General features: G+C 69.8%; 51 protein-coding genes and 1 pseudogene. 39 read left to right on the top strand and 13 right to left on the bottom strand.

Annotated elements, in window-relative coordinates:
- Nucleotides 1-101 precede the first annotated feature (101 nt).
- Together B9Y95_RS15340 and B9Y95_RS15335 are read left to right on the top strand one after the other, a co-directional pair.
- Nucleotides 102-494 (top strand): DUF779 domain-containing protein, encoded by a 393-nt coding sequence (locus B9Y95_RS15340; protein ID WP_079707135.1) that lies wholly within the window; start codon nt 102-104, stop codon nt 492-494.
- Between the two features lie 165 nt (nt 495-659).
- Complete coding sequence (locus B9Y95_RS15335) at nt 660-2,843, top strand: DEAD/DEAH box helicase (protein ID WP_079707134.1); 2,184 nt, start codon at nt 660-662, stop codon at nt 2,841-2,843.
- Nucleotides 2,844-2,900: 57 nt separating this feature from the next.
- Here the strand turns inward: B9Y95_RS15335 and B9Y95_RS15330 are convergent, their stop codons facing one another.
- Nucleotides 2,901-3,167 (bottom strand): mycoredoxin, encoded by a 267-nt coding sequence (locus tag B9Y95_RS15330; protein WP_064294490.1) that lies wholly within the window; start codon nt 3,165-3,167, stop codon nt 2,901-2,903.
- Nucleotides 3,168-3,313: 146 nt separating this feature from the next.
- On the opposite strand from B9Y95_RS15330, the gene B9Y95_RS15325 reads away from it, so the two are divergent.
- Nucleotides 3,314-4,342: a 6-phosphofructokinase gene (locus tag B9Y95_RS15325; RefSeq protein WP_064294489.1), complete on the top strand. Its 1,029-nt coding sequence runs from the start codon at nt 3,314-3,316 to the stop codon at nt 4,340-4,342.
- Nucleotides 4,343-4,402: 60 nt separating this feature from the next.
- Here the strand turns inward: B9Y95_RS15325 and B9Y95_RS15320 are convergent, their stop codons facing one another.
- Complete coding sequence (locus B9Y95_RS15320; RefSeq protein ID WP_085513097.1) at nt 4,403-6,505, bottom strand: S9 family peptidase; 2,103 nt, start codon at nt 6,503-6,505, stop codon at nt 4,403-4,405.
- A 76-nt stretch (nt 6,506-6,581) separates the two neighbouring features.
- On the opposite strand from B9Y95_RS15320, the gene B9Y95_RS15315 reads away from it, so the two are divergent.
- The 4 genes from B9Y95_RS15315 to B9Y95_RS15300 all read left to right on the top strand — a co-directional run bounded on the left by B9Y95_RS15315 (nt 6,582) and on the right by B9Y95_RS15300 (nt 10,974).
- Nucleotides 6,582-7,421 carry an aldo/keto reductase gene (locus B9Y95_RS15315; RefSeq protein ID WP_085513094.1) on the top strand — a complete coding sequence of 280 codons (840 nt, stop codon included), beginning with the start codon at nt 6,582-6,584 and terminating at the stop codon, nt 7,419-7,421.
- A gap of 53 nt (nt 7,422-7,474) precedes the next feature.
- Nucleotides 7,475-9,319 carry a DUF2207 domain-containing protein gene (locus B9Y95_RS20725; RefSeq protein WP_159453427.1) on the top strand — a complete coding sequence of 615 codons (1,845 nt, stop codon included), beginning with the start codon at nt 7,475-7,477 and terminating at the stop codon, nt 9,317-9,319.
- Between the two features lie 168 nt (nt 9,320-9,487).
- On the top strand, nt 9,488-10,642 hold the full coding sequence (locus tag B9Y95_RS15305) for an inorganic phosphate transporter (protein ID WP_412458831.1): 1,155 nt from the start codon (nt 9,488-9,490) through the stop codon (nt 10,640-10,642).
- Entirely contained in the window at nt 10,639-10,974 is a 336-nt protein-coding gene (locus tag B9Y95_RS15300; RefSeq protein ID WP_085513090.1) for a peptidase, read from the top strand. Before B9Y95_RS15305 ends, B9Y95_RS15300 begins: the two co-directional genes overlap by 4 nt.
- Before the next feature lie 219 nt (nt 10,975-11,193).
- On the opposite strand, the gene B9Y95_RS15295 is transcribed toward B9Y95_RS15300, so the two are convergent.
- Nucleotides 11,194-12,471, bottom strand: a complete 1,278-nt coding sequence (locus tag B9Y95_RS15295) for a uracil-xanthine permease family protein (RefSeq protein WP_085513088.1) — start codon at nt 12,469-12,471, stop codon at nt 11,194-11,196.
- A 135-nt stretch (nt 12,472-12,606) separates the two neighbouring features.
- On the opposite strand from B9Y95_RS15295, the gene B9Y95_RS15290 reads away from it, so the two are divergent.
- The 3 genes from B9Y95_RS15290 (at nt 12,607) to B9Y95_RS15280 (ending at nt 16,690) form a co-directional block, all read left to right on the top strand.
- Nucleotides 12,607-14,058: an NCS2 family permease gene (locus B9Y95_RS15290; RefSeq protein ID WP_085513086.1), complete on the top strand. Its 1,452-nt coding sequence runs from the start codon at nt 12,607-12,609 to the stop codon at nt 14,056-14,058.
- 73 nt (nt 14,059-14,131) lie between these two features.
- The gene (locus B9Y95_RS15285; RefSeq protein ID WP_085513083.1) at nt 14,132-15,034 is read left to right on the top strand and encodes a phosphodiesterase; all 903 of its coding nucleotides are present in this window, start codon (nt 14,132-14,134) and stop codon (nt 15,032-15,034) included.
- A 177-nt stretch (nt 15,035-15,211) separates the two neighbouring features.
- Nucleotides 15,212-16,690 carry an aspartate ammonia-lyase gene (locus B9Y95_RS15280; protein ID WP_085513499.1) on the top strand — a complete coding sequence of 493 codons (1,479 nt, stop codon included), beginning with the start codon at nt 15,212-15,214 and terminating at the stop codon, nt 16,688-16,690.
- A 74-nt stretch (nt 16,691-16,764) separates the two neighbouring features.
- On the opposite strand, the gene B9Y95_RS15275 is transcribed toward B9Y95_RS15280, so the two are convergent.
- Nucleotides 16,765-17,667 carry a fumarylacetoacetate hydrolase family protein gene (locus tag B9Y95_RS15275; protein ID WP_085513081.1) on the bottom strand — a complete coding sequence of 301 codons (903 nt, stop codon included), beginning with the start codon at nt 17,665-17,667 and terminating at the stop codon, nt 16,765-16,767.
- Nucleotides 17,668-17,995: 328 nt separating this feature from the next.
- Between B9Y95_RS15275 and B9Y95_RS15270 the strand changes: the two genes are divergently transcribed.
- Entirely contained in the window at nt 17,996-18,370 is a 375-nt protein-coding gene (locus B9Y95_RS15270; protein WP_064294480.1) for an FKBP-type peptidyl-prolyl cis-trans isomerase, read from the top strand.
- Between the two features lie 88 nt (nt 18,371-18,458).
- Nucleotides 18,459-18,989: an adenine phosphoribosyltransferase gene (locus tag B9Y95_RS15265; RefSeq protein ID WP_086473902.1), complete on the top strand. Its 531-nt coding sequence runs from the start codon at nt 18,459-18,461 to the stop codon at nt 18,987-18,989.
- Between the two features lie 3 nt (nt 18,990-18,992).
- Here the strand turns inward: B9Y95_RS15265 and B9Y95_RS15260 are convergent, their stop codons facing one another.
- Nucleotides 18,993-20,309 (bottom strand): MFS transporter, encoded by a 1,317-nt coding sequence (locus B9Y95_RS15260; RefSeq protein ID WP_200811428.1) that lies wholly within the window; start codon nt 20,307-20,309, stop codon nt 18,993-18,995.
- 132 nt (nt 20,310-20,441) lie between these two features.
- Here B9Y95_RS15260 and B9Y95_RS15255 point away from each other — a divergent pair, with 132 nt between their 5' ends.
- Both B9Y95_RS15255 and B9Y95_RS15250 read left to right on the top strand, forming a co-directional pair.
- Nucleotides 20,442-20,873, top strand: coding sequence for a pyrimidine dimer DNA glycosylase/endonuclease V (locus tag B9Y95_RS15255; RefSeq protein ID WP_085513077.1), 432 nt, complete (start codon nt 20,442-20,444; stop codon nt 20,871-20,873).
- A 44-nt stretch (nt 20,874-20,917) separates the two neighbouring features.
- Entirely contained in the window at nt 20,918-21,199 is a 282-nt protein-coding gene (locus tag B9Y95_RS15250; protein WP_085513075.1) for a YdeI/OmpD-associated family protein, read from the top strand.
- A gap of 37 nt (nt 21,200-21,236) precedes the next feature.
- Here the strand turns inward: B9Y95_RS15250 and B9Y95_RS15245 are convergent, their stop codons facing one another.
- Nucleotides 21,237-21,869 (bottom strand): hypothetical protein, encoded by a 633-nt coding sequence (locus tag B9Y95_RS15245; protein ID WP_085513073.1) that lies wholly within the window; start codon nt 21,867-21,869, stop codon nt 21,237-21,239.
- A 168-nt stretch (nt 21,870-22,037) separates the two neighbouring features.
- On the opposite strand from B9Y95_RS15245, the gene B9Y95_RS15240 reads away from it, so the two are divergent.
- Nucleotides 22,038-23,078 carry an LLM class flavin-dependent oxidoreductase gene (locus B9Y95_RS15240; protein WP_085513071.1) on the top strand — a complete coding sequence of 347 codons (1,041 nt, stop codon included), beginning with the start codon at nt 22,038-22,040 and terminating at the stop codon, nt 23,076-23,078.
- A gap of 32 nt (nt 23,079-23,110) precedes the next feature.
- On the opposite strand, the gene B9Y95_RS15235 is transcribed toward B9Y95_RS15240, so the two are convergent.
- Together B9Y95_RS15235 and B9Y95_RS15230 are read right to left on the bottom strand one after the other, a co-directional pair.
- Nucleotides 23,111-23,383 carry a protealysin inhibitor emfourin gene (locus B9Y95_RS15235; RefSeq protein ID WP_085513069.1) on the bottom strand — a complete coding sequence of 91 codons (273 nt, stop codon included), beginning with the start codon at nt 23,381-23,383 and terminating at the stop codon, nt 23,111-23,113.
- 41 nt (nt 23,384-23,424) lie between these two features.
- The gene (locus B9Y95_RS15230; protein WP_085513067.1) at nt 23,425-24,534 is read right to left on the bottom strand and encodes a M4 family metallopeptidase; all 1,110 of its coding nucleotides are present in this window, start codon (nt 24,532-24,534) and stop codon (nt 23,425-23,427) included.
- Nucleotides 24,535-24,685: 151 nt separating this feature from the next.
- On the opposite strand from B9Y95_RS15230, the gene B9Y95_RS15225 reads away from it, so the two are divergent.
- The 5 genes from B9Y95_RS15225 (at nt 24,686) to B9Y95_RS15205 (ending at nt 29,520) form a co-directional block, all read left to right on the top strand.
- Nucleotides 24,686-25,849 (top strand): LLM class flavin-dependent oxidoreductase, encoded by a 1,164-nt coding sequence (locus tag B9Y95_RS15225; protein WP_085513495.1) that lies wholly within the window; start codon nt 24,686-24,688, stop codon nt 25,847-25,849.
- Nucleotides 25,846-26,475: an FMN reductase gene (locus B9Y95_RS15220; protein ID WP_085513065.1), complete on the top strand. Its 630-nt coding sequence runs from the start codon at nt 25,846-25,848 to the stop codon at nt 26,473-26,475. The genes B9Y95_RS15225 and B9Y95_RS15220 overlap by 4 nt, the downstream gene beginning before the upstream one ends.
- Before the next feature lie 178 nt (nt 26,476-26,653).
- The gene (locus B9Y95_RS15215; RefSeq protein WP_143736508.1) at nt 26,654-27,412 is read left to right on the top strand and encodes a hypothetical protein; all 759 of its coding nucleotides are present in this window, start codon (nt 26,654-26,656) and stop codon (nt 27,410-27,412) included.
- Nucleotides 27,413-27,514: 102 nt separating this feature from the next.
- The gene (gene rpsO, locus B9Y95_RS15210) at nt 27,515-27,784 is read left to right on the top strand and encodes a 30S ribosomal protein S15 (protein ID WP_056012204.1); all 270 of its coding nucleotides are present in this window, start codon (nt 27,515-27,517) and stop codon (nt 27,782-27,784) included.
- Between the two features lie 248 nt (nt 27,785-28,032).
- Entirely contained in the window at nt 28,033-29,520 is a 1,488-nt protein-coding gene (locus B9Y95_RS15205) for an amino acid permease (RefSeq protein ID WP_085513061.1), read from the top strand.
- 144 nt (nt 29,521-29,664) lie between these two features.
- Here B9Y95_RS15205 and B9Y95_RS15200 read toward each other — a convergent pair.
- Nucleotides 29,665-30,150 (bottom strand): annotated as a pseudogene (locus B9Y95_RS15200) (DedA family protein); the annotation flags it as partial.
- A gap of 117 nt (nt 30,151-30,267) precedes the next feature.
- On the opposite strand from B9Y95_RS15200, the gene B9Y95_RS15195 reads away from it, so the two are divergent.
- The gene (locus tag B9Y95_RS15195) at nt 30,268-31,188 is read left to right on the top strand and encodes an NADP-dependent oxidoreductase (RefSeq protein ID WP_085513059.1); all 921 of its coding nucleotides are present in this window, start codon (nt 30,268-30,270) and stop codon (nt 31,186-31,188) included.
- Here the strand turns inward: B9Y95_RS15195 and B9Y95_RS15190 are convergent.
- A complete protein-coding gene (locus B9Y95_RS15190) occupies nt 31,178-32,290 on the bottom strand; it encodes an acyltransferase family protein (RefSeq protein WP_234994130.1) in 1,113 nt (370 codons plus the stop codon). The genes B9Y95_RS15195 and B9Y95_RS15190 overlap by 11 nt on opposite strands.
- 117 nt (nt 32,291-32,407) lie before the next feature.
- On the opposite strand from B9Y95_RS15190, the gene B9Y95_RS20425 reads away from it, so the two are divergent.
- The 6 genes from B9Y95_RS20425 to B9Y95_RS15160 all read left to right on the top strand — a co-directional run bounded on the left by B9Y95_RS20425 (nt 32,408) and on the right by B9Y95_RS15160 (nt 40,305).
- Nucleotides 32,408-33,490 carry an FUSC family protein gene (locus tag B9Y95_RS20425; protein ID WP_085513490.1) on the top strand — a complete coding sequence of 361 codons (1,083 nt, stop codon included), beginning with the start codon at nt 32,408-32,410 and terminating at the stop codon, nt 33,488-33,490.
- A gap of 301 nt (nt 33,491-33,791) precedes the next feature.
- Nucleotides 33,792-36,083 (top strand): polyribonucleotide nucleotidyltransferase, encoded by a 2,292-nt coding sequence (locus B9Y95_RS15180; protein ID WP_079707114.1) that lies wholly within the window; start codon nt 33,792-33,794, stop codon nt 36,081-36,083.
- Between the two features lie 194 nt (nt 36,084-36,277).
- Entirely contained in the window at nt 36,278-37,426 is a 1,149-nt protein-coding gene (pdhA, locus tag B9Y95_RS15175) for a pyruvate dehydrogenase (acetyl-transferring) E1 component subunit alpha (protein WP_085513057.1), read from the top strand.
- Nucleotides 37,423-38,469 carry an alpha-ketoacid dehydrogenase subunit beta gene (locus tag B9Y95_RS15170; protein ID WP_085513055.1) on the top strand — a complete coding sequence of 349 codons (1,047 nt, stop codon included), beginning with the start codon at nt 37,423-37,425 and terminating at the stop codon, nt 38,467-38,469. Before pdhA ends, B9Y95_RS15170 begins: the two co-directional genes overlap by 4 nt.
- The gene (locus tag B9Y95_RS15165; RefSeq protein ID WP_085513054.1) at nt 38,466-39,809 is read left to right on the top strand and encodes a dihydrolipoamide acetyltransferase family protein; all 1,344 of its coding nucleotides are present in this window, start codon (nt 38,466-38,468) and stop codon (nt 39,807-39,809) included. The genes B9Y95_RS15170 and B9Y95_RS15165 overlap by 4 nt, the downstream gene beginning before the upstream one ends.
- 118 nt (nt 39,810-39,927) lie before the next feature.
- Complete coding sequence (locus tag B9Y95_RS15160) at nt 39,928-40,305, top strand: VOC family protein (protein ID WP_085513052.1); 378 nt, start codon at nt 39,928-39,930, stop codon at nt 40,303-40,305.
- A 15-nt stretch (nt 40,306-40,320) separates the two neighbouring features.
- On the opposite strand, the gene B9Y95_RS15155 is transcribed toward B9Y95_RS15160, so the two are convergent.
- Nucleotides 40,321-40,953: a TetR/AcrR family transcriptional regulator gene (locus tag B9Y95_RS15155; protein ID WP_085513050.1), complete on the bottom strand. Its 633-nt coding sequence runs from the start codon at nt 40,951-40,953 to the stop codon at nt 40,321-40,323.
- A gap of 105 nt (nt 40,954-41,058) precedes the next feature.
- On the opposite strand from B9Y95_RS15155, the gene B9Y95_RS15150 reads away from it, so the two are divergent.
- The 10 genes from B9Y95_RS15150 (at nt 41,059) to B9Y95_RS15105 (ending at nt 51,881) form a co-directional block, all read left to right on the top strand.
- On the top strand, nt 41,059-42,666 hold the full coding sequence (locus tag B9Y95_RS15150; RefSeq protein WP_200811427.1) for a carboxyl transferase domain-containing protein: 1,608 nt from the start codon (nt 41,059-41,061) through the stop codon (nt 42,664-42,666).
- A 4-nt stretch (nt 42,667-42,670) separates the two neighbouring features.
- Nucleotides 42,671-44,782, top strand: a complete 2,112-nt coding sequence (locus tag B9Y95_RS15145) for an ATP-binding protein (protein ID WP_085513046.1) — start codon at nt 42,671-42,673, stop codon at nt 44,780-44,782.
- Nucleotides 44,779-45,945 (top strand): acyl-CoA dehydrogenase family protein, encoded by a 1,167-nt coding sequence (locus B9Y95_RS15140; protein ID WP_085513044.1) that lies wholly within the window; start codon nt 44,779-44,781, stop codon nt 45,943-45,945. The genes B9Y95_RS15145 and B9Y95_RS15140 overlap by 4 nt, the downstream gene beginning before the upstream one ends.
- Nucleotides 45,946-45,952: 7 nt before the next feature.
- Nucleotides 45,953-46,450 (top strand): MaoC family dehydratase, encoded by a 498-nt coding sequence (locus B9Y95_RS15135; RefSeq protein ID WP_085513488.1) that lies wholly within the window; start codon nt 45,953-45,955, stop codon nt 46,448-46,450.
- Nucleotides 46,432-47,289 carry an HpcH/HpaI aldolase/citrate lyase family protein gene (locus tag B9Y95_RS15130; RefSeq protein ID WP_327083102.1) on the top strand — a complete coding sequence of 286 codons (858 nt, stop codon included), beginning with the start codon at nt 46,432-46,434 and terminating at the stop codon, nt 47,287-47,289. The genes B9Y95_RS15135 and B9Y95_RS15130 overlap by 19 nt, the downstream gene beginning before the upstream one ends.
- A 171-nt stretch (nt 47,290-47,460) precedes the next feature.
- On the top strand, nt 47,461-48,540 hold the full coding sequence (locus B9Y95_RS15125; RefSeq protein ID WP_079002693.1) for an aldo/keto reductase: 1,080 nt from the start codon (nt 47,461-47,463) through the stop codon (nt 48,538-48,540).
- Between the two features lie 70 nt (nt 48,541-48,610).
- Nucleotides 48,611-49,978 carry a M16 family metallopeptidase gene (locus B9Y95_RS15120; protein WP_085513042.1) on the top strand — a complete coding sequence of 456 codons (1,368 nt, stop codon included), beginning with the start codon at nt 48,611-48,613 and terminating at the stop codon, nt 49,976-49,978.
- Nucleotides 49,979-50,581, top strand: a complete 603-nt coding sequence (locus B9Y95_RS15115) for a histidine phosphatase family protein (protein WP_085513040.1) — start codon at nt 49,979-49,981, stop codon at nt 50,579-50,581.
- 47 nt (nt 50,582-50,628) lie between these two features.
- Entirely contained in the window at nt 50,629-51,447 is an 819-nt protein-coding gene (gene dapB / locus B9Y95_RS15110; protein ID WP_085513038.1) for a 4-hydroxy-tetrahydrodipicolinate reductase, read from the top strand.
- An 11-nt stretch (nt 51,448-51,458) separates the two neighbouring features.
- A complete protein-coding gene (locus B9Y95_RS15105) occupies nt 51,459-51,881 on the top strand; it encodes a hypothetical protein (protein ID WP_370281969.1) in 423 nt (140 codons plus the stop codon).
- 23 nt (nt 51,882-51,904) lie between these two features.
- On the opposite strand, the gene B9Y95_RS15100 is transcribed toward B9Y95_RS15105, so the two are convergent.
- The gene (locus tag B9Y95_RS15100; protein ID WP_085513034.1) at nt 51,905-52,795 is read right to left on the bottom strand and encodes a TIGR01777 family oxidoreductase; all 891 of its coding nucleotides are present in this window, start codon (nt 52,793-52,795) and stop codon (nt 51,905-51,907) included.
- A 39-nt stretch (nt 52,796-52,834) separates the two neighbouring features.
- The gene (locus B9Y95_RS15095; protein ID WP_064294452.1) at nt 52,835-53,260 is read right to left on the bottom strand and encodes an OsmC family peroxiredoxin; all 426 of its coding nucleotides are present in this window, start codon (nt 53,258-53,260) and stop codon (nt 52,835-52,837) included.
- Nucleotides 53,261-53,441: 181 nt separating this feature from the next.
- Between B9Y95_RS15095 and dapA the strand changes: the two genes are divergently transcribed.
- Together dapA and B9Y95_RS15085 are read left to right on the top strand one after the other, a co-directional pair.
- Nucleotides 53,442-54,419 (top strand): 4-hydroxy-tetrahydrodipicolinate synthase, encoded by a 978-nt coding sequence (dapA, locus tag B9Y95_RS15090; protein ID WP_064294450.1) that lies wholly within the window; start codon nt 53,442-53,444, stop codon nt 54,417-54,419.
- A gap of 20 nt (nt 54,420-54,439) precedes the next feature.
- Nucleotides 54,440-56,116, top strand: a complete 1,677-nt coding sequence (locus B9Y95_RS15085) for a ribonuclease J (protein WP_056012144.1) — start codon at nt 54,440-54,442, stop codon at nt 56,114-56,116.
- The last annotated feature ends 39 nt before the right edge of the window (nt 56,117-56,155 follow it).

Here is a 56,155-nt window from a genome sequence, read left to right as displayed (position 1 = left end):
TCCCCATCCGGTCCCTGAGCCTGTCGAAGGGCGCCCTTCGACAGGCTCAGGGACCGGCGGAGGGGCAGGGCCGGGCACACGACACGACGAAGGAGGGCACCATGACCGGACGGGTCGACGTCACCGACGCTGCGGCCGCACTGGTGCGGGAGATGACCGCGCTGCACGGACCGCTCATGTTCCATCAGTCCGGCGGATGCTGCGACGGGAGTTCGCCCATGTGCTACCCCGTCGGGATGTTCCGCACGGGCGCGGTCGACGTCCTCCTCGACACGCTCGACGTGCCCGGGCTCGACGCGCCCGTCGAGGTCTACATGTCGCGTTCCCAGTTCGAGTACTGGAAGTACACGCACCTGACGATCGACGTGGTGCAGGGGCGCGGCAGCGGGTTCAGCGTCGAGGCCCCGACGGGGCAGCGCTTCCTCATCCGCTCGCGCATGCTCGACGACGCCGAACTGGAACGGTTCGGACTCGTCGACAGCGCGCCGGACTGAGCGCTCGCGACCGATGCGGCCGATGGCGTAGACTGGGCACACGCCCGTCGGGCGCCCGTGTCGGTCTCGTGCAACGCTCTGTTGCTCCACGACGACCAGTCGGGCCCGACGCCCGTCTCTTCCGGCCCCTCGGCCGATGAGGCTCTTCGACTGCTCAGGAGGAGCATGCCGCACACCGGCCAGCAACGCCGTTCCCAGGGGCGTTCCAGCACCCGTTCATCTGGCCGCTCGAACCCCAGAGGGTCATCGTCGCGTCACGACGACGACGCGCCGATCATCCCCATCCTCGCCCGCAAGGTGCGCGAGGTCGAGGCGAAGGCGCAGAAGGGCAAGGTCGGGCCCACCAACCGGACGAAGTACCAGGTCATCGCCTTCCTCGTCCGCGAGGAACGTGCCAGGGTCAAGGCCGACACGAGTTACAGCGACGCCACGCGGGCCGAGCTCCTGAAGCGCCTCGACGGTGTGGCGACCATCCTCGCCAAGACGGCGGCGCGCGACACCTCGCTCATCCAGCTCCTTGAGGCCGACGCCGCGACGAGCCCCGTCGCGCAGCGGCTCCGGCGCGACTGGCTCCTCGAGTCGGGCGCCGAACTCAGCGCCGACGAACTCATCATCACCGTCGAGAAGCCCGTCGTGGAGTCCGTCGTCCCGGCCGAGCTCGCCGAGAAGCAGGTCATCCCGCAGTCGGTCAAGGCACGTCAGTTGGCCAATCCGTTCCTCGCCCCGGACTTCAGCCAGGCGGCACCGCAGCCGACCGTGCGTCGACGACTCGACAGCTGGGAGCTCATGGGCCCCCTGTACAAGGCGTTCGAGCTCGGTTCCGGCGGGGGAGCGGCCTCGATGGACCTGCCCGACGCCCCGAAGCTCGACCGGCTCTCGCCGCGCGGCCTCGAAGTCATGAAGCACCAGGCGCGCTTCGTCGAAAGCGTCCGTGAAGGACACCGTTCCTTCCTGCTCGCCGACGAGCCGGGCCTCGGCAAGACCGCGCAGTCCGTCCTCGCCGCCTCGGTCGCCGAGGCGTACCCGCTCCTCGTCATCGTGCCGAACGTCGTCAAGATGAACTGGGCGCGCGAGGTCGAGCGCTGGACGCCGCACCGACGCGCCACGGTCATCCACGGCGACGGCCAGGCGCTCGACGCCTTCGCCGACGTCATCATCGTGAACTACGAGGTCCTCGACCGCCACCTCGCCTGGCTCGGGACGCTCGGCTTCCGCGGCATGGTGGTCGACGAGGCGCACTTCATCAAGAACCTCCACTCCCAGCGCTCGCAGCACGTGCTGTCGCTCGCGAACCGGATCCGGAAGGCGACGCCCGGTCAGGACCCGCTGCTGCTCGCGCTGACGGGTACGCCGCTGATCAACGACGTCGAGGACTTCAACGCCATCTGGCAGTTCCTCGGCTGGATCAAGGACGGCAAGCCGACCGCCGAACTCATGGAGCGGCTCGAGGACACCGGCCTGACCCCGGCTGAGCACGCCTTCTACGCCGCCGCGCGGTCCGCCGTCATCGACATGGGCATCGTGCGCCGCAAGAAGCTCGACGTCGCCAAGGACCTGCCCGCCAAGCGCGTCGCCGACCTCCCGGTCGAGCTCGACGACGAGGCGATCCGGTCCATCCGCGACGCGGAGGCCGAGCTCGGGCAACGGCTCAAGTCCCGCTACGTGCGGGTCCTGGAGTCGCGTGGTGAGCGCGTCGACGCGCTGCACGAGCCGAACACCGACCTCATGCGCATGGTCGCCCAGGCCGAGCTCGACGAGTCCAAGGCCGCCGGTGGCACGGAGAACGTGTTCACCATGATCCGCAAGATCGGTCAGGCGAAGGCCGTCCTCGCCGCCGACTACACGGCGCAGCTCGCGAGGTCCGTTGGCAAGGTCGTGTTCTTCGCGAAGCACATCGACGTCATGAACGCGGCCGAGCAGTTGTTCGCGGGTCGCGGCTTGAAGACGGTGTCGCTCCGCGGCGACCAGACCGCGCAGGCGCGTCAGGCCGCGATCGACGCGTTCAACACCGATCCGGAAGTCGCGGTCGCGGTCTGTTCGCTCACCGCCGCCGGCGTCGGCGTCAACCTGCAGGCCGCGTCCAACGTCGTGCTCGCCGAGTTGTCCTGGACGGCCGCCGAGCAGACCCAGGCGATCGACCGCGTGCACCGCATCGGTCAGGAGGAGCCGGTCACCGCCTGGCGCATCATCGCCGCGCACACGATCGACGCGAAGGTCGCGGAACTCATCGACAGCAAGCAGGGCCTGGCCGCTCGCGCGCTCGACGGCAGCGACCAGGACGTCGCGTCGGTCGACTCGGTGCAGCTGAACGCCCTCGTCCACCTGCTCCGCGAGGCGCTGGGCGCCTGACATCCGGTTCGTCCGGCCGGGTGACCACGGGTCGCCCGGCCGGACGTCGTCGACGGGTCAGACGCCGAGTGCCGCCTTCACCTGCGCGAGCGACGGGTTCGTCGCGGTCGAGCGGTCGGGGAAGATCACCGTCGGGACCGTCTGATTGCCGCCGTTCAGCGAGGCGACGAGGTCGGCGGTCCCCGGGACCTGCTCGATGTCGACCTCGGTGAACGGGATGCCGGCTGCGGACAGCTGGTGCTTCAGTCGGGCGCAGTACCCGCACCAGGTCGTGGAGAACATCGTGATGCCGCCATCGGCGGGCAGGTAGTCGTCGGCACTCATCCCAGCAGCCTAACCCCGGTGGACGAGGCACCGACCCTCTGGGCCGGAGGACCGCCCGCGCCGGATGAAGCACCGTCGGCGAGACGGTATTGTCGGGGATGACTCCCGGCACCTGAGGTGCCCCGATCCCCATGAGGACTGTTGATATGAGAATTGGTGTGCTCACGAGCGGCGGCGACTGCCCCGGCCTGAACGCGGTCATCCGAGGAGCGGTCCTCAAGGGGACGAAGATCCACAACCAGGAGTTCATCGGCATCCGCGACGGCTGGCGAGGAGTCGTCGAGGGCCTGACGATGCCGCTCGACCGCCACAGCGTGCGTGGTCTCGCCAAGCAGGGTGGCACCATCCTCGGCACGAGCCGCACCAACCCGTTCGAAGGACCGCACGGCGGCCCGGAGAACGTCCAGCACACCATGGACCGGCTCGGCATCGACGCGCTCATCGCCATCGGTGGCGAGGGCACGCTCGCCGCGGCGAAGCGGCTGACCGACGCCGGCCTCAAGATCGTCGGCGTCCCGAAGACGATCGACAACGACCTCGACGCCACCGACTACTCCTTCGGCTTCGACACCGCCGTCGAGATCGCGACCGAGGCCATCGACCGCCTCCGGACGACGGGCGAGTCCCACAAGCGGTGCATGGTCATCGAGGTCATGGGCCGGCACGTCGGCTGGATCGCCCTGCACGCCGGTATGGCGGCGGGTGCCCACGCCATCCTCATCCCGGAACAGCCGCAGTCGATCGAGCAGATCTGCGAGTGGGCGGACAGCGTCTACCAGCGCGGTCGCGCCCCGATCATCGTCGTGTCCGAGGGCTTCACACTCGACACCATGGAGACCGCGCACTCCGAGAAGGGACTCGACGCGTTCAACCGTCCCCGTCTCGGCGGCATCGCCGATGTGCTCGCACCCGAGATCGAGCGCCGCACGGGCATCGAGTCCCGCGCGACCGTGCTCGGCCACCTGCAGCGCGGTGGCGTCCCGAGCGCCTACGACCGCGTGCTCGCCACCCGCCTCGGTATGGCCGCCATCGACTCCGTCATGGCCGGCGACTGGGGCACGATGATCGCACTCCGCGGTACCGAACTCGTCAACTGCCGCTTCGAAGAGGCGCTCGGCAAGCTGAAGACCGTGCCGCAGGAGCGCTACGACGAAGCGGCGATCCTCTTCGGCTAGACACCCGCCGCACCGACGACGCCCCTGCTCCGGATGGAGCAGGGGCGTCGTCGCTTCGGATCAGGCCGGATCGGTGTCCGTGAGTTCGAGCACATCGAGCAGCCAGGCGAGTTCCTCGGCGCGCTCACGCCACGCGTTGTAGCGGCCGCTCACCCCGCCGTGCCCGGCGCTCATCTCGATCTTCATCAGCGCCGGCGCACCGGCGTCCCGCAGGCGGGCCACCCACTTCGCGGGTTCCACATACAGCACGCGGGTGTCGTTGAGGCTCGTCGTCGCAAGGATGCGCGGGTAGCGCTTCGCCGGGTCGATGTTCTCGTAGGGGCTGTACGCCTTCATGTACGCGTAGACCTCGGGGTCGTGGAGCGGATCGCCCCACTCGTCCCATTCGATGACCGTCAGGGGGAGCGACGGGTCGAGGATGCTCGTCAGCGCGTCGACGAACGGGACGCCGGCGAGGATGCCCGCGAAGCGGTCCGGCGCACGGTTCGCCACGGCGCCCATGAGGAGGCCACCGGCGCTGCCACCCTCGGCGACGAGCCCGGCAGGCGTCGTCCAGCCCTCGCGGATGAGGTGGTCGGCCACGTCGACGAAGTCGCTGAAGCTGTTCTGCTTGTGGAGCTTCTTGCCGTCCTCGTACCAGTGACGCCCGAGTTCGCCGCCGCCGCGCACATGGGCGATCGCGAAGGTCACGCCGCGGTCGAGCATCGACAGCCTCGCGATCGAGAAGGACGGGTCCATGCTGGCTTCGTACGAGCCGTACCCGTAGAGGTGGAGCGGCCCGGGCCCCTGGACACCGACCCGGCGCACGATGGAGATCGGCACCCGGGTCCCGTCCACGGCCGTCGCCCACTCCCGGAACTGCTCGTAGTCCGCCGGGTCGTAGTCGCCGAGGACCGGCTGCTGCTTGCGCACGAAGCGTTCGCCGGATCGGACGTCGAGTTCGAGCACCGTCGACGGCGTCACGAGGGAGCCGTATCCGAACCGGAGCATCGGTTGAGCCCACTCGTTGTTGCCGTGCCAGCCGACGGTGGACAGGGGTTCGTCGAAGGCGATCTCGTCGATGTCGCCACTCGTCGGGTCGAGCAGGCCGATACGCGTGAGGCCGTCGCGCCGATAGGAGACGGTGGTCACGGCCTCGAACGCCTCGACGTCCTCGAGCCGGCGCTCGCTGCTGTGCGCGACGACGACCCGCGCCGTGCCGAGCGGATCCGACAGTGGCACCTCGACGAGCTCGAAGTCCGGCGCGTCCCGGTTGTGCAGGATGAGCAACCGGTCCGCACCGTCGGCCACCCGGTGTTCGACGCTGTACTCGACGCCGTCGGTCCGCGGCCAGACAATCCGCGCCTCCTCGGACAGCGCGTCGGCGGGGACGAGCCGGGTCTCGCTCGTGACCGACGAGCCGGCCTCGATCAGGAGCAGCGCGCGGCTGCGGGTGAATCCGGCGCCGACCCAGAACCGCTCGTCGGGCTCGTGGAAGAGGACCGTGTCGTCGTCCTGGGACGTCCCCACCCGGTGCAGGTGGACGGTGTCGGGGCGCCAGCTCTCGTCGACCGTCGTGTAGACGATGGCGGTGCCGTCGGGGGAGAACTCCGCCCCGCCCGCGGTCCCGAGGAGCTCGTCGTCGAGGTCGACGCCGCTCGCGAGGTCCCGGACACGGACGGTGTACCGCTCGTCGCCTTCGACGTCGACGCCGTAGAGCAGTCGCGTGCCGTCGTCCGACACGTCGAAGCTGCCGAGGGAGAAGAACTCGTGGCCCTCCGCCTCGACGTTGGCGTCGAGGATGATCTGCTCGCCGGGGGCCGCGCCGCCCTCGGGCAGGGTCGGCGGCGTCCAGTCCTCCGGGTCGGCGACCGGGATGCGGCACTGGATGCCGTACTGGCGGCCTTCGACACTGCGGCCGTAGTACCACCACGCACCGGAACGGGTCGGGACCGAGAGGTCGGTCTCGAGCGTGCGTCCCTTGATCTCCTGGAAGATGCGCTCGCGCAGTCCGGCCAGATGGGCCGTCTCCTGCTCGGTGTAGGCGTTCTCCGCCTCCAGGTGCGCGATCACCTCCGGTGACTCCTTCTCACGGAGCCACTCGTACGGGTCCACCACGGTGTCGCCGTGGTGGGTGCGTTCGGTCGGTCTGGTCTGGGCACGGGGGGCAGAGAGCTTCGCCATGGTCCAACGCTAGTCGAGGCGCGCCCTCCCAGCCCGCTCGGAGCCATCCGAGGGCCGCCGGGTCTAGCGTGGGGTGATGACGACCATCCCAACATTCGCGCTCAACGACGGTTCGAGCGTCCCCGCGATCGGTTTCGGCACGTACCCCCTGCGAGGCCGCGAGGGCACCGACGCCACGCTGTCCGCCATCGACGCGGGCTATCGACTGCTCGACACCGCCGTGAACTACCGCAACGAGGACGCCGTCGGCGCCGCGGTCCGCGAGACCGGCGTCCCCCGTGACGAACTCGTCGTCGCGACGAAGCTGCCCGGCCGCGACCACGGCTTCGAGGAGACCATCACCTCGTGCCGCGGATCCCTGGCCTCGCTCGGCCTCGACCACATCGACCTGTACCTCATCCACTGGCCGAACCCCTCCGTCGGCCGCTTCGTCGAGTCGTGGAAGGCCATGATCCAGCTGCAGCGCGAGGGCCTCGTCCGCAGCATCGGCGTCTCGAACTTCACCGAGGAGTTCCTGACCCGCCTCGCCGACGAGACGGGTGTGCTGCCGGCCGTCAACCAGGTCGAGCTGCACCCGTACTTCCCGCAGGAGGAGCTCCTCGCCTTCCACCGCGAGCACGGCATCGTCACCGAGGCGTGGAGCCCGCTCGGCAAGGCACAGGCGCCGTTCGCCGAGGAACCCGTCGCAGCGGCCGCCACGGCGCACGACGTCTCACCGGCGCAGGTCGTCCTGCGCTGGCACCACCAGCGTGGCGTGCTTCCGATCCCGAAGTCCGCGTCCCCGGAACGCCAGCGCACGAACATCGACGTCTTCGGCTTCGAGCTCAGCGACACCGAGGTGCGGGCGATCACGGCACTCGGGCGGACGGACGGCAGGCTCTTCGACGGCGACCCCAACACCCACGAGGAGATGTGAGTCCCGGCGGGCGCGTCCGCGCGCCCGCCGGCACCCCTCCTAGACTTGGCCGGGTGAAGCCCAGACGTCGTCGCCTGTCCCCGGTCCGTGCCCGCTCGTCGCGGGTGCTCCTCGTCGCCCTGGCCCTGGCGGTCGGTGCACCACTCGTCGCGACCCTGGCGAGCACGCCGCCCGCCGCGGCCGACGCTCGGACCGACGTGTCCGACTTCACCTTCGCGTCCTTCGACGGCGACTACACCCTGAGCCGTGGCGGCGACGGTCAGGCCGAGCTGCGCGCGGTCGAGACCTTCGTCGCGGAGTTCCCCGAGTCCGACCAGAACAAGGGAATCATCCGAGCGATCCCCGACGAGTTCGACCGGGCGCCACTGCACACGGAGATCGTCTCGGTGACCGACGCCGACGGTGCGCCCGTGGAGTGGGAGACCGACCGCGACGGTGACTTCCTCGAACTGTCGCTCGGGACGGACGACTACGTGCGCGGCACGCAGAGCTACGTCATCACCTACACGCAGCGCGGCGTCGTCGGCGCCTATCGCGACACACGCTCCGACGAGTTCTACTGGGACGCGCCCGGGACCGGCTGGGACCAGCCGTTCGCCGACGCCAGCATGACGGTGCGGGTCGCGCCCGACATCGCCGACGCGCTCACCGGTGACGGCGCCTGCTACCGCGGGGATCCGGACGACAGCTCGCCGTGCGACCTCTCCCAGGCGGAGGACGCCGACGGGGACGTCTTCACGACCTCCTCCGTCCCGGTGCAGGCCCGGCAGACGCTGACGGTCGCGATCGGGTTCGAACCGGGCACGTTCGTCCAACCGGCCCGCCCCGGCGAGGCACCGGTCTTCTCCATCGTCCCGATCGTCCTCGGTGCGCTGTCGGCCGCGGGGCTCGGAGCACTCCTGTGGATCCGACTGCGCCTCTGGCGGGACCACCCCGGTCGTGGCGTCATCGTGCCGCAGTACTCCGCCCCGAAGCAGATGAACCTCCTGCTGGCGGGCGACCTCGCCGGTCGCGCCGCCTCGTCGATGGCCGCCGAGATCGTCAGCCTCGCCGTCCGCGGCAAGCTCCGGATCGTGGACGGACCGGGCAAGAAGGACTACTCCCTGCAGTACCTCGACGACAGCGCGACGGATGAGCAGGAACGACGCGTGCTCGCCGCGCTCTTCCCCGACCGGAACCGACCGCGGGAGATGAAGGAGGTCGACCCGGCGCTCGGCAAGGCGGTCACCGCGGAACTCGCGTCCGCCAAGCGGAACGCCCTCGACCTCGGCCTCCGACGCTCGGTCTCCTCCGGGCGGGCGTGGATCATCGTGGGTGCGCTCGCCGTCCTGGGCGTCGCCGGGATCGTCTTCTTCGGGGTCGCCTACTCCCAGCGAGCGGACAACGGCTGGTCGGTCGCCGCGCTCTTCGTGACCGGGATCGCGCTGCTCGCGGGGATCGTGTTGGCCATCGCGCCGAAACCACTCACCGCCACCGGTGCCGATGCGCGGGACGAGTTGCTCGGCCTCCGCGACTATCTCGCGCTGGCGGAACAGGACCGCTTCCGCATGTTGCAGAGCCCTGACGGTGCCGAACGGGTGGACCTCGGCGACCCCGGCCAGCTCGTCCGGGTCACCGAACGGCTCCTGCCCTTCGCCGTGCTCTGGGGCGTGGAGCGCGAGTGGGCCAAGGAACTCGGTATCCGCTACGAGCAGGCCGGGAGTGCGCCGTCGTGGTACGCCTCGAACACCCCGTTCCAGGCGGCGATGTTCGCGAACGCGTTCTCCGGCTTCTCCGGATCGGCGTCGAGTACGTCGGCGTCCTGGTCGACCAGTGGCGGAGCGAGCTCGTCCGGCGGCTCGACGGGCGGTGGCTTCGCAGGCGGAGGTGGAGGCGGCGGAGGCGGCGGCGGGCGCTGATCGGCGTCGAGTTGACCTCGACCGGGCAGGGTGTAAGGATCGTGTACGGCGGGTGAACCGCCCGTATCCAGCACGTGAATTCCCCCCAAACATCTCGTCGGGGAGCACTGTGTCCGTATTCGCTCCGCCTCGAGAAAGACACCAGTGGAACTCGTTACCCTGACTGTCGTGCTGGTCATCGCACTGGCACTGTTCTTCGACTTCACGAACGGGTTCCACGACACGGCGAACGCCATGGCGACCCCGATCGCCACGGGCGCCCTCAAGCCGAAGACCGCCGTCCTGCTCGCCGCGATCCTCAACCTCGTCGGTGCGTTCCTGTCCACGGAGGTCGCCAAGACCATCTCGGGCGGGCTCATCCGAGAGGGCGAGGGCGGCATCCGGATCGGACCGGAGCTGATCTTCGCCGGGCTCATCGGCGCGATCGTCTGGAACATGCTCACCTGGCTCCTCGGTCTGCCGTCGTCGTCCAGCCACGCGCTGTTCGGCGGGCTCATCGGCGCGGCGATCGTCGGCGCCGGCTTCGGCTCGATCGACTTCGGTGTCGTCCTCTCCAAGGTCATCCTCCCGGCGTTGATCGCCCCCGTCACCGCAGGACTGGTCGCCTACTCGGCGACGAAGCTCGCCTATCGGATCACGCGCCGCTACGACGGCAAGCCCGACGGTCGCGACGGGTTCCGGTACGCGCAGATCTTCTCCTCGTCCCTCGTCGCCCTCGCGCACGGCACGAACGACGCACAGAAGACCATGGGTGTCATCACGCTCACCTTCATCGCGGTCGGCGTGCAGGCGGTCGGCACCGGCCCCGAGCTCTGGGTCATCGTCGTCTGCGCCCTCGCCATCGCGCTCGGCACCTACATGGGCGGCTGGCGGATCATCAAGACCATCGGTACGGGACTCACGGACGTCAAGCCGGCGCAGGGCTTCGCGGCCGAGACGAGCACCGCCGCCACGATCCTCGCGTCGAGCCACCTCGGCTTCGCCCTCTCCACCACGCAGGTCGCCTCCGGGTCCGTCATCGGCTCTGGGCTCGGGCGACGCGGATCGAAGGTGCGCTGGGGGACCGCCGGGCGGATCGCCCTCGGCTGGTTGATGACCCTGCCCGCGGCCGGCATCGTCGGGGCGCTCGCCGCCGCCGTCGCCCACCTCGGTCTCGTCGGCATCATCATCGACGCCGTGGTGGGGGTCGGTGTCATCCTCACCATCTTCCTCATCTCGCGCCGGAACCAGGTCGACCACAGCAACGTCGTCAGCGAGGTCGCCGACTCCGGTCGTGCGGTCAAGATCAAGCGCAACCCCAAGCCCAAGAAGGTGAAGAAGTGATCGACTGGGCAGCATTCCTGATCGTCTTCGCGACGTCGCTCGTTGGCGCGACCGCGATCGTCAGTCTGTACTCGCTCGGGCTCCGGCTCCTCACCACCGCCGGGCGCGTGCCCGTGGTGGCGCCGGCCGAGTTCACCGACGCGATCACGGTCATCACGCCGGAGGAAGCCGCGAAGGCGGCGAAGCGGGCCGCGAAGGCCGCTCGGAAGAACCCATTGACCCCCGTGCAGCAGAACCTGGCCCGTGCCGGTGCCTACGCCTGCTTCGCCCTGTGTGCGGCGGCGGTCCTGTTCGGCATCTACCTGATCGTGCCGTTCTTCCACCAGGGCTGACCCCTCGGATCCACCAGCGCACCGCGCTGACGCGAGCGCGGGCCACCGGTCCGGAGCCGATCCGTGTGGGTGCGCCAGCGCGGTGCGCTGACGCGAACCGCACCTACCCGGCATGGCCGCGGGTCACACACGTGAGCGCGGGGCTCCAGAGACCCGCGCTCACGCGTACGACCCGCGCCGACGCCAGCGCACCGCGCTGGCGCACCCCCACCCGACGGGTCAGGCGGTCTTCCGCCAGCGGCCGATGGTCGTCATCACGTGGTAGATGACGATCGCAGCGATCGTGCCGAGTGCGATCCCGTTGAAGCTGACGTCGCCACCCGCCACCCAGGTGAAGTCCGCGATGCCGATGATGAGCGCCGTCGCCGCGGTGAACTGGTTGACGGGCTTCGAGAAGTCGACCTTGTTGTCGAGCCAGATCTTCACGCCGATGATCCCGATGAGTCCGTACAGGGCCGTCGTGACGCCGCCGAGGACGCCCGCCGGGATGGTGTTGATGACCGCACCGACCTTGGGGGAGAGGCCGAGGAGGACCGCGAACAGACCGGCGACCCAGTAGGCCGCCGTGGAGTAGACCCGCGTCGCCGCCATGACGCCGATGTTCTCGCCGTAGGTCGTCGTGCCCGAACCGCCGCCGAAACCGGCCAGCATCGTCGCCAGACCGTCGGACAGGAGCGCGCGACCGGTCTGCTTGTTCACGGAGGCGTCGGTCATCTGCGCGACGCCCCGGATGTGGCCGACGTTCTCGGCGATGAGGACGAGCACGACGGGGAGGAACGCCGGGAGGACCGCCCAGACCGCCGGGTTCGAGATCGGGTTGTCCGCGAGGTGGAACTCGGGGAGGCCGACCCACGCGGCGTCCGCGATCTTCGAGAAGTCGATCTCCTGACGGATCGCTGCGACGATGTACCCGACCACGACACCGATGACGATCGACAGTCGGCCGAGGATCCCGCGGAAGACGACGGTCGACAGGATGACGGCCGCGAGCGTCACGAGGGCGGTGATCGGAGCCTCCACGAAGTTGTTCTTCGCGGCGGGGGCGAGGTTGAACCCGATGAGCGCGACGATGGCACCGGCGACGACCGGCGGCATGAGCGCATCGATCCACCCGGTTCCCGTGACCTGCACGATGACGCCGACGAGCGCCAGGAGGAGACCCACCGCGAGGATGCCGAAGAGGGCGCTGCCCATGCCCTGGCTCGCGACCGCGGCGGAGATGGGGGCGATGAAGGCGAACGACGAGCCGAGGTAGCTCGGCACGCGGTTCTTGGTGATGACGAGGAACAGGATGGTGCCGACGCCCGAGAAGAACAGCGTCGTGGTGGGCGGGAACCCGGTCAGCACGGGGACGAGGAACGTGGCGCCGAACATCGCGACGACGTGCTGCATGCCGAGGCCGATGGTCCGCGGCCAGGTGAGCCGTTCTCCGGGGCCGACGATCGCGTGGGTCGGGACGTGCTTGCCGTCGCCGTGCAGAGTCCAGGGCAGCGCCATGTGAGCTCGATTCCGTGAGGAGGGTGCTGGGAAAGGGGTCCAGCCGATCGTAGCGGCACCCTCGCATCCCGGTCGTCGCGGGGCGGTCCGCCGTGCCGGTACGCTGGTTGCTTCGATGCAGACCCAGGAGGTCCAGTGACCACGACGCCCACCGCTCCGCGCTCGTTCCGAGAGCGTCTCGACGGTTTCTTCGAGATCAGCAAGCGCGGTTCGACCGTCGGAGGCGAGGTGCGCGGCGGCCTCGTGACCTTCGTCGCGATGGCCTACATCGTCATCCTCAACCCGATCATCCTGAGCGGCTCGGCCGACGTCACCGGTGGCGAGCTCGGCTTCGCCCAGGTCGCCGCCGTGACCGCCCTGACCGCCGGCGTCATGACGATCCTCTTCGGTCTCGTGGCGCGGCTGCCGTTCGCCTTCGCGGCCGGACTCGGCATCAACTCGTTCCTCGCGGTCAGCGTCGTCGGTCAGGTCACCTGGGCCGAGGCGATGGGCCTCGTCGTCATCAACGGGCTCATCATCGTCCTCCTCGCGGCGACCGGACTCCGCGCCATGATCTTCAACGCGGTGCCCATCCAGTTGAAGATCGCGATCACGGTCGGCATCGGCCTCTTCATCGCGTTCATCGGCTTCGTCGACGCCGGCTTCGTCCGCTCGACGGGCGCCGGTTCGCCGCCCGTCGGCCTCGGGATCGAGGGCTCGGTCGCCACCGTGCCGACCGCCGTGTTCGTCATCTCCCTGCTGCTCACGGGCGTGCTCGTCGCGCGCAAGATCAAGGGTGCCCTGCTCATCGGCATCGTCGCCTCCACGATCATCGCCATCCTCGCCGAGGCCGTCTTCAAGGTCGGCGCCTCCAACGGCGGCGAGAACCCCGGTGGCTGGAACCTCAGCGTCCCGACCCTGCCCACCCAGGTCGTCGGGGTCCCCGACCTCAGCCTGCTCGGCCAGGTGAGCTTCGGCGGCTTCGAGCGCATCGGCGTCCTCGCCGCGCTCATGCTCGTCTTCACCCTCGTGTTCACGAACTTCTTCGACGCCATGGGGACGATGACCGGCCTCTCGAAGGAGGCCGGTGTGGCGGACGCCAAGGGCGACTTCCCACGACTCCGCTCGGCGCTCATCGTCGAGGGTGTCGGCGCGGTGGCCGGTGGCGCGACCTCGTCCTCCTCCTCGACCGTCTTCATCGAATCCGGTGCGGGCATCGGCGAAGGGGCACGCACCGGCCTCGCGAACCTCGTGACCGGTGCGCTGTTCCTGCTCGCCATGTTCTTCACGCCGCTCACGCAGATCGTGCCCTCCGAGGTCGCCGCCGCCGCGCTCGTCATCGTCGGGACGCTCATGATGTCGCAGATCAAGGACATCGTCTGGACCGAGTTCTCGGTCGCGCTCCCGGTGTTCCTGACGGTCGTCGTCATGCCGCTGACGTACTCGATCGCGAACGGCATCGGCGCCGGCTTCATCGCCTGGGTCGTGCTCCGCTCCCTGTCCGGGAAGGCGCGCGAGATCAGCCCGCTCCTGTGGGTCGTCGCAGCCGGGTTCCTCGTCTTCTTCGCCCGCGGACCCATCGAGCAGCTCCTCGGCGTCGCGTCCTGACCGTCTGCGGTCGGCCGCCCTCGGGTGGTCGACCGCGGCGGAGCACGTCGGCGGTGGCTCCTAGACTCGGATCATGACTTCCGACGTCCGTTTCGGTCAGTACCCGGCTCCCGACAGGGTCATCGTCCATCTGAGCGACCCGCACCTCCTGGCCGACGGCCGACGCCTCTACGACGCGGTCGACGTGCAGGCCAACCTGGAGCAGGCCCTCCGTCAGATCGAGCGCATGCAGCTCCGGCCCGACGCGATGGTGTTCACGGGCGACCTCGCGGATCTCGGAGAGGCCGACGCCTACCGTCGACTCCGGGAGCGGGTCGAACCCGTCGCCGAGCGACTCGGCACCACGATCGTCTGGCTCATGGGCAACCACGACGAACGGTCGGTCATGCGGACGGAGCTCCTCGACCTCCCGGCGGGGGAGCAGCCGCTCGACGCCGTCTGGGATTTCGGCGGCTTGCGCGTCATCGGCCTCGACTCGACCGTCCCGGGGTGGCACCACGGTGAGCTGGAGGACAGCCAGCTGGAGTGGCTGGAGTCGGTGCTGGCCACGGCGGCGCCGCTCGGCAGCATCCTCGCCATGCACCACCCGCCGGTTCCGTCGAGCATCCCGTTCTTCGACATCCTCGAGCTCCGCGACCAGCACCGGCTCGAGGCCGTGCTGCGCGGGACCGACGTCCGGGCCATCCTGGGCGGCCATCTGCACTACTCCACCTCGAGCACCTTCGCCGGCATCCCCGTCCAGGTCGCCAGCGCGAGTTGTTACTCGATGAACCTCTCGCTCCCGTCCGTGGAGGTGAACGGGATGTTCGGCGGTCAGTCGTTCAACCTGGTGCACGTCTACGACGACCGCATCACCCACTCCACGGTCCCGCTCGGCGACTACACCACCGCCGACACCTTCAGCGCGGCGTTCGTCGACCGCATGGCCGCCCTGAGCCCGGCCGAGCGGCTGGAGGCGTTCTCGCGCAAGCGGTGACCCACGGATGCTGAACCGCAGGCCGTGAACCGTCTCGGGTCCAAGACACCGCAGCGGCATCGGGGATCGCACCCGGCTACGCTGGAAGGGACATCCACCCACCAGGCAACGGAGCCACGAGTGACGATCAGCACCACCAGCAGCAGCACCCCCACCACCCTTGGAGCAGACGACGACATGGCGGACAGGACGAACAGCGACGAGACTCGGACGGAGTCGGATTCACTCGGTTCGATGGAGATCCCGGCCGACGCGTACTGGGGCATCCACACGGCACGCGCGCTCGAGAACTTCCCCATCACGAAGCGTCCGATCTCCGTCTACCCCGACCTCGTCGTCGCCATCGCGAGCGTCAAGCAGGCCGCCGCCCGCGCGAACGCCGAGATCGGGGTCCTCGACCCGGCGAAGGCGAACCTCATCGACCGCGCGTGCCAGATCATCATCGACGGTGACTTCCACGAGGAGTTCGTCGTGGGCGTGATCCAGGGCGGCGCGGGTACATCGACGAACATGAACGCGAACGAAGTGATCACGAACATCGCGCTCGAGCTCGCCGGCCACGCCAAGGGCGAGTACCAGTTCCTGCACCCACTCGACGACACCAACCGGTCGCAGTCCACCAACGACGTCTACCCGACCTCGATCAAGATCGCGCTCGCGTTCTCGCTGCAGTTCCTCCTGACGGAGCTCGGCCTGCTGCGCGACTCGTGCAGCGCGAAGTCCGTCGAGTTCTCCCACGTCCTCAAAGTCGGGCGCACGCAGCTCCAGGACGCCGTCCCGATGACCCTCGGGCAGGAGTTCCACGGCTTCGCCACGACGCTGAACGAGGACTACGACCGCCTCCACGAGACCCTCTGGCTGCTCGCCGAGGTCAACCTCGGCGCCACCGCGATCGGGACGGGGATCACCGCCGACCCGCGCTACGCGGAGGCCGTCGTCCGTCACCTCAACCAGATCACGGGCCTCGCGCTCACCACGGCACCCGACCTCATCGAGTCGACGAGCGACGCCGGCGGGTTCATGTCGTTCAGCGGCACCCTGAAGCGGAGTGCCATCAAGCTCTCCAAGATCTGCAACGACCTGCGTCTGCTGTCGAGCGGTCCGCAGGCCGGCCTCGGCGAGATCAACCTGCCGCCCCGACAGGCCGGATCGAGCATCATGCCGGGCAAGGTCAACCCGGTCATCCCGGAGGTCGTGAACCAGGTGGCGTTTAGCGTCGTCGGCGCCGACATGACGGTCACGATGGCGGCCGAGGCCGGGCAGTTGCAGCTCAACGCCTTCGAACCGGTCATCGCCCACTCGCTGCTGCAGAGCATCGTCTGGATGGCACAGGCGTGCAAGACGCTGCGGGTGAACTGCATCGACGGCATCACGGCGAACGAGGAACGGCTCGAGGTGATGGTCGGCGCGTCCGTCGGCGTCATCACCGCCCTGACCCCGTTCATCGGGTACCAGTCGGCTGCGGCGCTCGCGAAGACCGCTCTGCTCACGGGCCGCAACGTCGCGGACCTCGTGGTCGAGGCCAACCTCATGACGCGCGACGAGGTGACGAAGCAGCTCTCGCCCGCGCGGCTCTCGGGGATCGAGGCCATCACCTCGGCCATCCCGATCATCGACCTGCCGATCCCGGGCGCGGACTCCGACCCGAGCCGCTGACCGACGCGGCAGCACACGACGAAGCCGTCCGGACCCTAGTCCGGACGGCTTCGTCGTGTGCTGTGGGGGAGTCGCTACCAGGCGGTGACCGTGCAGTGCGTCGTGAGCGATCCGACGCCTTCGACGGACACCGTCACCGTCGCGCCGTCGGTCAGGAAGACCTGCGGGTCGCGCGAGTATCCCGCGCCGCCCGGGCTGCCCGTCGAGATGAGCGTTCCGGGTAGGAGGGTCGCGGAGCCCGACAAATGTTCGATGAGCGTCGCGACGCTGCGGACCATGTGACTGGTCGAGGAGTCCTGGAGCGTCACGCCGTCGAGGACGGTCGAGATGTGGAGGTCCTGTGGGTCGGGGATCTCGTCCGCGGTCACGACGACCGGGCCGGTCGGGGTGAACCCGTCGAAGGACTTGCAGCGCGACCACTGCGCCTCGGAGTACTGGATGTTGCGGGCGGTGATGTCGTTGACGACGGTGTACCCGAACACGTACCCGAGCGCATCGGCCGCATCGACGTCGCGAGCGGCCCGGCCGATGACGACACCGAGCTCCGCCTCGTAGTCCACCTGCTCGCTGATCGCCGCGGGCCAGCTCGTGGTGCCCTCGTGACCGGTGAGCGAGTTCGCCCACAGGCCGAAGATGGTGGGGGCGTTGTCGGTCTTGAGGTTGAGCTCCTGCGAGTGCGCCGAGTAGTTGAGCCCGACCGCGAGGATCGTCGGCGGACGGAGGACCGCGGACGCGTGCACGAGCCCGTCGAGGGGTTCTCCGCTGACACCGTGGGCGAGCGACGTCTCGACGAAGCTCCGCACGCGGTCCAGCTCGGCCGGGCCGCGTTCGATGAGCTCCTGGAGGTCGCGCGGGGCGTCCTCGAGGATCTCGTCGAGGAACACCGCCCCGGTGTCGCTGATGACGGCGAGTCGGACCCGCGGCTCTGCGGGGGTACTCGGCTGGTGGTCTGTGGCGACGAAATGGGCGAACTTCACCCGTCTACGGTATCGCAGGCGCGTCGGGCGCGGGCGTTGTGGACATACCGGTCCGAGCTGCGGGTGCCCGGACACGACGGAAGGGATGCGAGACGGATCCCCGGGCGACGGCCCCGGACAGACTCATCGCCCGGTGCTGCGGCAATGCCTGCGAGTCGCCCGGGCGATGAGTTGGTCTGTCCCTCCAGCATGCACCCGGGTGCCACGGCCCGCAACCCCCAAGTACCGGGCGCAGCGCCACGTCCACCCCACCCGGCGTCGGCCCGGGGCGTCACGCGCTCAGCGAAATCCGCGTGAACCGGTCGGGCGGAACTGCTTGGATGGAGTCATGACCGATTCAGCACGCACCAAGCCCGAGGTCGACGCCCCCACGGGCCCGGCCCCCACCGAACTCGTCATCGAGGACATCTTCCTCGGCGAAGGCGACGAGGCGCAGGCCTCCTCGACCGTCGACGTCCACTACCTCGGCGTCGGCTACGACTCCGGCGAGGAGTTCGACTCCTCGTGGAGCCGCGGGCAGTCCATCAACTTCCCGCTGCGCAACCTCATCCAGGGCTGGCAGCACGGCATCCCCGGCATGAAGGTCGGCGGCCGTCGCAAGCTCACGGTCCCGCCGGAGCTCGCCTACGGCCCGGCCGGCAGCGGCCACCAGCTCTCCGGCCAGACGCTCGTCTTCGTGATCGACCTCCTGGGCGTCAAGTAACCATCCGCAGGTCACCCCTCGTCTCTCTCGACCGACGCGTCGCTGAGGCGAGGGGTGTCGCATGTCTCCCAGACCGAACGAGGACCACATGACCACCGCAACCCAGTACGTCGACCGCCTGACGGCGACCATTCCGGACTTCCCGACGCCCGGCATCCTGTTCCGCGACCTGACCCCGGTCTTCGCCGACGCCGACGCCTTCCGCGCGATCATCGACGAGCTGGCGTCGCGCTTCGAGGGTCGCTTCGACGCCGTCGCCGGTGTCGAGGCCCGTGGGTTCCTGCTCGCCGCGGCGGTCGCGTACGCGACCCACACGCGACTGGTCCCCATCCGCAAGGCGGGCAAGCTGCCGGGCGAGGTGCTCCGCGAGGACTACGGCCTCGAGTACGGCGCCGCCGCCCTGGAGCTCCGCACCGAGCAGCTGCCGGCCGGGACGCGCGTGCTCATCCTCGACGACGTGCTCGCGACGGGCGGCAGCTGCGGTGCGGCGGTCAACCTCATCGAGCGCGCCGGATACGAGGTGGCGGGGCTCGGGCTGGTGCTCGAGCTCGAGGGACTGCCCGGCCGGGCCTCGCTCAGCGGTCGCGACGTCTTCTCGATCGCCACGGCTCCCGCCTAGGCGCTACGGCGTCGGCGTCCGGGCGTCGTAGCGGCGGAAGGCCCCCTGGACGCGGACGAGCGTCCAGACGAGCACGACGACCAGGAGTCCACCGGCGAGCGCCGGTACCCAGAGCGCGAAGGCCGAAGCCGCGAGGCCGATGTAGAGGTCGCCGACGCGGGGTCCGCCGGTCACGACGACGGTGAAGACGCCCTGCAGCCGGCCTCGGACGGCATCGGGCACGGCCGCCTGGAGGATCGTCATCCGGAAGATCGAACTGATGTTGTCGGCCGCTCCGGCGACGGCGAGTGCGATCGCCGCGATCACGATGGCGGGCAGGTTCGCGTCTGCCGCATCGTGGGTCGCCGTTCCGGAGAATGTGACCCATGCGAGGACCGCGCCGAAGCAGGCGATGGCGAGCCCGTAGACGATGATGGCCCGCTCGATGGCGCGGCCCTGGCGGTCGATCCGGCCGAGTCGTCCGGAGTCGAGGCTCGACAGCAGGGTGCCGACCGCGCCGGCCGCGGTCAGGACCCCGACGGTGATCGCGCCGCCACCGAGCAACAGCGTGCCGACGGCGGGGTAGAGCACCCGTGGGTTGCCGAACGTCATCGCGACGATGTCGACGATGAACGTCATCCGGACGTTGGGGGCCGTCCGGAGGAAGGTCCAGCCGTCGACCAGGCTCGCGAGGCCCGGAAGTCGACTGACGCCGCCTTCGGGCAGGATCTTCGGCAGCGACGCGATTCCGAGGAAGGCGGCGACGAACAGCACGACGTCGATCGTGTAGGTCCAGCGGAATCCGACACCGGCCACGAGGACGCCGGCGAGTGCGGGGCCGACCGTGACCATGACTCCCGCTGCGATGCCGGACAACGCCGCGGCGGACGGCAGGAGACGGGCCGGCAGCAGCCGGGGGAGGATCGCCTGCCGGGTCGTCCCGACGATGGTCGTCGACACGGCGTTGATCGTCGTGAGGAGGTACAGGGGCCAGACCAGCTCCGAACCGCTCCAGGCGAGCACCGCGATGATCGCCGTGGACACCCACGTGACCACGGCGGCCGTCAGGGCGACCGTGCGTCGGTCGAACGCGTCCGCGAGCATGCCGCCGTAGAGCCCGAAGCAGATCATCGGGATGAGGGCGATGACGCCCACGAGCGAGACGGCGAACGTCGACGCGGTGAGGTCGTAGACCTGGAGGCCGACGGCGACGATGGTCATCTGACCGCCGATCCCGGTGATCGCCCCGCCGATCCACAGCCGGGCGAAGGCGGGACTCTCCCGGAGCGGACTCAGATCGACGAGGAGCCCGCGCCGCCCGGATCCGGGTGCAGCGCTCACCGGGGCATCGGGTGACGGGATGGAGCGCGCTCGGACATGCACCTCAGCCTACGCGCGTCGCGGCAGGGCTCCGCGGCGAGGGGCAGGGGCTGCCCGGAGTCGGTTGTCAGCGCCCTCGGGCAGGATGGAGACATGCGTCTCTGGTCGATCCATCCCCGGTACTTCGACGCCCAGGCGCTGACCTCGTCTTGGCGGGAAGGGCTGATCGCCCAGCGGGTCCTGCAGGAGCCGGGATCGAGCCTCCGTGCACACCCGCAGCTCCAGCGCTTCCTCGAGGCCGACGAACCGCTGGAGGCGATCGCGGCCTACCTCAACGGTGTCGCCGACGAGGCGCAGGAGCGCGACATGGTCTTCGACCGCGCGCGGGTCGTCGCGGCCGGCGTCCTTCCTGAACCCCTCGTCGTGACCGACGGCCAGCTCGACTACGAATGGGGCAACCTGCGGCGGCATCTGCTCGGACGCAGCCCGGACGTCGCGTCCCGATGGGCGAGGGTCTGGCGACCGCAGCCGCATCCGGTGTTCGTCGTCGTGGGTGGTGGCGTCGCCTCATGGGAGCTCGCCTGAGCGACCCGCTCGACGGCTGAGGCCCGAGCCACTACCGTTGCCGCATGGGCAGACACGCTGATGTGGGAGCCGCGCCGCTTTCGGCGACCGGTACGGTGGTGCGGCTGCGGCCGGACCTCGAAGAAGCGATCGATGACGCGGGGAGATTGGCGTTCTTCCGCGGCCTGCCGAACAGCGCGCAACGGGAACTCGCGCTGTGGGTCGAGCGCTCGAAGGACACACACCGTGAATCACGGATCGAAGCGGTCATCGAGTTGCTCGCCCAGCGGGCCGTGGAACTCCGGACAGCCGCTCCGGCGCGTACCGCGGGCGGTCAGCGGCGCTGATGGGCACGCGTCGGCGCGCCCGCGGCGCTGACGGGGCTCAGAATCCGAAGTCCCCGCCCCCGCCGAAGTCTCCACCGCCACCGACGTCGCCGAACCCACCGTCACCCCAGCCGCCGCCGTCGGCTGCGGAGGCGTCGGTCGCCGCGCCGTCTCCCGCCCCGTCCTCGGCACCGCTCTGATCGGTGCCACCGGCATCGGCTGCGGCATCGGTCCCGACGGTGTCCGGGATGAACGCCTGCGCGATGGCCGAACCGACCACGACACCGGCGATGGTGCCGAGCATCGAGCTGGCCAGCATGCCGCCGAAGCCCATCCCACCGCCCTGCGGACCGAGGTTGCGCTCGAGGGTCCCGGGCTGCCGCACTTCGGCCCGGGTGGCCGAACGCGCGAGGGCCTTGGGGGAGTCGTCTGCCGGTGCCTCACCGGTCGGGGCGTCCTCCGACAACTGTCGGTACAGGATGCCCCGCTGCTCGGAGGTGAGCTTCGTGAAGGCCTCTTCGTGGACCTGTTCGATGGTCTCCGGCGGCGCTGTCCGCAGCAGGTAGCGGTAGCGTTCGACGGCGATCTCGTCCTCCGTCCGCGCGTGGGCCGGGGCCGGGCTCCCGCCGCCCGTCGCCTGGACAGGTCCATCGGACTCGGGGCGTCCGAGCAGTCGATCGAGGAATCCCATGCTGTGCTCCTTCACGGTCGCGGGGGTCCAGCGTACGCGTCAGGTGTGGCATCCGGCTTGGATCGCCCTGGGAATCCACTGCGGTGACCGAGACGGAATATGTCAGGCCGTTCGAGCGCTGCACCCTGATGCGTCTGTCGCCGTTCGGCAGCGCGACGAAAGGTGACCATGCGACTCTCGATACTGGATCTCATCCCCGTCCGCACCGACCAGGACACCGCGGCTGCCCTCGCAGCGACGATCGCCCTGGCGAAGCGCGCCGACGAGCTGGGGTACCACCGGTATTGGGTGGCCGAGCACCACAACATGCCGTCCGTCGCATCGACGAACCCCGCGGTCGTCATCGGCATCCTGGCCGCCGCCACGCAGCGGATCCGGGTCGGCTCCGGCGGCGTGATGCTCCCGAACCACGCGCCACTCGTCGTCGCCGAGCAGTTCGCGCTCCTCGAGGCCTCCGCGCCCGGTCGCATCGACCTCGGCCTCGGCCGGGCACCGGGCAGCGACCCCGTCATCTCCGCCGTGCTCCGCCAGTCCGGCAACACGAGCGACGTCGACCGGTTCCCGAACAACGTGCAGGACATCGTCGCCCTCCTCGGCGTCGACGGTGCGAGCGTGCGGATGACCTCCGGCGAGGAGTACGCCCTGCGGGGGACGCCGAAGGCCGGCAGTGTGCCGGACGTGTGGTTGCTCGGTTCGAGCGACTACTCGGCGGCGCTCGCCGCAGCGCTCGGACTGCCCTACGTCTTCGCGCATCACTTCTCCGGCCAGGGGACGGCTCGTGCCCTCGAGCTCTACCGGTCCAGTTTCCAGCCGTCCGGTCATCTCGACGCGCCTCGCACCTTCCTGACCGCGAACGCCGTGGTCGCCGACACGGCCGCCGAGGCGGAGGCGTTGGCGCTGCCCAACCTGCAGCAGATGGCGAGACTGCGTTCCGGCAAGCCGCTCGGACCCATCGCGACCGTCGAAGAGGCCGCCGCGACCGAGCCGAGCGACCTCGAGCTCGGTTTCGTCGAGCAGATGCGCGCTGCCTGGATCATCGGCGACGCCGACCAGGCTGCGGCTGAGCTGCAGGGTCTCGCCGACCGCTTCGGTGTCGACGAGGTCATGGTGTCGCCCGTCGGGTCGGCACGGGAGGGCACGCCGTCGAACTCGGCGCCCGCACGTGAGCGGACGATCGAACTGCTGGCGGAGCGCTTCCCGCAGCACTGAGCCGTCGGCGTCACGCGACCGGCGAGGAATCGTCAGTCGCGTGGCGGCTGGACGGCGCGCACCCGTTCGACGAGTTCCTGCCAGGGGCCGGTGAGCTGCTGCTCGCCGAGGGTGGCCTCCTTGGGCGCGCATCTGATGCGGTAGACGTACCGATCCGGGACCGGCGGTCCTTGTGGGGTGTCGTCCCACGGGATGCGGTCGAGCAGGACGATCCACCGGTCGACGTCGGGCTGCTCGTCGACGACGACCTCCCAGCGTCGGGTGAGACCGGCGACACCGCCGCTCCTCGTCACCGTGACCTTCATGCCGCGATGCTACTCCGCGAGCCCGGGCGCTGCCATGACGCTCAGACGGACGGCTCGATACCGACGAGCGCCCACGCCTGCCCGACCGCGGTGTGCTCCTCCGAGTCCACACCGAACCTGGCGGCGGCCGCCGCGATCGTCGCCGCGGCGAAGGTCGCGAAGTCGGCGCGCTCCGACAGGCCGCCGACGAGGGTGTCGTACCAGATGAGCCCCGCACGCTCCCAGGCGTTGCCGCCGAGGGCGACGGCGAGCGTCGCGAACGCCCGGTTGGGGATGCCGGAGTTGAGGTGGACGCCTCCGTTGTCGTCGGTGGTCTCGACGTAGTCGTCGAAGTGCGCCGGCTGCGGGTCCTTCCCGAGGACGTCGTCGTCGTAGGCCGTGCCCGGGGCGAGCATGGAACGCAGTGCGTTGCCCTCGACCTCGTCCGTGAAGAGCCCTTCGCCGATGAGCCAGGACGCCGATGCCGCGTCCTCGCGGCGCGCGTGCTGTTCGACGAGGGCGCCGAAGACGTCGGACACGTGTTCGTTGAGCGCTCCGGGCTGCCCCTCGTAGACGAGGTTCGCCGTGTACTGCGTCACGCCGTGGGCCAGCTCGTGGCCGATGACGCTCAGGGAGCTCGTGAAGCTGCGGAAGACCTCGCCGTCGCCGTCGCCGAAGACCATCTGCTCGCCGTTCCAGAACGCGTTGTCGTAGTCGTCGCCATAGTGGACGGTGGCGAGCAACGGCAGCCCGCGGCCGTCGATGGAGTCGCGGGCGAACGCCTCGGCGAAGGGGGCATGGGTGTCTCCGAGGCCGTCGTAGGCGGCGGAGACCGCGGCGTCGGTGGTGGCGGGCTCGCCCTCGGAGCGGACGAGCGTGCCCGGGAGGGTCTCGGTCCGCCGGGCGTCGTGGATGCTGCGCTGTGGGGCACTGACCGGACGCTTGCCAGCCGTGGCGCTGCGCACGGGATCAGCGGCCCGCTCCGAGCCGGGCTCGGGGAAGCGGTATGGTCGCGTGGCGAGCAGCGAGTACCGCGCGGCACTGGCGGCACGCGCCAGCTGCGGAGCGTCGAGTTCAGCGATGCGCTCGAGCAACCAGGGCGGGACGATGCCGCACACGTGCCGAGAGGCAGGTGTCGGCGTGCTGGACGAAGGGTTCGGTGAGCCGTTCATGCGGTGATCCTGCCATAGCCCGCCGACACGGCGTACGGCTCGCGCGGCGCGCTGTGGACAGGATGCCGAACGGGCCGGGAATAGCGCGGGTGTGAACGCCGTTGTCCTGGATATCCATGCAAACGCATGAAAGAACGAGTGGGAGCGCATGATGCAATTCGGAATCTTCACGGTGGGGGATGTCACCACCGACCCGACCACCGGGATCACGCCCACCGAGCACGAGCGCATCGAGGCGATGGTCGCGATCGCCGTGAAGGCGGAGGAGGTCGGTCTCGACGTCTTCGCGACCGGCGAGCACCACAACCCGCCCTTCGTCCCGTCGAGTCCCACGACCATGCTCGGCTACATCGCGGCGAAGACCACGGACCTCATCCTCTCGACGAGCACGACGCTCATCACCACGAACGACCCGGTGAAGATCGCCGAGGACTACGCCATGCTGCAGCACCTGGCCGGCGGCCGGGTCGACCTCATCATGGGCCGCGGCAACACGGGGCCCGTCTACCCGTGGTTCGGCAAGGACATCCGCGAGGGCATCAACCTCGCCATCGAGAACTACGCGTTGCTCCACCGCCTCTGGCGAGAGGACTACGTCGACTGGCAGGGCCAGTTCCGCACCCCGCTGCAGGGCTTCCAGTCCACGCCGCGACCGCTCGACGGCGTGCCGCCCTTCGTGTGGCACGGCTCCATCCGGAGCCCCGAGATCGCCGAGCAGGCGGCCTACTACGGCGACGGCTTCTTCGCGAACAACATCTTCTGGCCGAAGGAGCACTACATGCGCCTCATCCAGCTGTACCGTCAGCGGTTCGAGCACTACGGACACGGCACGGCCGCGCAGGCGATCGTCGGACTCGGCGGTCAGGCGTTCATGGCGAAGAACTCGCAGGACGCCGTCGCCCAGTTCCGGCCGTACTTCGACAACGCCCCGGTCTACGGCCACGGGCCGACGCTCGAGGACTTCACCGAACAGACGCCGCTCACCGTCGGCAGTCCGCAGCAGGTCATCGACCGGTACGCCGGCATGCGCGAATACTTCGGCGACTACCAGCGTCAGCTGTTCCTCATGGATCACGCCGGGCTCCCGCTCGCGACGGTGCTCGACCAGCTCGAGATCCTCGGCGGCGAGGTCGTGCCGGTGCTGCGCAAGGAGTTCGCGAAGGACCGTCCGGCCGACGTGCCGGAGGCGCCGACGCACGCGTCGATGGTCGCGGCCGCTGAGGCGGAACTCGCTTCGCGCTCCGGTGCGGTCGAGACGAGCCGGGTCGCATCCGGTTCGGCGTTCGGCGCGGCGGCGGTCGGGGTGACCCGATGACCGCGAAGCGCACGCTCGCCGTCGTGTCGGCCGGTCTCAGCCAGCCGTCGTCGACGCGCCTCCTCGCCGACCGTCTCCGCGACGCCACCGTGGCACGCCTCGAGCAGGACGGGTACGAGGCCCGGACGACGTCGATCGAGCTGCGCGACCTCGCGCAGGACATCACGAACAACCTGCTGACCGGGTTCCCCAGTCCGCGGTTGTCCGAGGCGATCGAGGCGATGACCTCCGCGGACGGCGTGATCGCGGTGACACCGATCTTCTCCTCCAGCTACTCCGGCCTGTTCAAGTCGTTCTTCGACGTGGTGGAGCCGACCGCCTTGACCGGGGTGCCCGTCGTCCTCGGTGCGACGGGCGGGTCGGCCAGGCATTCGCTCGCGCTCGAATACGCCGTGCGTCCCTTGTTCGCCTACCTGCGGGCGGTGACCGTGCCGACCGCCGTGTTCGCGGCCTCCGAGGACTGGGGGTCGGGCGACGCGCAGGTCAGTGCCCTGCCGCCGCGGATCGACCGCGCGGCCGGCGAGCTGAGCGCACTCGTGGCGGCCTCGGACCGTTCCGGGCGCCTGGACGACCCGTTCGCGCTCGATCGCCCGTTCTCCGAGCTGCTCGGCGGTCTCGGGGCCTGATCGGACGACTCCGTCCGATCGCCCGGATGCGGGCGGGGATCGCCGGGTGCGGTCCCCGCCTCCGTCGTTCCCAGGCTCGGCGCCCCGGTCTTTGGGATACTGGTGGCGTGCGTCGCCGTCCGGCGTCGCCGGAGGGAGTGGTGGCCAGGTGATCCCCGGAGCGCGTCGACTCGGTTCGATGTTGCAGCGTGCCGCTCGTGCCGCGGCGCTCGCCGTGGTGGCGGTGTCGCTCGGCGCCGGATCCGTCGTCCTGCCGCTCGCCGCATCCGCTCCCGCGTCGGCCGCCGGCACCGGCACGATCGAGAGCCCGACCGACGGCGACACCGTCTACCGCGTCGACTACACCCTGGACGGCGAACAGGTGAGCGGATTCGACGTCACCGGCACCGCCGACGCGGGTGCCGACGTCGTGCTGTCCTACTGGCGCTCGATCGACCTCTACGACTCGGCGAAGGCTTGCTTCAGCAGCTCCACGGCCGACGACGCGTCGTGCGACCTGCAGTCCACCGGCGGGACGGGGGCGACCGAGTTCCGCTTCGACGGTCAGCCGATCGAGATCGGGAGCGACGGCGGATGGTCCACCAGGATCAACATGACCCAGTGGCTGCGCGGCGCGGACGCGGGGGAGTACGACATCACCCTCGCCCTCGTGTCGACGAACGCCGACGGCGGGGCCACGCTCGGCGACCCGGTCCGGCTCGTCTACGACTCCACGACGACCGCCGAGGCGGCGGAGGCGGCGGCCGAACCCGCGCCGAGCGCCAGTGCCGGCCCACCGCTGTGGGTCTGGCTGCTCCTCGCCTTCCTGGTCCTGGACCTCGTCGCGCTCGTCCTCATCCTCGTGCTGCGTCGCCGACGCCGGGTCGCAGCCAGCGAGGCTGAGGAACGGGCGAACGCGAAGCGGCGGTCGACGCACCGCGAACCTCCCACGCTCTGAACCTGCTAGAATCACAAGGTTGCCGTCGAACGGCCGCGGATCAAGAGAGCCCACGCATCAGGCGACGGGCACCGCGCAACGAACAGAGAGGGGATCACCACTATGGCGCTTGAAGGAGACCGTAAGAAGGCGATCATCGAAGAGTACGCAACCCACCCAGGTGACACCGGATCCCCCGAGGTCCAGGTGGCGGTCATGACCCGCCGCATCAAGGACCTCACCGAGCACCTCAAGGAGCACAAGCACGACCACCACTCGCGTCGTGGCCTGCTGCTCCTGGTCGGACAGCGTCGCCGCCTCCTCGGCTACCTCCAGGCCGTCGACATCGAGCGCTACCGCTCGCTGATCGAGCGCCTCGGACTCCGCCGCTAGGCAGCACTCTGAACCCTCCGCCAGCTCACGAGACCCACGGTCCCTGAGCCTGTCGAAGGGCGCTGACACCGCGAGCTTCTTCGTGACGGGCCGTCATCCTCCGGGATGGCGGCCCGTTCGTGTTCGATCAGGAACCCGGCAGCTGCAGAACATCCCGTCTGCGGCTCGACCTCAGCCTGCTCATCTGGCAAGGTCGAGAGTCGGCTTCGAGCGAGGCCACGAGGTACCGCACCACGGCAAGGAGCACCATGAGCATCTGGCGGACGAAGAGCATCGAGGACTCCCTCGCGGATTCCAGCGTCGAAGGGCGCAGCCTGAAGCGCACCCTCGGCACCTGGGACCTCATGATCATGGGTGTCGCGGTCGCGGTCGGTGCCGGCATCTTCTCCGTCGGAGCCAAGGCCGCGGGCAACTACGCGGGCCCGTCCGTGTCGCTCGCGTTCATCCTCGCCGCCGTCACCTGCGCCCTCGCGATCATGTGCTACGCGGAGTTCGCCTCCACGGTGCCGGTCGCCGGCTCCGCCTACACCTTCACCTACGCCACCCTCGGTGAGCTCCTCGCGTGGATCATCGGATGGGACCTCATCCTCGAGATGCTCACGGCTGCAGCCGTCATCGCGAAGTACTGGGGCATCTACCTCAGCAACGTGTTCCTGCTCTGGGGCTGGGACGTGCCGAGCGAGCTCGACGTCTTCGGGCTCAAGGTCAGCTGGGGCGCGTTCGTCATCGTCGCGATCTTCACCACCCTGCTCGTCCTCGGGACGAAGCTGTCCTCGCGTGTCGCGAGCGTCTTCACGATCATCAAGGTCGCGATCGTCATCTTCGTCATCGTCGTCGGTGCCTTCTTCGTCAAGGCGGCGAACTACACGCCGTTCATCCCCGACGAGGTCCCGACGAAGGGCGGCGCGTCCGACGCCTGGTCGCAGTCGCTGTTCTCCTTCATGACGGGGGCCGCGCCCGCGCAGTACGGCGTCTTCGGTCTGCTCGCCGGTGCCTCACTCGTCTTCTTCGCCTTCATCGGCTTCGACGTCGTCGCCACGAGCGCGGAAGAGGTCAAGAATCCGCAGCGCAACCTGCCACGCGGCATCTTCGGTGGCCTCGCCATCGTGACCGTCCTCTACGTCGGCGTGAGCCTCGTCCTCACCGGCATGGTGCCGTACACGACGCTTGCCGAGGCTGAGGACCCCTCGCTCGCGACGGCGTTCATCGCGGTGGGCGCGGACTGGGCGGCGCAGGTGATCTCGATCGGCATCCTCGCGGGCCTCACGACCGTCATCATGGTGCTCCTGCTCGGCCTCGCCCGCGTGGTCTTCGCCATGAGCCGCGACGGCCTGCTCCCGCGCTCGCTCAGCGTCACCTCCGAGAAGCGCAAGACACCCGTGCGGGTGCAGCTCATCGTCGGCGCGCTCGTCGCGCTGATCGCCGGCCTGACCGACGTGGGCATCCTCGAGGAGATGATCAACATCGGGACGCTCTCCGCGTTCGTGCTCGTCAGCATCGCCGTGATCGTGCTGCGGAAGAAGTACCCGAACCTGCCGCGCGCGTTCCGCGTCCCGTGGTCGCCGTTCCTCCCGATCCTCTCAGCGGTGCTCTGCGTCTGGCTCATGCTCAACCTGACGACGCTCACCTGGGTGCGGTTCCTCGTCTGGCTGGCGCTCGGCTTCATCATCTACTTCGCCTACAGCCGTCGGCACTCCATCGTCGGCAAGAAGGCGCGGGGCGAGCTCGTCGAGTGAGGCCCGTGTCCGTCGCCGTCGTGCGGCCACAGCTGCGCTGATCCGGTCGACGGTCACGCCCAAGCCGACGGCGACGACGATCGAGACGGCGGTCGCGAGTACCGGCTGATCCGGGAGGAACCGGCCGACGACGGCTCCGACGCCCACGTTCCACAGCGCCCAGGCGAGCCCTGCGAGGACGGTGATCGGCAGGTACCGACGGGGGCGGAGGCCACTCGCCCCGGCGACGAGGTTGACCGCGATGCGCGCGAACGGGATGTAGCGCGCGGTGAGGATGGCTGCAGCGGCGCGGCGCTCGAGCGCGGCACCCGCACGTCCGATCGCGCCCGCGACCCGCGGGCGCCGCATCCAGGCGAACCGTGTGGTCCCGATCCGTCGCCCGAGGAGGTAGCAGGACACGTCGCCGGTCACGGCGCCCGCCCAGGCCACGCCGATGAGGAGGGCGAGGTCCGGCGAGCCGCTCGACGCCGAGATCGCTCCGAGCGCCGTCACCGCGGTCTCGCTCGGCAGGACGACCAGGAAGGCGTCGGCGACGGTCAGCAGGTACAGCGCCGGGAACACCCAGCCCGACGCGGCGATCTCCAGCAACCACGCCGTGATCGCCGTCTGCAGCTCATCGACCCATGCCATGCCCGTGATTCTCGCTCGGCCGGGTGAACGGCACGTGACGTCCGCTGCGGCCAGGGTGGTCCTCGCCCGGGAAGCGTGTGAGCATGGAGGTCGGCGGAAGCCGGCTGAGGAGGCATCATGGCGAGGTTCGTGCGGTTCGACCGGTTCGGTGGTCCCGAGGTGTTCCACCTCGTCGAGGGCGACATCCCGGTGCCCGGCCACGACGAGGTCCGCGTCCGTGTCCTCGTCGCAGGCCTCAACCCCGTTGACCACAAGCTCGCGGCATCACCCGAAGCGCTCGCCTCCTTCGGACGGGACGTCCCGAGCGGGAACGGCAACGACTTCGCCGGGGTGGTGGACGGCGTGGGGAGCGGTGTCCAGGGGTTCGCGACGGGCGACCACGTGTACGGCGGACACCGGTTCCACGCGCAGGCGGACTTCCTCATCGCTCCGGCCGGCATCCTCCATCAGGTGCCGGACGGGCTCACCATCGAGCAGGCCGGCGCCCTCGACATCGCGGGACGCGCGGCCATCGCATCGGTCGCCGCCGTCGGTGTCCGGCAGCCGGACACGGTGCTCGTGAGTGCTGCGGCCGGCGGGGTCGGCGTGCTCGCGGCGCAGCTCGCCAGGCGGACGGGCGCGGTCGTGCTCGGCACCGCCGGCGCGGCCAATCAGGAGTTCCTCCGCGGTCTCGGCGTCATCCCCGTCCAGTACGGCGACGGGCTGCGCGAGCGCGTCCTCGAGGCGGCCCCTGGCGGGATCACCGCCGTCATCGACACCCACGGCCGGCCCACCCTCGAGCTGGCGCGCGACCTCGGCGTCGCGCCGGAGCGGGTCAACACGATCGCGGACCGACCGTTCGCCGCCGAGCACGGGTTCCGGGGCGTCGGCGGACAGGACGCGACGCTCGACGAGCTGGCAGCGCTCGGCGAGTCGATCGCGCGGGGTGAGATCGTCCTCCCCATCGACAGCGTGTGGCCCATCGAGCGGGTCGTCGACGCCTACCGCCACCTCATCGACGGGCACGTCCGCGGGAAGGTCGTCCTCGTCACTTCGTGACGTCGCGGCGCGATCCGGTCGGGTCGCTCCGAGGGGGCTCCGGGTCGAAGGCCCGCTTGCGGCTGAAGATGAACGCAGCCCGGGGTTCGATGAGCGGTCTCGTGATGCGGCGCACGGGTCCGCTGGAGAGCACGATGACGATCAGGACGGACAGCACCAGCAGGCCGATCAGGACGAGCTCCGGGTTGCCCGTGTCGGTGAGGACGCCGGACTCACGCAGGGGGTAGAGCACGAAGGAGTGCAGCAGGTAGACGTACATCGTCGACTGGCCGTACCGGGTGATCCACGACTGGCCGCGGGGGACGAGCACGAAGAACGCCGCGGTGAGGACGACGGCCAGCAGGATCGCCGCGAGTCGCACCAGGCCGCCCGTCCCGTCCTCGTTGCCGAGCGCGGTGTACCCCCGGTCGTAGAAGAACCAGTAGCGCAGGTCGATGCGCCGCCACAGGTCGATCCCGACGACGAGGACGACCGCCCACACGATGAGGACGACGGCGGCGGCGATCCGGATCCACCAGGCCCTCGTACGGACGAGACGCCAGCGGTCCACAAGACGCCACCGGTTGATCTGCCACCCGAGCACGAAGAACGGGAGGATCCCGAGTGCGCGCGAGAGCGAGAACGTGCTGTCGACGTTGTCGAGGTAGCCGACGCCGATCGAGATCACCACACTCCAGAGCAGTGGCCAGCGCAGGAGCGCGAGATAGGGCAGAACGAGGCGGAAGATGCCGAGCGCGAGGAGGAACCAGAGGGTCCATGACGGTTGGGTCGGATTGAACGCGCGTTTGCCCTCGACGAGGAACTGCACGAGGGACCAGATCCCCTCCATGATCAGGTAGGGCAGGAGGATGTCCGTGATCACCCGACGCATCTGTCGTCGTCCGGGAGGGGCCGACTTCGAGAAGTACCCGCTGATGATCGCGAACGCCGGCATGTGGAAGGCGTAGAGGAACAGGTACACGACGAGCGCGGGGTCGGACTCGGAGGTCAGGCGTTGGATCGCGTGGCCCATGACCACGAGCGTGATGCACGCGAAACGGGCGTTGTCCCAGAACGGGACGCGCTGCTTCGGGCGAGCGGCTGCCGGCGCGGGATGCGTCAACGTCACCTCCTGGGGTCCGCACCAGCGTAGCCCGGGGCGGCCGGCGCGACGACGGCGCCCGGGCACCGCGGTCAGGATGGCGTAGCGTTGGATGGTTGCACGAGAGCGGAGGACCGGATGGCTGAACGCGGTCTGAAGACCTCGCTGATCAGCTTCGCGCCGTCGCCGAAGCGGTGGCCCGCCGCGCTGACTGCGGCCATCGCGATGGCCGTGCCGGTCGCGGTCGCGACGTTCTTCGGACTCACGCCGCTCGGCCTGCTCACCGGCCTCGGGGCGTTCACCGCGCTCTACTGCGCGCCGCTCAGCCGCCGGGACCGTCTGCGGGTGCTGCCGCTCATCGGAGCAGGACTCGTCACGGCCGCGGCGCTGGGTGTCGCGATGTCGGGTTCTCGGCCGCTGACCGCGATCGGCCTCATCGTCGTCGGGTCGGTGGTGATCTGGCTGGTGCAGGGCATCGTCCTCGGCCCTCCGGGCGCGCTGTTCTTCATCCTCGTGTTCGGCATCGCCGGCCATCTGACCGCGCCCGTCCCGATCGGCGGCGCTGGGCTCGACGGCGGACTGGTCATCCTGCTCGTCGCGGCCGGTTCCGCCTTCGCCTCGCTGGTGGTCGTCGCGCCGTTGCTCGTGCCGGCCGTCCGCCGCGGCGCGGGGAAGCCGACGCCGATGCGCGTGTTGTTCCCCGAGTACCGGCTGAGCGCGACCGACCGCCGGATCGCGACACGCCTCACGGTCGCGCTCGCGATCAGTGCGGTCCTCGGAGCGGTCCTCGGCCTCGGTCACGGGTACTGGATCGCCGGGTCCGCCGTCGCGATCCTCAGCGTCGGGCACTCGCGCACCCTGAGCGCGACACGCGGCGTGCACCGCGTGCTCGGGACGGTCGTCGGCGCCGGGATCTTCCTCGCCGTGGCCTCGCTCCAGCCGCACGGCTACATCCTCGCGCTCGTGCTGGCCGCCCTGCAGTTCACGATCGAGCTCGTCGTCATCCGGCACTACGCGTTGGCGCTCGTCTTCATCACGCCGCTCGTACTCATCATCAGCACGTCCTCGTCGACGCAGCCGGTGCTCGCGATCGTGGGGGAGCGCGTGCTCGACACCCTCCTCGGAGCGGCCGTCGCGATGCTCCTCCTGCTCGTGTCCTGGGGACGCGATCGCCGCCGCGCGGCGTCTCCGGACGCTCCTGGCACCCCGCCCATCACCTGAGGATCCGTGTCGTTCCGGGGATCGCCGAACCCCCCTCTGCTAGGCTGACCGACGGCGGACCGTGATGGTCCGCTCCGCGCACAGCCAGCCGACAGGAAGCTGGTCCTCGGTGGTGTATCCCTCGCGATCCGCGGGTGGTGTTCTACTGGTGGCCAGCCAAGTCCCGGAAGACCGGGCGGCTTGAGCAAGTACTGCGGCTGTGTTGCGCGCTGCATCATGCACGACCGCGCTCGACGGCGCGTCCATTCGGGACGCGCGGCCCGTCACTCGACGGGAGCGCACACGTACGAAGGAGAGACCTGTGGAAGGTCCAGAAATCAAGTTCGCCGAGGCCGTTCTCGACAACGGCAAGTTCGGCAAGCGCACGGTCCGGTTCGAAGCCGGCCGCCTCGCGCAGCAGGCACAGGGCGCGATCGCCGCGTACCTCGACGAGGAGACCATGCTCCTCTCGGCCACCTCGGCCGGAAAGCACCCCAAGGACAACTTCGACTTCTTCCCCCTCACGGTGGACGTCGAGGAGCGCTCCTACGCCGCCGGCAAGATCCCCGGTTCGTTCTTCCGTCGTGAGGGCCGCCCCTCGACCGAGGCGATCCTCGTCTGCCGCCTCATCGACCGGCCGCTGCGCCCGTCGTTCGTCACCGGCCTCCGCAACGAGGTCCAGATCGTCATCACCGTCCTCTCGATCGCTCCGGGTGAGTTCTACGACGCCCTCGCGATCAACGCGGCGTCGATGTCCACCCAGATCTCGGGTCTGCCGTTCTCCGGTCCGATCGGCGCCGTCCGTCTCGCGCTGATCCCCGGCCAGGCCGGCGAGGCCGACCAGTGGGTCGCATTCCCGAAGGTCGACCAGCTCGAGGAGGCCGTCTTCGACATCATCGTCGCCGGTCGCATCGTGACCGACGCCAACGGCAACGAAGACGTCGCGATCATGATGGTCGAGGCCGAGGCCACCGAGAACAGCTGGAACCTCATCAAGGGCGGCGCCACGAAGCCCGACGAGGCGGTCGTCGCGGCCGGTCTCGAGGCCTCCAAGCCGTTCCTCAAGCAGCTCGTCAAGGCGCAGAGCGAACTCGCCGCTCAGGCGGCCAAGGAGATCGCGGCCTACCCCGTGTTCCTCCCGTACACGCAGGAGAGCTACGACGCCGTCGCCGGTCTCGCACACGACGAACTGGTGAACGTCTACCAGATCGCCGACAAGATCGAGCGCCAGAACGCCGACGACGCCCTCAAGGACCGCGTCAAGGCGGAGATCACCGAGCGCGTCGAGGCCGGTTCGCTCGACGCCGAGGTGCTCACGCAGTTCTCGGCGGCGTACAAGTCCGTCTCGAAGGTCGTCATGCGCGGCCGTGTCCTCCGCGAGGGCATCCGCATCGACGGCCGTGGCCTGACCGACATCCGTCCGCTCGACGCCGAGGTGCAGGTCATCCCGCGCGTCCACGGTTCTGCGATCTTCCAGCGCGGCGAGACCCAGATCCTGGGTGTCACCACGCTGAACATGCTCAAGATGGAGCAGCAGATCGACTCGCTGTCGCCCGTCACGAAGAAGCGCTACCTGCACCACTACAACTTCCCGCCCTACTCGACCGGTGAGACCGGCCGGGTCGGTTCGCCGAAGCGTCGCGAGATCGGGCACGGCTTCCTCGCCGAGCGCGCACTCGTGCCGGTGCTGCCGAGCCGCGAGGAGTTCCCCTACGCGATCCGTCAGGTCTCCGAGGCCCTCGGGTCCAACGGTTCGACCTCGATGGGTTCCGTCTGCGCCTCGACCCTGTCGCTGCTGAACGCCGGTGTGCCGCTCCGCGCACCCGTCGCCGGTATCGCCATGGGCCTCATCTCCGACGTCGTCGACGGTGAGACCCGTTACGCGGCGCTCACCGACATCCTCGGCGCCGAAGACGCCCTGGGCGACATGGACTTCAAGGTCGCCGGTACCTCCGAGTTCGTCACGGCCATCCAGCTCGACACGAAGCTCGACGGCATCCCGACCTCGGTCCTGACCGGTGCGCTCCAGCAGGCCAAGGACGCCCGCACGACGATCCTCTCCGTGCTGAACGCGGCGATCGACGCTCCCGACGAGATGGCGCCGACCGCGCCTCGCGTCATCAGCGTCCAGATCCCCGTCGACAAGATCGGCGAGCTGATCGGCCCGAAGGGCAAGACGATCAACTCGATCCAGGACGAGACCGGCGCCGACATCTCCATCGAGGAGGACGGCACCGTCTACATCGGCGCCGTCGACGGTCCGTCGGCCGAGGCCGCTCGTGCCCAGGTCAACGCGATCGCGAACCCCACCAACCCGGAGGTCGGCGAGCAGTTCCTCGGAACCGTCGTCAAGATCGCCGCGTTCGGCGCGTTCGTCTCGCTGCTCCCGGGCAAGGACGGCCTGCTGCACATCTCCGAGGTCCGCAAGCTCGCCGGGGGCAAGCGTGTGGAGAACGTCGAAGACGTGCTCGGCGTCGGCCAGAAGATCCTCGTCGAGATCACGAAGATCGACGACCGCGGCAAGCTCTCGCTCGCTCCGGTCGTCGCCGATGAGGCCGACACGCACGGCAGTGACGCTGCCAGCGAAGGTCCTGAGGCCCCGGCCGAAGGCTAAGCCTCAGCAGTTGCACCCGAACGCCCGTCCCGCTTCCGCGGGGCGGGCGTTCGCCGTTGCGCGGAGTGTCGACGGTTGAGCGCCAGGGTGATCCGGCGTAGCCTCGGACCACCTCGCGATGACGCGAGGGCACGGCATCGCTCACGAGGCACCGCCGTGAGGTCACCGAACTCAAGGCGGCGTGCATCGTGTCGATGGAGACTCACACCCAATTCCCGCAGGATTCCGACGAGCGGGGCGGTGATGCACGCGAACCGGTCCCGGTCGACCGAGGGTGCGTCCAGCTCCTCGATCCGGACGGCGTCCGTCAGGAGGACGCCCTCTACGACCTCTTCGTCGCCGACCTCGGTCACGCCGAGCTGCTCGCGCTCTACGAGGACATGGTCGTCACGCGCCGCATCGACACGGAGGCGACCGCCCTCCAACGTCAGGGCGAGATCGGTCTGTGGCCACCGTCGCTCGGGCAGGAGGCCGCCCAGGTCGGGTCGGCGCGGGTGCTGCGGCGCGGGGACTTCGTCTTCACGAGCTACCGCGAACAGGCCGTCGCCTACTGCCGTGGCGTCGAACTCGACCAGCTGATGGCGATGTGGCGGGGGACCGCGCTCTCGGGCTGGGACCCGTTCGCGGTCGGCATGGCGACGCCGGCGGTCATCATCGGCGCCCAGACGCTCCACGCGACCGGCTATGCGATGGGCTGTCAGCGCGACGGGTCCGACGCGGTGGCCGTGGCCTATTTCGGCGACGGGGCGACGAGCCAGGGCGACGTGAACGAGGCGCTGGTGCTCGCCGCGAGCTTCCAGGCACCCGTGGTCTTCTTCTGCCAGAACAACCAGTACGCGATCTCCGAGCCCGTCGGGCTGCAGGCCCAGCGCCCCATCGCGGACCGGGCACCGGGGTTCGGGGTGCCGAGCATGCGGGTCGACGGCAACGACGTGCTCGCCGTGACGGCGGCGATGCGGATCGCCGTCGACCGCGCACGTTCCGGTGGTGGGCCCACCTTCATCGAGGCCGTCACCTACCGCATGGGGCCGCACACCACCTCGGACGATCCGACGCGGTACCGGGACGAGAGCGAGGTCGCGTCGTGGCGGGCGAAGGATCCGATCACCCGTCTCGAGCGTCTGCTGGAGTCCGAGGGGATCCTCGACGAGACGGCCCGAGCCCACGTCGCGTCCGTCGCCGACTCGGCTGCCGCCCGGGTCCGTGCGGGGTGCCTCGCCTTGCCTGCCCCTGACCCGCTCTCGCTCTTCGACGAGGTCTACGCCACCGCCCACCCCGGGCTCGAACGGCAACGCGAGGAGTACCGCTCGTACCTCGCGATGTTCGACGGTGGTGCCCGATGACCACGCTCACCCTCAGCAAGGCGATCAACACCGGACTGCACCACGCACTCGCCGATGACGACCGGGTCCTGTTGCTCGGCGAGGACATCGGCCGACTCGGTGGGGTGTTCCGGGTGACCGACGGCCTCCAGGCGGAGTTCGGTGCCGATCGCGTCGTCGACATGCCGTTGGCGGAGTCCGCGATCATCGGAGCGGCGATCGGTCTGGCGTTCCGAGGCTTCCGCCCGGTGTGCGAGATCCAGTTCGACGGGTTCATCTATCCGGGCTTCGACCAGATCGTCGCGCAGTTGGCGAAGCTGCACTACCGGACGAAGGGGGCCGTGCGGATGCCGGTCACCATCCGGGTGCCGTACGGCGGAGGCATCGGCGCCGTCGAGCACCATTCCGAGTCCCCGGAGGCGTACTTCGCGCACACGGCGGGACTGCGCGTGGTGACGTGCTCGGACCCCCAGGACGCGCACACCATGATCCGTCAGGCGATCGCGTGCGACGACCCGGTGCTGTTCTTCGAACCGAAGCGGCGGTACTGGACGAAGGGCGAGGTCCTCGACGACCTGCCCGCCGATCCGCTCGCGTTCACCCGTGCGCGGACGGTTCGCGCCGGCACGGACGCGACGCTGGTCGCCTACGGCCCGCTCGTCCAGACGGCGCTCGAAGCTGCGGAGGCTGCGGCCGACGAGGGCGTCGACCTTGAGGTGATCGACCTCCGATCCCTCGCGCCTCTGGACGTCGACGCGGTCGCCGCCTCGGTCGAGAAGACCGGGCGACTCGTCATCACGCACGAGGCGCAACGCTCCGGAGGGGTCGGAGCCGAACTGGCGGCCTCGATCACCGAACGCTGCTTCGACCTCCTCGAAGAGGCCCCGGTGCGGGTGACGGGGTTCGACACGCCCTATCCCGCTTCGGCGCTCGAGGACCACTTCCTCCCAGACCTCGATCGGATCCTGGACGGGGTGGATCGCGCGCTGGGGCGTCGGTCCTCCGCCTCGGCCGTCGGCAGGGCCGATGCCCGTTCGACGACCGGTGGGGAGGGACGGCGATGAAGCGGTTCTCCCTCCCCGATCTCGGTGAAGGTCTGACCGAGAGCGAACTCGTGTCCTGGCGCGTCGCCGTCGGCGACCACGTCGAGCTCAACCAGGTGATCGCCGAGGTCGAGACCGCGAAGGCGCTCGTCGAACTGCCCGCGCCGACCGCCGGCGTGGTCACGAGGCTCCACGTCGAACCGGGGACGACGGTCCTCGTCGGCGAGGCGCTCGTCGACTTCGCGCCCGATGGCGAGACCGCTCCGTCCCCGTCGGTCCCCGAGGTCGACACGGCGGAGGTCGACCGCCCGAGTGGAGCGGCGGACCGCGAGCCGGTCCTCGTCGGCTACGGCCCTCGCACGGCGAGCGGGGAACGGCCACGGCGTCGTGCCCGGTCCGTCGGCGATGAGGCACCCGCCCCGGCGCAGACCGCTCCGATCTCGGAGCGTGCACGGCCCCGCGCGACACCGCCGGTCCGGCGACTCGCCCGCGATCTGGGCGTCGACCTCGGAACGCTCGTCGGCACCGGCGTCGGTGGTCGGATCGCGCGTGAGGAGGTCGAGCACGCTGCGACCGGCCTGAGTGGGCAGCTGCCGGAGCGTGCTCGCGGAGCGGGAGCGGCACCCGCCGGGACCCCAGAGGCGCCGGCCACGGCGGCCGACGGGTCGGTGCGTCGGCCGATCACGGGGGTCAGGCGCCGGACTGCCGAGGCGATGGTGAGCAGCGCGTTCACGGCTCCCCACGTGACGGAGTTCCTGACGGTCGACGTGACGCCGACGATGTCGCTGCTGGACGCGCTCGCCCGCTCACCTCGGACCGGGGACCACCGGGTCAACATCCTGACCGTCCTCGCCAAAGCGGTGTGCATCGCCGTGAGACGCACTCCCGCGGTCAACGCGAGTTGGGACGAGGCTGCCGGGGAGATCGTCGAGTACGGCCACGTCGGACTCGGGATCGCCGCAGCGACGCCGCGGGGACTCCTCGTCCCGAACATCGCACGGGCCGAGGAGCTCAGCCTGTTCGAACTCGCGGACGCCGTGGCGGACGTCGTGCGCACGGCCCGCGAGGGACGCACCGCTCCGGCGGAACTGCGAGGGGGGACGATCACGATCTCCAACGTCGGCGTCTTCGGCGTCGATGCGGGGACGCCCATCCTGAACCCCGGTGAGGCGGCGATCATCGCGCTCGGTGCCGTCCGTCGCCAGCCGTGGGAGTTCGAGGGACAGGTCGCGCTGCGACACGTCGTGACGCTGTCGCTGTCGTTCGACCATCGGCTCATCGACGGAGAGCAGGGGTCCCGGTTCCTCGTCGACCTCGGGACGATGCTCTCCGATCCGGCGATGGTCCTGACGATGGTGTGATCGTCGAGTCCAGGCCCTCGCGCTCGCCCGCCCCGGCGGCCGTTCGGGCCTGGACGCGACGACCGCGACGTGGCATCGTGCATCGTGTACGCATCGGGAATCAGCGAAGGAGCGGCTCATGGTCACCTACACGGATGTCTTCAGCGGGTTCTCGGTCGACGACATCGGCGCGGCGAGGGCGTTCTACCGGGACGTCCTCGGTCTCACGGTCACCGACAACGCCATGGGATTCCTGGACGTGGCGCTGCCCGCCGGCGGGTCGGTGCTCGTCTACGGGAAGCCGGACCACACACCAGCCTCGTTCACGGTCCTGAACCTCGTGGTCGAGGACATCGACGCGGCAGTCGACGAGCTGCAGGCGCAGGGCGTGGTGACGAAGCTCTACCCCGACGACGTCCTGCCGACGGACGCGAAGGGGATCATGCGCGGGAACGGCCCGGACATCGCCTGGTTCACCGATCCAGCGGGGAACGTCCTGTCCGTGCTCGTCGACTGACGCTGCTCCGCTTCCTCACGCGGCGAGCAGGGCGGCCAGTGCCATCCGCTCGAGCGTCGAGCGCACCGCCTCGCGGTCAGGTGTCCCGGCCTCGTTCCTGCCAAGGGAGGTGCTGTGGGACGTGGAGTTGATCAGTCCGAAGCCCGCGAGCGCGCGGACCCGCAGGTCCGCCGCGGGGATCGTGGGGTGCAGCGTCGTGAGGACGTCCACCCACCGCTCGACGTAGCGCCGCTGGAGGGTGCGGACCGCGCGGCGGTCGTCCGGTGCCAGGCTGTCGAGGTCGTGGTCCTGGATGCGGATCACGTCGGGGTCGTCGAGGGCGAAGGCCACATGGAAGGTGACCAGCGAACGCAGTGCCCGATCGCTGTCCGGAGCCTGCTCGACCTCGCGGGTCCCGCCGTCCAGCAGATCCTGACTGACGCCGACGAGGAGTGCTGCGAGGACGGCCTGCTTGCTCGGGAAGTGGCGGTAGACGGCGGGTCCGCTCATGCCGACGGCCGTTCCGAGGTCCTCCATCGACACCCCGGCGAAGCCGCGCTCGGCGAACAGTCCGGCCGCTGACCGCAGGAGGGCCGAGCGACGTGCCGCTTTCGCCTCCGAGCGCCCGAGGTGCGGCGGGTTCGGGGACGGTGTGTCACGACCGGTCATCGGATCTCCTCGGGGTGGACTTTTTCAGTTAATGAACTGTAACCTCTCTTTCAGTGAGTGATGAGTAACTGAATGCACTCACGGTCGACGACGACAGGAGCCCGAGTGCCCATCCTCACGAGCGGTGCCGATCCCACCTCAGCCCGATTCCGCGAGCAGGAGGCGGCGCAGCGGGAGCTCGTGACCGTGCTCGAACAGACGATGGCGACCGCGGCCCTGGGCGGACCGGAGGCGTCGCGGTCCCGGCACGTCGCCCGGGGGAAGCTGCTGCCGCGCGATCGGGTCGACCGCCTGCTCGACGAGGGGAGCCCCTTCCTGGAGATCGCGCCCTTGGCCGCGCACGGCATGTACGACGACGCGACTCCCGGCGCCGGGGTCATCGCCGGGATCGGCCTCGTCCACGGACGACACGTGCTCGTCGTGTCGAACGACGCGACCGCGAAGGGCGGCTCGTACTTCCCGATGACGGTGAAGAAGCACCTCCGGGCCCAGGAGATCGCTGCCGCGAACCGGCTGCCCTGCCTGTACCTGGTCGACTCCGGGGGAGCGAACCTCCCGACGCAGGACGAGGTCTTCCCTGATCGGGACCACTTTGGCCGGATCTTCTTCAACCAGGCCAGGATGTCGGCGGCCGGTATCCCGCAACTGGCCGCCGTGCTCGGTTCCTGCACCGCCGGAGGCGCGTACGTCCCCGCCATGAGTGACGAGAACGTGATCGTGCGTGGCCAGGGCACGATCTTCCTGGGCGGTCCACCCCTCGTGAAGGCCGCGATCGGCGAGGTCGTGACTCCGGAGCAACTCGGCGGCGGCGACCTCCACGCCCGGGTGTCGGGGGTCACGGACCACCTCGCCGACGACGACGCGCACGCGCTCGACATCCTCCGGGATGCGGTCGCGACGCTGCCGGCGCCCCACCAGCGCGCGTGGGAGGTGCGTCCGAGCGTGCCGCCGGTCGTCCCGGAGACGGAACTGTACGGGGTCGTCCCGGCGGAGCTGCAGACGGCCTACGACGTCCGTGAAGTGATCGCGCGGCTCGTCGACGGCAGCGACTTCTCGGAGTTCAAGCGCGAGTACGGCGACACCCTCGTGACCGGGTTCGCGAGGCTGCACGGGCACCCCGTCGGCATCATCGCGAACAACGGCGTGCTCTTCAGCGAGTCGGCCCTGAAGGGCGCTCACTTCATCGAGCTCGCCGACCAGCGCGGCATCCCGTTGCTGTTCCTCCAGAACATCTCGGGCTTCATGGTCGGCAGTGACGCCGAGGCCGGAGGCATCGCCAAGCACGGCGCGAAGATGGTCACCGCGGTCGCGACCACCCGGGTGCCGAAGCTGACGGTCGTGATCGGCGGTTCGTTCGGCGCCGGCAACTACTCCATGTGCGGCCGGGCCTACGATCCCCGCTTCCTCTGGATGTGGCCGGGCGCGCGCATCTCCGTCATGGGGGGACAGCAGGCGGCGAGCGTCCTCGCGACCGTCAAGCGCGACCAGCTCGAGGCCCGCGGTGAGGCATGGACCGCCCAGGCGGAGGAGGACTTCAGGGCGCCGATCCTCGCCGACTTCGAGGAGCAGGGCAACCCGTACTACTCGACCGCGCGGCTCTGGGACGACGGCATCATCGATCCCGCCCAGACCCGCACGGTCCTCGGACTCGCGCTCGAGGTGTGCTCCCGCGCGCCCCTGCCAGAACCCGGCTTCGGCCTGTTCAGGATGTGACGGCATGACGATCCAGACACCGAACCGTACGGGCCACGCATCCGCGCGTCCCTTCCGCTCCGTCCTCGTCGCGAACCGCGGCGAGATCGCCTGTCGCGTGATCCGCACGCTCACAGCGATGGACATCGAGAGCATCGCGGTCTTCAGCGACGCGGACCGCGACGCCCCACATGTCCGGCTCGCGGACCGCGCCGTCCGCCTGGGACCCGCGCCGGCCTCGGACAGCTATCTCGACGTCGACGCCGTCGTCCGAGCCGCCGTCAGGACCGGGGCCGAGGCGGTGCACCCGGGCTACGGATTCCTGTCCGAACAACCCGCGCTCGCGAGGGCGCTCGCCGCTGCGGGGATCGTCTTCATCGGACCGGACGAGCGCGCCTTGGTCCTCATGGGCGACAAGATCCGGGCGAAGGACCACGTCGCGGCTCAAGGCGTCCCGATCATCGAGGGCGTCGCCGACGCCTCGCTCGACGACGACGCACTCGTCCGTGCCGGCGCCGCCATCGGCTTCCCGCTCATCGTGAAGCCGGCGGGTGGTGGCGGCGGCAAGGGGATGCAGGTCGTGGAGCGCGCCGAGGAACTCCCATCGGCCATCGCCTCCGCGCACCGGGTGGCCGAGGCGGCCTTCGGCGACGCCACGCTCCTCCTCGAGCGGTTCGTCACGAGACCCCGGCACATCGAGGTGCAGGTGCTCGCGGACGCCCACGGTGCGGTCGTGCACCTCGGGGAGCGTGAGTGCTCGCTCCAGCGTCGGCACCAGAAGGTGGTGGAGGAGTCCCCGTCGCCGCTCACCGACGACCGGCAGCGGGCGCGACTCGGCGAGGCGGCCTGCACGGTCGCCCGGAGCGTCGGCTACCGAGGGGTGGGGACCGTCGAGTTCCTCGTCGCCGACGACCGACCCGACGAGTTCGCCTTCCTCGAGATGAACACGCGGCTGCAGGTGGAGCATCCGGTCACCGAGCTCGTCACGGGTCTCGACCTCGTGGAGTGGCAGGTGCGCGTCGCCGCCGGCGAACCACTGACGATGACGCAGGACGACGTCGTCCTGCGGGGTCACGCGGTGGAAGCACGGCTGTACGCGGAGGACCCGTCGAAGGGCTTCCTGCCCCAGACCGGGGTGCTCGAGCGGGTGCGTCTGCCGCAGGGGCCGGGCGTCCGCATCGACGGCGGCATCGTCGCCGGGCAGTTCGTCGGTCCCTGGTACGACCCCATGCTCGCGAAGATCGTGTGCTGGGCCGAGGATCGCGAGACCGCGCTCCGGCGACTCGATGCCGCGCTCGCGGCGACGGTGGTCTTCGGCGTCCGCACGAACCTCGACTTCCTCCGGCGGCTCCTCGCCGACGAGGAGGTCGTCGCGGGACGACTGCACACCGGTCTCATCGCCGATCTGCTCGACGACAGCCCGTCCGCTGCGACGTCCGAGCGGGTCCTGACCGCGGTGGCGCTCGCCGAAACGGACGACCGGCGATCCGAGGCCGCAGCGCGGACCGCCGGACTCGGGACGCCGTGGTCGGATCCGGGTGGGTGGCGCCTCGGGACGGCAGCACCGACGCGACAGCACCTGCGTCTTGAGGACGGACGCATCGTCCGCTTCGAGGTGCGTGGCTCGAGCGACGACGCGAGCGTCTCCGTCGATGACGCGGCACCGACCCGGGCCGCGGTCCTCAGCGGGTCGGACGGCACCCTGTGGTTCGAGCACGACGGTGTCAGCACCCCGTTGGAGACCGTCCGTGTGGGGGACGAACGGTGGATCGCGCTCGACGGTGCCATCAGTGTGGTCGAGGTGGTCCCGCGCGAGGCGCTCCCAGCCGGCGGGGATCCGACCGCGGCCGGGGCGGTCGATCCGGAGGTGCGGACGCCGATGCCCGGCACCGTCACGGCCGTGCACGTCACGAGCGGCGACGCCGTCACCGCCGGTCAGCCGCTCGTCACCGTCGAAGCGATGAAGATGGAGCACCTCCTCACCGCCACGAGCGACGGCACGGTCACCCTCCACGTCGCCACGGGTGGCACGGTCGCCACCCGTCAGTCGGTCGCGACGATCGCCGCAGACCCCGTCGCAACCCACCTGAACGCAGCCCCAACCGATGCAGCACCCACGAACGGAGCATCAGCATGAACACCGAGCTCAGCCCCGAGCACCAGCGGATCGTCGACACGGTCAAGGCGTTCGCCGACGAGGTCGTCGCGCCCGCCGCCTATCAGTACGACACCGAACGCCGCCTGCCATACGACATCATCGCGCAGATGGGGGAGCTGGGACTCTTCGGGCTACCGTTCCCGAAGGAACTCGGCGGCGGGGGGATGGACTACTTCGCGCTCTGCCTCGCCGTCGAGCAGCTCGGACGCGTCGATCAGAGCATCGGCGTCACCCTCGAGGCCGGCGTCGGCCTCGGAGCCATGCCGATCTACCTGTACGGCACCGACGCCCAGCGCGAGGAGTGGATCCCGCAGCTCGCGAGCGGGCAGGCGCTCGCCGCGTTCGGTCTCACCGAGGCGCGTGCCGGCAGTGATGCAGGCGCGACGGAGACCACCGCCGAGCTCGTCGACGGTGAGTGGGTGATCAACGGCACGAAGCAGTTCATCACCAACTCCGGGAGCGAGATCACCCGTCTCGTGACGGTCACGGCCGTCACGGGGGAGCGGGTCCGATCCGACGGCCGGGTGACGAAGGAGCTGTCGTCGATCCTCGTGCCGGTCCCGACGCCGGGCTTCACCGCGCTACCGCCCTACGACAAGGTCGGGTGGCACACCTCCGACACCCACCCGCTGCGGTTCGAGGACGTCCGCGTGCCGGAGGGCAACCTGCTCGGCGAACGCGGGCGCGGATACGCCAACTTCCTCACGGCGCTCGACGGTGGACGGATCGCCGTGGCCGCGCTCGCCGTCGGAGCGGCCCAGGGCTGCCTCGAGGAGGCGATCCGCTACGCCAAGGAGCGGGTCGTCTTCGGTCGAGCGATCGGCGACAACCAGTGGATCGCCTTCCGGATCGCGAAGATGCAGGCGCGGGTCCACACCGCCAGGCAGGCGTACTACGACGCCGCGTCGCGCATGTTCCGAGGCGCGCCCTACAAGATGGAGGCCTCCATCGCGAAGATGGTCGCCGGGGAGGCCGCGATGGACAACGCGCGCGACGCGACCCAGATCTTCGGCGGCTACGGGTTCCTCAACGAGAACCCGGTGGCGCGGCACTACCGGGACTCGAAGATCCTCGAGATCGGTGAGGGCACCACCGAGGTGCAGCTCATGATCATCGCCCGCGAACTCGGCTTCGCGTCGTGAGGTCATGATGACCGACTCGTCCGAGACGACGTCCGGCCCCGTCATCGAGCAGCGAGGCCTGTACTTCGAGGAGTTCGTGGTGGGTGCGACCTACCGCCATCGCCCCGGACGCACCCTCACGGAAGCCGACAACGTCCTGTTCTCGACCCTCACGATGAACGGGCAGTCGCTGCACGTGGATGCCGCGTGGTCCGCGACCGGGCCGTTCGGCGAACGGCTCGTGAACTCGATGCTGACGCTCTCGACGCTCGTGGGGCTGTCGGTCGCGCAGCTCACCGAGCAGACGATCGTCGCGAACCTGGGCTTCACCGACATCGCCTTCCCGAACCCGATGCACCACGGCGACACGCTGTACGCCGAGACGCTCGTGACGGCCAAACGGCTGTCGTCGTCGAGGCCGGGCGAGGGTGTCGTCACCCTGCTCCACACGGGTCGGAACCAGGACGGCGTCGTCGTCGCGACCGCGACGAGGAGCACGCTCGTCCAGTGCTCGGGTGCATCGTGACCGGCGCGGCGTTCGACCTGGGGCCGGCGATCCTCTTCGTCCCAGCAGACCGCCCCGACCGCTTCGACAAGGCGGCGGCGCGTGCGGATGCCGTCATCCTCGATCTCGAGGACGCCGTGGCCCCGGCCGACAAGCCGGCCGCCCGCCGGGCGATCGCCGACCATCCGCTCGATCCCTCGCGAACGGTCGTCCGGATCGACCCGGCTGGGACCGTCGAGTTCGACGACGATGTCGCGGCGCTCGCGGACACCGACTATCGCACGGTGATGCTGGCGAAGACGGAGACGACCGCGGCGCTCGACCGGCTGGTGGACGCGATCCCGGACGTCCGGATCATCGCGCTGTGCGAGACCGCTGCCGGTGTCGTGCAGGCACCCGCGTTTGCCGCCCATCCTGCGGTCGTCGCGCTCATGTGGGGCTCTGAAGACCTCATCGCCTCCCTGGGCGGCACGAGCAGCCGCGGGGCCGACGGGCGATACCGGGACGTCGTCAGACAGGCGCGGTCGTCGGTGCTGCTCGCCGCGGGAGCTGCCGGGGTGGCCGCGATCGACGCCGTCCACCTCGACATCGACGATCTCGACGGGCTCGCGGACGAGGCGGCGGACGCGGCCGCCGTCGGCTGCATCGCCTCCGCGTGCATCCACCCGGGACAGGTCCCGACCGTTCGCGCCGCCTACCGCCCGGACCCCCGATCGGTGGAAGCGGCGCGTACGCTGCTCGACGCCGCAGTGGGGGCCGCCGGCGTGTTCCGGCACGAGGGACGTATGGTCGACGAGCCGCTCCTGCGGCACGCGCGACTCGTGCTCGCCCGTGCCCAGATGTCCGTCGATCCGAGGTGATCGACCGACTCCCGCAATCGTTACGAATCAGTTGCCACCCGGTCGTGATGTCGTCCAGCCGAAGTCGCCGGTCTCCTCTAGCCTGGTGAGCAAGCACCGGCCCGTCGCTCCACGCACGGATCCCGACGGTGCAGCGCGTCACCGGTCGGCGGACCGAGAGAGGGGCAGGGGATGCCACACCTCTGGCGCTCGTCGAGCACCCGTGGCAGTTCTCTGGTCGGCGGAGCAGCGGACGGCGTCGACGACGACGCGAGTCGGCGTCCCGAGCAGCTCGTCCCGCACCCGTCCTTCCCGACGCCCGTCCAGGACCCCGAGCCCTCTGAAGCACCGAGGCGCACGATCGGCGACTCCGAGTTGTCGGTCTTCCCGGTCGTGCTCGGCGGCAGCGTGTTCGGGTGGACGGTCGACCCCGACACGACGTCGGACATCCTCGACCGGTTCCACGACTCCGGCGGCAACATGGTGGACACCGCCGACAGCTACGCGGGCGGCCGCAGCGAGATCCTCATCGGCAACTGGATGCGGAAGCGCCGCAACCGGGACGACATGGTGGTCGCGACGAAGATCGGCCGGCACCCCGACTACCCGGGTCTCGGCTCGGTGAGCATCATCCGTGCGGTCGAGGCGGCGCTCGAACGGTTGCAGACCGACCACATCGACCTGCTGTCCTTCCACGACGACGACCCGAGCATCCCGTTGGCCGACAGCCTCGGGACGGTCGACTGGTTGATCGAGACCGGCAAGGTCCGCTACCTCGGCACCTCGAACACGACCCCTGAACGACTGATGGAGGCACGGATCCTCTCGGCCAGCGGCTTCACCCAGTTCGTCGCGCTCGAGACGCACTACAGCCTCATGCATCGGGAGCCCTACGAGAGCACCCTCGCGCTCGTCGCGACGGCCCAGCACCTCGGCGTCCTGCCCTACTTCGCCCTCGCGAACGGGTTCCTGACGGGCCGCTACCGCACCCGCTCCGACCTCGACCCGAGCACCCGCGGCAGTCGCGCCGCGACCCACCTCCACCGCCGTGGGCTGCGGGTCCTGCACGTCCTCGACGAGATCGCGGAGGAGAACCGCTGCACGGTGGCCTCGGCCGCGCTCGCCTGGGCCATGTCACGTCCCGGCGTCGTCGCGCCCATCGCGAGCGCGTCCCAGCCGGCTCACGTCGACTCGCTCATCGCGGCGGCCGACGTGCGGCTGAGCCGCGGGCAGATCCTCGAGCTCGACCGCGTCTCCGGTCGCTTGCGCTGAGTCGGCCGGCGGACGACCGCGCACCGACGCTCGCGCGCGACGCCCGGGAACCTGACGTATGGTTGGGGTGATGAACGCCGCCGTCGACTTTCCGCTCACTCGTCCCGAGCTCGCGTTCACCGCATCCGGGGACGCGCTCGTCCGGCGGACGGTCCTGCCCAACGGGCTGCGCATCCTGAGCGAACACATGCCGGGCAGCCGCAGTGCCACGATCGGCTACTGGGTGGCCGTCGGCTCCCGCGACGAACAACCGGCGACCGCCGATCGACCGGCGACCTTCGGCTCGACGCACTTCCTGGAGCACCTCCTGTTCAAGGGCACGCCGTCGCGTTCCGCCCTCGACATCGCGGTCGCCTTCGACGCCGTCGGCGGCGAGCACAACGCGCTCACAGCCAAGGAGCACACCTGCTACTACGCCAAGGTGCGCGATCGCGACCTGCCGATGGCGGTGGACGTCATCACCGACATGCTCACCTCCTCGCTGCTCGACCCGGACGAGTTCGAGAACGAACGCGGTGTCATCCTCGAAGAGCTCGCGATGATGGACGACGATCCAGGGGACGTCGCCAACGAACGGTTCTTCGAGCGTGTGCTCGGCGAGCACCCGCTCGGGCGTCCCATCGGCGGTCACCCGCAGTCGATCATCGACGTTGGCCGGGACGCCGTCGTGGCGCACTACCGAGCCAATTACCGCGCGAACGACGTCATCGTGACGGCGGCCGGCGCCGTCGACCACGACGCGCTCGTCGCCCAGGTGTCGGGGGCGCTCGTGCAAGCGGGCTGGCCGGCGGACGCGGTGGCCGCACCGGTCGCGCGTCGGACCCTCGCTCCTGCTGCCATCGTCGGCGGCTCGCCGCTCTCGGTCGTGCACCGACCCACCGAGCAGGTCCACCTGCAGATCGGCGGAGCGGGCCTCATCGCGGGCGACGAGCGACGATTCGCCATGAGCATGCTCAACTCCATCCTCGGCGGCGGCATGTCCAGCCGCCTGTTCCAGGAGATCCGAGAACGGCGTGGGCTCGCCTACTCGGTGTACTCGTTCGCCGGCAGCTACTCGGACGCCGGCGTCTTCGGCCTCGCTGCCGCCTGCTCCACGGCGAAGGCGGCGACCGTGGCCGAGCTCATGCTCGCCGAGCTCCACCGGCTCGCCGAGCACGGCGTGACGGACGAGGAGTTGTCGCGCGCGCTCGGCCAGCTGAGCGGCGCCTCGGCGCTGGCCCTGGAGGACTCGGACTCGCGCATGAGTCGCCTCGGTCGAGCGGAGCTGACCCTCGGCGAGTTCATCGACCTCGACGAGAGCATCCGTCGCCTGCAGTCCGTCGGTCAGGACGATGTCCAGCAGCTCGCGCAGCACCTCGCCGCGCAGCCCATCACGGTGTCGGCGGTCGGAGCCGTCGACGAGGACACCTTCGCTCCGATCATCGCGGGGGTGCGTTGAATGTCCCATTACCTGTATCTCGTCAGACACGGCGAGCAGCAGCACGCTGAGCACGGCTTGCCCGACGGACCACTGTCGGCACGCGGTCGGCGGCAGGCTCAGTTGCTCGCGGAGCGCCTCGGCGGTGTCCCGATGACCGCGGCGTGGCACTCGCCGTTGCAGCGTGCCGCGGAGACCGCCCAGATCATCGCCGAGCGGATGCCGGCCGTCATACCGGAGCCGTCGTCACTGCTCTTCGACTGCGTCCCGAGCGGTCGCACACCGGAGACGCCGTCGGCGTTCGACCCCTTCTTCGGCTCGATCACCGAGGCGGAGATCGAGGCTGGCGAAGCGCAGATGGCCGACGCCGCCGCCGAGTTCCTCTCGCCGAAGCGCGGTGATCATCACGAGCTGCTCATCACGCACAACTTCGTCATCGGGTGGCTCGTCCGCGAGGCGCTCCAGGCGCCCGCATGGCGCTGGGTGAGCATCAACCAGGCCAACGGCGGACTGACGGTGCTGCACCAGCGCGCCGGGCGTCCGTGGAGCCTCATCACCCACAACGACCTCGCGCACCTCCCCATGGAGCTCCGCACGGGCCTTCCCGAGCCGCACATCGTCTAGCCGGGCGGCCCGCCGCCTCCCGGGCGGGCAGCACGTAAGCTGAGGGCATGACGACACGAGTGGCGCTGGCCGGCGCGAGCGGCAAGATGGGCCGACTGTTCACCAGCATCATCGGTTCACTCGACGACTTCGAGCTGGTCGCGTCGCTCGGTTCGTCGAGCGAGCTGAGCGAGATGGACGGGGCGGACCTCGTCGTCGACGTCACGGTGCCGGGTGTCAGCCAGCGGATCGTCGACCACGCCGTCGCTCAGGGGATCAACGTGCTCGTCGGGACGAGCGGTTGGTCGGCCGAGCGCATTCAGCGACTCGACCGCCGGCTCGCCGAGCTGCCCGAGCAGGGCGTCGTCATCATCCCCAACTTCTCGCTGGGGTCCGTCCTGTCGACGAGTCTCGCGACCGTCGCGGCCCGCTTCTTCGACTCGATCGAGATCATCGAGTCCCACCGCGACACGAAGGTGGACTCGCCCTCCGGAACCGCCGTGCGCACCGCCGAGCTGATGATGGCCGCGCGTGGCGACCGTGGGCCGGTCGCCGCCCCGCACACCGACCAGCGGGCGAGGGGACAGCAGGTCTCGAGCATCCCGATCCACAGCCTGCGGCTCCAGGGTGTCGTCGCCCGCCAGGAGGTCGTGTTCGGTGGCGTCGACGAACTCGTCACGATCACGCACGACACGATCTCGCCCGCGTCCTACGAGCGGGGCATCCGGCTCGCCCTCGTGGCCGCTCGCGACGCCCGGGGGGTCACCGTCGGTCTCGACAGTCTGCTCGACCTCGGACTCGACCGCCCAGGGCCGGCGGGTCGGCGGCCCGCCCAGGGGGCGCCCGAGCACGTCTCCGGTCAAGCCGCGGCGGCCAGCGCCCTGTGAAGACCCGCGTCATGGTCGCGATCATCGCGGCCCTGCTCGTCCTCTACATCGTCCTCGTCGGGTACCGTGCGGTCGTCCTCCTCGGCACCGGCGAGCCTGTCGGCATCGCCATGGGTGCCGCGCTCATCGTCCTGCCGATCCTCGGCGTCTGGGCGCTCTGGCGCGAGATCGCCTTCGGGGTGGGCGCCGAGCGACTCGGAGTCCGCCTCGAGGCCGAGGGCGGCCTTCCGCCCGAGCAGGTCGAGACCCGCGAGAGCGGCCGGCCGATGCGTGATGCCGCAGACGAGCTGTTCCCGAAGTACCGTGACGCGGCCGAGGCCGCTCCCGACGACTGGCGATCCTGGTACCGCCTCGGACTCGTCTACGACGGCGCCGGAGACCGTCGCCGCGCACGGCAGGCCATCCGGCAGGCGATCCGGCTCTCGCGGAGCTGACCAGAGCGGAGGCGTCCCCTCGTTCAGTCGCGGGCGAGTGCTTCGGCCAACGCCTGCTCGACGGTCGGCGTGCTGAACGTGAAGCCGTCGTCCAGGAGTCGACGAGGCTCGACGCGCTGATCGCTCAGCAGCAGTCCGTCGGCGGCGTCTCCGAGGAGCGCCTTGAGGGCGAACTTCGGGACGCGGAGCAGGTAGGGCCGGTTCATCCGTCTGGCGAGCTCGAACATGAGGTCGTCGGCGCGGGCCGCCTGCGGACCGCACAGGTTCACCGGTCCGGAGAGCGTCGAGGTCAGGAGGTGGGTGATCGCCCGGACCTCGTCCTGCAACCCGATCCACGGCCAGAACTGGCGGCCCGAACCGAGCGGACCGGCGACCCCGAACCGGGTGAGCGGTGCCAGCGGCTTGAGCACGCCGGCCAGGTCGACGACGATGCCGTTGCGGAGCAGCACGGTGCGGACGGCGTCGGGCGCCGCGAGCGCCGAGTCCTCCCAGGCGACGACGACGTCGGCGAGGAATCCGGCCCCTCTGGAGGAGTCCTCAGTGAGGGTCTCTCCGGGACGGTCGCCGTAGTACCCGACCGCCGACCCGCTGAGGAAGGCGGCCGGTGGCTGCTCGGCCCGGTTCATGGCGTCGACGAGGGTCCGGGTCGCGCTGAGTCGTGACCAGAGGATCGTGGACCGGTAGGCCGCCGTCCACGGCAGCTTGCCGAGGGAGGCGCCGGAGAGGTTGACGACCGCGTCGGCGCCGCTCACGACCGCCGGATCCAGCACGCCTGCCAGTGGATCCCACTCCGCTTCTCCGGCACCGCGCGCCGGACGTCGCACGAGCCGGACGACCTCATGGCCCTCGGTCTCGAGGGAGCGCCCGAGCGCCGTTCCGATGAGCCCGGAGGCTCCGCCGATCACGATGCGCATGCGCGTCGCCTTCCTGGTCGTGCTGCTGGACGGTGGTGGTTACGCGAGGCTGGCCTCGAGGGTGATCGGGATGCCGGCGAGCGCCTGCGAGACCGGGCAGCCGTCCTTCGCCGCCGTGGCGATGCGCTCGAAGTCGGCCTCGGAGATGCCGGGCACGACCGCGCTGACGAGCAGGTGGCTACCGGTGATCCCGGTGCCGGGGGTGAAGGAGACCGCTGCGGTCGCCTGGATGCGCTCCGGCGGGAAGCCGGCGCTCGTGAGCTCGTTGGCGAACGCCATCGAGTAGCAGGATGCGTGCGCGGCCCCGAGCAGTTCCTCGGGTGTCGTCGTCGTGTTGGAGCCCTCGGAGCGGGCCTTCCAGTCGACGGCGAACTCGGCCGCCTCGGAGGTGTCGAGGCTCGTGTGCCCGGATCCCTCGAAGAGCGTGCCGTTCCAGACCGTCGTGGCTTCGCTTGTTACCGCCATGGTGCAACCTCCATCGTCGGGCCGTGCAGAAGCGCATCGGCGCTGGTGTTCGTGGGGTCAGCCTAACCGGATCGACCTGGGTGGTCACCCCGTCGACGGGAGCCGTATGGTGTGCCTTCGGCCACCCGCCGATGCCCGTCGGGTGGTGACCCGCAAGAGGGAAACCCGATAGCCTGAGAGGGTGTCGCGTGCAGAGAACCCCTTCGGTCAAGTCCTCGTCGCCCTGGTGACGCCGTTCACCGCCGACGGCGAGGTCGACTGGAAGGCCGTCGAGCGACACATCGACGACGTCGTGACCGCTGGCGCCGACGGCATCGTCGTCACCGGCACCACGGGTGAGACGTCCACGCTGACGGACCCGGAGAAGGTCAAGCTCGTCGAGGTCGGTAAAGCCGTCGCGGGCGGGCGCGCGAAGATCATCACCGGTGGTGGCTCCAACGAGACGGCCCACGCGATCGAGCTCGCGAAGAAGAGCGAGCAGGCGGGCGCCGACGGCAACATGATCGTCACCCCGTACTACAACAAGCCCACCCAGGCCGGCGTGCTGACCCACTTCCGCATGATCGCCGACTCCACGGATCTGCCCGTCATCCTCTACGACATCCCGGGGCGAACCGGCATCCCGATCACCTACGAGACGATCCTGCGTGCGGCCAAGCACCCCAACATCCTCGCGGTGAAGGACGCCAAGGGCGACCTCAGCGAGGTGAGCCGGGTCATGAACCAGACGGACCTCATGTACTTCGCGGGCGACGACGCCAACGCACTGCCGACGCTCGCCATCGGCGGCACCGGCCTCATCGGCGTCACGGCCAACATCGCGCCGACGCCCTACCGACACATGGTCGACGCGGTGAACTCCGGCGACCTCGTCGCGGCGACCGCGGCGCACCGGCAGCTCGAGCCGCTCGTGCGTGCGGTCATGACCCACGTCCCCGGCACCGTCGCCGCCAAATACATCTTGCACGGCCTCGGCCGGATCCAGAGCCCGCGGGTACGTCTTCCGCTGGTCGGTCCGGAGGAGTGGGAGGCCGCGCAGATCGAGGATGAGATCGACCTGGTGAAGGACATCCCAGGCGTCGACTTCCGCAACTTCCGGCCAGACCGCAACGCCGCCGCCGGTGGCGCGCTGCCCAAGGTCGCCGGTACGACTCGCTAGACAAACCAGAGGGGGGCTACATGCCCAATACCATCATCGATCCGCCAGTCCTCGAGCCGGGGACGCTCCGCGTCATCCCCATCGGAGGACTCGGCGAGATCGGCAGGAACATGACCTGCTTCGAGATCGACGGCAAGATCCTGATCGTCGACTGCGGCGTGCTCTTCCCCGAAGAGCACCAGCCGGGCGTCGACCTGATCCTGCCCGACTTCACCTCCATCAAGGACCGGCTCGACGACATCGTCGGGGTCGTGCTCACGCACGGTCACGAGGATCACATCGGCGCCGTGCCGTACCTCCTGAAGCTCCGCAAGGACATCCCGCTGATCGGTTCCGGCCTGACGCTCGCGCTCATCGAGGCGAAGCTCAAGGAGCACCGCATCGTCCCCTACACCCTCCCGGTGAAGGAGGGCCAGATCGAGGCGCTCGGTCCGTTCGACCTCGAGTTCGTCGCGGTCAACCACTCGATCCCGGACGCACTCGCGGTGTTCATCGACACCGACGCCGGCACCGTCCTCGTGACCGGTGACTTCAAGATGGACCAGCTGCCACTCGACGGCCGCCTGACGGACCTCCGCGCCTTCGCCCGCCTCGGTGAAGAAGGCGTCGACCTCTTCCTCGTCGACTCGACGAACGCCGACGTCCCAGGATTCACACCGCTCGAGCGGTCCATCGGGCCGGTCCTCGACCAGGTCATCGCGAAGTCCGAGCGCCGCGTCATCGTCGCGAGCTTCTCGAGTCACGTGCACCGCGTCCAGCAGGTCCTCGACGCGGCACACGCCCACGGCCGCCGGGTCGCGTTCCTCGGTCGTTCCATGGTGCGCAACATGGGGATCGCGGCCGACCTCGGGTACCTGAACGTCCCCGAGGGCCTGCTCATCGACTACAAGAAGGCGAAGGACCTCCCCGAGGACAAGATCGTCTACATGTCGACCGGTTCTCAGGGCGAGCCGATGGCCGTCCTCAGCCGGATGGCGAACCTCGACCACGCGATCGAGCCGGGCCCGGGCGACACCGTCATCCTCGCCTCGAGCCTCATCCCGGGCAACGAGAACGCGGTCTACCGGGTCATCGACGGCCTGACGAAGCTCGGAGCCAACGTCGTCCACAAGGGCAACGCGAAGGTCCACGTCTCCGGGCACGCGGCCGCCGGTGAGCTGCTCTACTGCTACAACATCCTCCAGCCGAAGAACGTGCTGCCGGTCCACGGCGAGTACCGTCACCTCGTCGCGAACCAGAAGCTCGCGATCGACAGCGGCGTTCCGGCGCAGAACACCTTCATCGGCGAGGACGGCATCGTCATCGACCTGAAGGACGGCGTCGCGAAGGTCGTCGGGCAGCTCGACGTCGGGCTCGTCTACGTCGACGGCTCGACCGTCGGCGAGATCACCGACGCCGACCTCAAGGACCGTCGCATCCTGGCGGAGGAGGGCTTCATCTCGGTCATCGTCGTCGTCGACTCGAAGACCGGGCACATCATCTCCGGCCCCGAGGTGCACGCCAAGGGCTTCGCCGAGGACGACAAGGTCTTCGCCGACATCAAGCCGAAGGTCGCCAAGGCACTCGCCGAGGCGGCGGAGAACGGCGTCCGCGACACGCACGCGCTGTCGCAGGTGATCCGTCGGACCGTCGGCCGCTGGGTCAACACGTCGTTCCGTCGCCGCCCGATGATCGTCCCGCTCGTCATCGAGGCCTGATCACCGGACGGGGCTGCTCGGTCCCACCCGCCAGGAGGC

Source organism: Plantibacter flavus (assembly GCF_900177615.1).
Classification (GTDB): domain Bacteria; phylum Actinomycetota; class Actinomycetes; order Actinomycetales; family Microbacteriaceae; genus Plantibacter; species Plantibacter flavus.
The sequence above is the reverse complement of the archived record's forward strand: the minus strand, read 5'-3'. Positions and strand labels throughout refer to the sequence as shown.

What these genes read in the sequence shown, in the direction of transcription:
- B9Y95_RS15340 (WP_079707135.1), top strand. Translation starts at nt 102, where the DNA reads ATGACCGGACGGGTCGACGTCACCGACGCTGCGGCCGCACTGGTGCGG.
- B9Y95_RS15335 (WP_079707134.1), top strand. Translation starts at nt 660, where the DNA reads ATGCCGCACACCGGCCAGCAACGCCGTTCCCAGGGGCGTTCCAGCACC.
- B9Y95_RS15330 (WP_064294490.1), bottom strand. Translation starts at nt 3,167, where the DNA reads ATGAGTGCCGACGACTACCTGCCCGCCGATGGCGGCATCACGATGTTC.
- B9Y95_RS15325 (WP_064294489.1), top strand. Translation starts at nt 3,314, where the DNA reads ATGAGAATTGGTGTGCTCACGAGCGGCGGCGACTGCCCCGGCCTGAAC.
- B9Y95_RS15320 (WP_085513097.1), bottom strand. Translation starts at nt 6,505, where the DNA reads ATGGCGAAGCTCTCTGCCCCCCGTGCCCAGACCAGACCGACCGAACGC.
- B9Y95_RS15315 (WP_085513094.1), top strand. Translation starts at nt 6,582, where the DNA reads ATGACGACCATCCCAACATTCGCGCTCAACGACGGTTCGAGCGTCCCC.
- B9Y95_RS15295 (WP_085513088.1), bottom strand. Translation starts at nt 12,471, where the DNA reads ATGGCGCTGCCCTGGACTCTGCACGGCGACGGCAAGCACGTCCCGACC.
- B9Y95_RS15285 (WP_085513083.1), top strand. Translation starts at nt 14,132, where the DNA reads ATGACTTCCGACGTCCGTTTCGGTCAGTACCCGGCTCCCGACAGGGTC.
- B9Y95_RS15280 (WP_085513499.1), top strand. Translation starts at nt 15,212, where the DNA reads ATGGCGGACAGGACGAACAGCGACGAGACTCGGACGGAGTCGGATTCA.
- B9Y95_RS15270 (WP_064294480.1), top strand. Translation starts at nt 17,996, where the DNA reads ATGACCGATTCAGCACGCACCAAGCCCGAGGTCGACGCCCCCACGGGC.
- B9Y95_RS15265 (WP_086473902.1), top strand. Translation starts at nt 18,459, where the DNA reads ATGACCACCGCAACCCAGTACGTCGACCGCCTGACGGCGACCATTCCG.
- B9Y95_RS15255 (WP_085513077.1), top strand. Translation starts at nt 20,442, where the DNA reads ATGCGTCTCTGGTCGATCCATCCCCGGTACTTCGACGCCCAGGCGCTG.
- B9Y95_RS15250 (WP_085513075.1), top strand. Translation starts at nt 20,918, where the DNA reads ATGGGCAGACACGCTGATGTGGGAGCCGCGCCGCTTTCGGCGACCGGT.
- B9Y95_RS15245 (WP_085513073.1), bottom strand. Translation starts at nt 21,869, where the DNA reads ATGGGATTCCTCGATCGACTGCTCGGACGCCCCGAGTCCGATGGACCT.
- B9Y95_RS15240 (WP_085513071.1), top strand. Translation starts at nt 22,038, where the DNA reads ATGCGACTCTCGATACTGGATCTCATCCCCGTCCGCACCGACCAGGAC.
- B9Y95_RS15235 (WP_085513069.1), bottom strand. Translation starts at nt 23,383, where the DNA reads ATGAAGGTCACGGTGACGAGGAGCGGCGGTGTCGCCGGTCTCACCCGA.
- B9Y95_RS15230 (WP_085513067.1), bottom strand. Translation starts at nt 24,534, where the DNA reads ATGAACGGCTCACCGAACCCTTCGTCCAGCACGCCGACACCTGCCTCT.
- B9Y95_RS15225 (WP_085513495.1), top strand. Translation starts at nt 24,686, where the DNA reads ATGCAATTCGGAATCTTCACGGTGGGGGATGTCACCACCGACCCGACC.
- B9Y95_RS15220 (WP_085513065.1), top strand. Translation starts at nt 25,846, where the DNA reads ATGACCGCGAAGCGCACGCTCGCCGTCGTGTCGGCCGGTCTCAGCCAG.
- B9Y95_RS15215 (WP_143736508.1), top strand. Translation starts at nt 26,654, where the DNA reads ATGTTGCAGCGTGCCGCTCGTGCCGCGGCGCTCGCCGTGGTGGCGGTG.
- rpsO (WP_056012204.1), top strand. Translation starts at nt 27,515, where the DNA reads ATGGCGCTTGAAGGAGACCGTAAGAAGGCGATCATCGAAGAGTACGCA.
- B9Y95_RS15205 (WP_085513061.1), top strand. Translation starts at nt 28,033, where the DNA reads ATGAGCATCTGGCGGACGAAGAGCATCGAGGACTCCCTCGCGGATTCC.
- B9Y95_RS15195 (WP_085513059.1), top strand. Translation starts at nt 30,268, where the DNA reads ATGGCGAGGTTCGTGCGGTTCGACCGGTTCGGTGGTCCCGAGGTGTTC.
- B9Y95_RS20425 (WP_085513490.1), top strand. Translation starts at nt 32,408, where the DNA reads ATGGCTGAACGCGGTCTGAAGACCTCGCTGATCAGCTTCGCGCCGTCG.
- pdhA (WP_085513057.1), top strand. Translation starts at nt 36,278, where the DNA reads ATGGAGACTCACACCCAATTCCCGCAGGATTCCGACGAGCGGGGCGGT.
- B9Y95_RS15170 (WP_085513055.1), top strand. Translation starts at nt 37,423, where the DNA reads ATGACCACGCTCACCCTCAGCAAGGCGATCAACACCGGACTGCACCAC.
- B9Y95_RS15165 (WP_085513054.1), top strand. Translation starts at nt 38,466, where the DNA reads ATGAAGCGGTTCTCCCTCCCCGATCTCGGTGAAGGTCTGACCGAGAGC.
- B9Y95_RS15160 (WP_085513052.1), top strand. Translation starts at nt 39,928, where the DNA reads ATGGTCACCTACACGGATGTCTTCAGCGGGTTCTCGGTCGACGACATC.
- B9Y95_RS15155 (WP_085513050.1), bottom strand. Translation starts at nt 40,953, where the DNA reads ATGACCGGTCGTGACACACCGTCCCCGAACCCGCCGCACCTCGGGCGC.
- B9Y95_RS15145 (WP_085513046.1), top strand. Translation starts at nt 42,671, where the DNA reads ATGACGATCCAGACACCGAACCGTACGGGCCACGCATCCGCGCGTCCC.
- B9Y95_RS15140 (WP_085513044.1), top strand. Translation starts at nt 44,779, where the DNA reads ATGAACACCGAGCTCAGCCCCGAGCACCAGCGGATCGTCGACACGGTC.
- B9Y95_RS15135 (WP_085513488.1), top strand. Translation starts at nt 45,953, where the DNA reads ATGACCGACTCGTCCGAGACGACGTCCGGCCCCGTCATCGAGCAGCGA.
- B9Y95_RS15125 (WP_079002693.1), top strand. Translation starts at nt 47,461, where the DNA reads ATGCCACACCTCTGGCGCTCGTCGAGCACCCGTGGCAGTTCTCTGGTC.
- B9Y95_RS15120 (WP_085513042.1), top strand. Translation starts at nt 48,611, where the DNA reads ATGAACGCCGCCGTCGACTTTCCGCTCACTCGTCCCGAGCTCGCGTTC.
- B9Y95_RS15115 (WP_085513040.1), top strand. Translation starts at nt 49,979, where the DNA reads ATGTCCCATTACCTGTATCTCGTCAGACACGGCGAGCAGCAGCACGCT.
- dapB (WP_085513038.1), top strand. Translation starts at nt 50,629, where the DNA reads ATGACGACACGAGTGGCGCTGGCCGGCGCGAGCGGCAAGATGGGCCGA.
- B9Y95_RS15105 (WP_370281969.1), top strand. Translation starts at nt 51,459, where the DNA reads ATGGTCGCGATCATCGCGGCCCTGCTCGTCCTCTACATCGTCCTCGTC.
- B9Y95_RS15100 (WP_085513034.1), bottom strand. Translation starts at nt 52,795, where the DNA reads ATGCGCATCGTGATCGGCGGAGCCTCCGGGCTCATCGGAACGGCGCTC.
- B9Y95_RS15095 (WP_064294452.1), bottom strand. Translation starts at nt 53,260, where the DNA reads ATGGCGGTAACAAGCGAAGCCACGACGGTCTGGAACGGCACGCTCTTC.
- B9Y95_RS15085 (WP_056012144.1), top strand. Translation starts at nt 54,440, where the DNA reads ATGCCCAATACCATCATCGATCCGCCAGTCCTCGAGCCGGGGACGCTC.